We start from the raw sequence: 54,912 nt of genomic DNA on the forward strand, positions 1-54,912 counted from the left end.
GACACTGCCATGAAAGGCCAATAAGGTTTCCCCTTCAATACTGGTGGTAATGTGTTGACCCTCACACTGACGCGAGCGCATACAATCACGCACATTCATTAATGAGATTTGATCAACTTCTTGCGTTAAATTCAATCCAATACTGTGAATTTGAGTACCTTTAAAGTGACTGTTTTGAAATAGCTCCACATAAGAAAACTCATTAATAAAAGCGCCCTTTTTCTGAACCGCTTTTGAGTGATTTGCCATATGGAGATCACCAAAAGTATAAAAACGTGCTGGAGGGGAATAAGCCACTATTTTGGAAATAGCCCCCACACCCACTGTTCCTACAGCTTGCTCTTTCGGTTTTTTTGGATCATAAATTTCTTGATTGTAGGCAAACACTTTGGTCTCTAACCCATAACGCTCATTGCTAAATGTGGGGGTATCTATGGTGACCTTACCCGCCTGATTCGCACTGATGATGGCAGATGAGTTTAATAAATACAGATGCGCTTTAATATTGAGTTGGTTTTCAGCTTGAATAGACACTTGCTGCGCTTGCCGATTATCCACTTTAATACTGGCCGTCCAAGGCTTATTTTTAGGCGCCGTGATCTGATAGGGGTTAATGTTCTCAACGGCTTTTGCCTCAATGGCCAAGGTACTTGCCAGAATATGCGCCGATACTTGTTTATTGACCTTACCCGTTTTTTCATTGACATCATAAAAAATACCAAACTTTAACGCCGTTGGATCCCTCGTTAACGGTAAGGCTTTTAAACTGCCATCAGAGTAGACTTCTCGCTGACTTCGAGAGCCATTAATCACAAAACCTTTATTGGCTTTTAGGGCCATCTTGGTGGCTTTTAGTCTGCCGCCAAAGCTGTTGTGAATATTATCAGTGGTCTCGATATTAAGCGTGCCTGCGGTGATCTTATCATTATTGATCATTCGCTTGGCGGCAATGTCCACTTGATTATCGGCTTGAATAAGACCTTGTTGCCTCACACCACCTATGGCCAGCAATTTTGCATCGTGGGTGATGATTTTCGCTGACTTAGCAATGCTAATTCCCGCCACAGATTTAATGCTGAGTAGATTATCTGATAGCAAGGTGCCTTTCAGATCCACACCTTGATGTTGCTTAGTGACTTTAGATGCCGCGATGGTTTGCAAATAAATGCCTTCATTGGGGGCATAGAATTGACCATTATGGGTACTGGTGGCTAATATATCAGAGCTTGTATTGAGCTTGGCCCCTTTCGCAATGACGATTTTTTTGGGGCTGGCAATGGCAATGCTGGCCGCCTTTAGCTCGCCGCCCACAGTATGGCTTTTACTGCTTTCCTTAGCCGCTTTAATGGCTAAATCATCATAGTTAAAGGTGAGTTCGCCGCTATAGAGGTTGATCCCCCCCGAGCCAACTGTTTTATTGCCTTTGGGGTGAACTATGTAACCGCCTTGCGGGTGCAGATCCGCATGTAGGTTTAAATCAACCATACCTGCTGTGGCAATATTATCCGCCAATAACTCAAGGGACAAAATACCTGGCGCCGATAAATTGTTCACCTTAATAGTGCCACCAGAGCGCGCGGTTAATTGACCGACCTTGCCCTTTTTAAGCATGTCTTCCGGCTTGCTTCCCATTGTAGCAACCGCCATGGTGACACGGTTAATATTGTCAAAACCACAATTTTTACAAGTGATTGTTTGTTTAGCCCCTTTCACCAGCAACAGAACATCAGCGGGTTGACCGACAATTTTAATGTCTTGCTGTAAATTCATTTTTGTCGCTTCAATGACAATGAGCTTAGCGGGTGCTTGACCACGAAAAGCTCCCTTTGAATCGCCACCATTAAAAATGACTAAAGGTTTACCCGATACGGTAAACTCAGTGAATTTATTGTAAGAAATTCCTTTTTTGGGTGCCGCTGGTACAAACATATCCTGCTGAGTATTAGAGTGCTGAATAAGCTTACCCTTAACCTTATTGACAGCTTGCAAGCCAAACGTTGATGCATTGACTGAGAACACACAGACAAACATCATACTGATGCACAAGATCAAGCCCATCATGCTCTTCACAACATGATTAAGACTCTTCACCACAGGATCCACTACGCAGGTGCTCACACTTGCATTCACAGGATTTAGCCGCCGACTCTTGTGTCGGCGGCTATTGAACAATAACTTCATAAAACAACCTTAATTGGTTTAAAAAAATAAAAGAGAAGGAAAAATAAAAGACCCACAAGGAAGGAAAATCGAGGCCATCACATTTGCATGCAGGTATTTTTGGCAACCTAATGCGGCAGGCAATCGATAGGGCAATCTCAGACCACAGTCCTTGTGTGTTTTTACCTTTTATAAAACACTTTTTATCAAACCGCTGGCTTAATCTCAGGGCTCACATTAGGCGCTTAAACTCAGTGCTTAATCTCGAAACTAACATTAAGAGCCAAGACTCAACGTTTAGACTCGGCGCGGACACTCACTGAGTCGAGACGCTATCTCAACACCTGCCAAGCGTGTCATAAGTGCAGCTAAACATTAGCCAACACGATAAAGGCGAATATACCCATTAGCACAATCTCCTTTTGCATCATAACCAATGTTGGTTTTCTTCCCTGTTGCAAAGGCAGTTAATAAACGCGCTAACATCTGCTGACGACGATCGGCAGGCGTTTTTGCTTCTATCGCAAAATAAGTCGTTTTACAGGTTGAATGTTCCGGCATCTTATCAAGTACAACTAAAATCATATCTGTGTGGGCATAAGTAACCACAGCGGTCACCACACCCACTTTATTCGCGTCATATTTTGCGCTCGCCCCAAAGGCACTACACAGTCCAAAAATGATAAGACAGGCTTTCAACGTATTGCTCACATTCCCCAACCACATCAACCTAGCTAACCTAGCTAACCTAGCTAACCTAGCTAACCTAGCTGATAGTTTATTAACGCTTAACATACTCATTGTTATCCTTTTGTTCCATTTAACTAATACAATAAAGCTATAATAATAAAACCCACACTCATGCCACTTGACCCGCAATATGTGGCAATTGACTGCAACATATAGAGATATACAGTGACATATAGAAACAAATGTTAACCATGAGTTTTAGAGGGGTTGGATAATAGCGGTTCGTTAAACACTTGCAACAAGCATGTTTGATATTAGGCTGTTTTTAAAGCAATTCAATACCAATGTCTAATAGGTGCTTATAATAAGAAGAAGGGAAAAGGAAAGGATGAACCTAAGTTAGCAGCTAAGCGAGTAAGAAGAGCGGTTATCACATCAAGGAATAACCGCTGTCACTGCCATGTACACCATAAGTGTGCTCATGCTAAATATACATGATTTTCATGTATAGCTTTTTATAACTTGATGCACGTAAAAATGCGTTATTTCCACGTATAGCTTAAGCTTTTATCACCAACGGAAATGCGGCCATAGTATTGAAACTGCCATTCTTTCCAGTTCCATGTATAGCTTTCTTTATAGCTGGAGGCACGAATAACATCAACAAAGGCACTGTAACTGCCATGAGTTTGTACATTGCCGACATAACTGCCCCACATTTGTCTGCCTCTGTCACCTTTGCAGCTATAAATACCATTGTTTTTATCGGTACAATCTCGAAACATGGCCACATAACTGTTACCTTTGCGACCCACAAGCCAGCGGCCTTCTTGCTGCCACTCATCAAACTCACTCTCAGGCCAGTAGACATTCACTTTAGTGCTGATCTCCCCCAGCCCAAAAGTATTCGCTAAGCTTATCTCCGTATTGGGCCAATATAAAATAAGGGCTAAATTATCTTGTTGGAATACTTTCGGTAAGTGGGTATTGGCCGTATAAGGTCGGTAGGTTTGCCAGTCATCCACATTCCCCGATAACGGCCAAACGGCAACATCATCTGCAACTGCAATAATCGGCCATTGCTGATAGCCATAATACCCACCCCAGTAATTATCCATTGAACTCAATGCTGAGCCCGCATGTTTAAAAACATTCAACTTAGTGCCAGTGAGCACTGAGCTGCGACTAAAAGTCGCACCTATGGTCGCGGCAGTATCGGCGAACCATTGCAAAGCATTAGGAATACCAGCAAAATTTTTAAAGGCTTCATGCTGTGAGAGATCATAATGATTGATGGTCCACAAAGTATCTTCGGCAACCGAAGGCGCAAAATAGCCCCCCATACTCCACTGAAATACCGTTCTATCTTCACGATTGAGGCGGCTATTTAAGCTAAAACTTTCACCTAATGAGTGACCGTTGACAAATTGCCCCGAAAACTGTGGTTGCCAAGAATCAAGCACTGGCGTCATATCCAAAGCACTTGTGGCCAAAAAGCTGACATCCATTCCTGGATTTTGTGGCACACTGCCTATGCCTGTAAGTAAATAAATCAAGCCATGATTACCTGGGTTTCGATAATGCTCGGTATAGCCCCGGCCCGCCGTTGGCGCGAAAGTGCCCGCCTCTGTGGTAAAGAGTAAAAACTGTTTGAGCAATTTTTGTGCTGCTAATTCAGCTTTGGCTTTAATTTCGCTATCTATGGCAAAATCCGCTAAATTGAGTAAGCCCGCTAAGGTAAATTTATAATACACGGGAGAATTAAACTCATAAAAACCATGAGCGACTTTTAAGTCTAAATAATGCCTTAGTCTTTGTGCTAACGTTGGTGTTGGGGCTCGACCAAAGTGCTCATGCAATAACCATTCGCTGGACATCCACATGATCATATGATTTTCAGACCAATACTGATATTTTTTCTCGCCTTGGCTGATCCAATACGGGAAATGCTCAATGCCCGTCAAAATACGATCATCATACTGATCGGAATTGAGTAAAATACGTATGAGTTTGATTAGGCCAAAATCGGGGATCCCAGCGGTTTGTATATTAGCTATCATAGCTTCAACCATGGCCGAATTCTCTATGCCTTGATAGCTTAGTGCCAGCATATTGTCATGGTTTGGGGAAACTAAGGATTGAGTGAGTATTTCATCCACTCGATTTTGATATGATTGACTATCCAGCGCGTTAACGGCTGGCGAAAACATAAAAATAAGCAGCAAATAAACACAATAAAATGGTTTCATTGAACGTCCTCCTGACATTAAAAGGGGATCACCTGAGACATGGCCCAAGTGCGCAGTAAGCACTTATTAAACTATCACTAAGCCAGTGCCCAATACGCTAACCCACTTTCAATGTCACAAAAGCATCCGTTTCTGCTTTACGACTCAGAACATTTTTGTGTCTATTTTTCCATTAAAAAAGCCAGTCACACAATGTCACTGGCTTTGATATAAGCCTTTATTCAATCAATTGACTCAATAAGCGAATAAAAAAACATTGGCCTCACTAAACTAGCATTCATTCCGCCAAACATTAATTAATCATTAATTAATCATTAATTCTTCATTAACTATTCGCCAATCAATGAGCCACTCCCCATCAACTAAGATCAGCACGAATCATTTAATGATGGATTAAACGGGATCATCACAAACTTGATAGTCAGTAAAGCCAATCCTTACTCATTAGCGGCCAGTACCTCAATTAACTCCGCCTCATCAATAATTTTCACTCCTAAGTCTTGGGCTTTGGTTAATTTTGACCCTGCGGCTTCACCAGCAACTAAACAATCGGTATTTTTCGATACACTGCCAGCCACTTTCGCACCAAGTGCTTGCAACTGAGCTTTAGCGTCATTTCGATTCAATTGCGTTAAGGTCCCTGTTAATACCCAAGTTTGTCCTTTTAACAATAACGCCGTATCATTTACCACTTCAATGGCAGGCCAGTTCACCCCCGCCTCAATAAGTTTATCGATCACTTCAATATTATGAGGCTGACTAAAAAAGTGCACCAGATGCTGAGCCACAATTGCGCCGACATCCTCCACCTCAATTAATGCCTCCACAGTCGCGACTGTGAGGGCGTCTAAGGTTTTAAAGTGCGCCGCTAAATTGGCCGCTGTGGCTTCACCTACTTCACGAATGCCCAAAGAATACAAGAATCGAGCAAAGGTAGTTTGCTTAGCATCATTAATAGCGCTGGCCAGTTTAGTGGCCGATTTTACGCCCATTCTGTCTAGCATGGTCATGGCCGATGCTGACACATGAAATAAATCGGCTGGGCTTTGCACCAGCTCTTTATCGATGAGCTGCTCAACCACTTTATCGCCCATGCCATCGATATTCAGTGCCTTACGTGACGCAAAATGTTTAATGGCTTCTTTTCGCTGGGCTTCACAAAACAAGCCCCCCGTGCAACGCGCCACCGCTTCCCCTTCGATGCGTTCGATATCACTGCCACACACGGGACATGTCTCAGGAAATACGATGTCTTGTAGCCCTGCTTCTTGTGCTTTAGTTTCTTGTGCTTCTTGTAACTGAGTCTCTTGTGACTGAATCTCTTGTAACCCAGCCTCTTGTCGTTGAGCAGCGCGCTTTTCAAGCACAACAGCCACAATTTGCGGAATAACATCACCTGCACGGCGAATAATCACGGTGTCACCCACTTTCACATTTAAGCGGGCAATTTCATCGGCATTATGCAACGTCGCGTTCGATACCGTGACTCCCCCCACAAAAACGGGCTTTAACCTCGCCACTGGCGTAATGGCGCCCGTTCGTCCCACTTGAAAGTCGACCCCTTCTAATAAGGTCATCTCTTCTTGGGCTGGAAACTTAAACGCGGTGGCCCAGCGCGGCGCTTTCGCCACAAACCCTAATGCTTGTTGGGCATTGATGTCATTGACTTTAATGACCATACCATCAATTTCAAACCCTAAATTATCTCGGCGACTAAGAATGCGAGTATAGTAATCCATCACCGCTTTCGGGGTTTCGCACAATGCCACCTCACGGCTCACCGGCACGCCCCAATGTTTAAGCTGCTCAAGTTGACCATAATGCGTGGATGATAATGGCCACGCCTGTGGCTCAACTACCCCCAATGCATAAGCATAAAAAGACAAGGCACGGCTCGCGGTCACTTTGCTGTCTAATTGCCTCAAACTGCCCGCCGCTGCATTACGAGGATTAACAAATAACTTATCCCCTTTTACTTTGGCTTTTTCATTGAGGGCATCAAAAGCCGCTTGCGGCATAATCACCTCTCCCCGCACTTCTAATAACGGCGGAAAATCATCGCCTCTCAGGCGTAAGGGGATGGCCTTAATCGTTCGTACATTCTCAGTGATATCCTCACCGACTAACCCATCTCCCCGTGTTGCAGCTCGCTCAAAAATGCCCTTTCGATAAACAATGCTGACCGCTAAGCCATCCAGTTTGGGCTCACAACAATAAGTGAGTGTCTGATCCATTTTGTCTGTCAGGCGTTTATTAAATGCATCAAAATCAGCTTCATTGAACACATTATCTAAGCTTAACATGGGCTTTAGGTGGGGTATTTGATCAAATTTTGACAGGGCTGCTCCACCCACACGTTGAGTCGGTGAATCAGTAAGGCGATACTCAGGGTGTGCCTGCTCAAGGGCGGTGAGTTGTTTTATCAAACGATCGTACTCAGCATCTGGAATACTTGGATTATCATCCACATAATAACGATAGTTATGAGCATTGATTTCTTGTGTCAATGCCGCCATTTCAGTTTGTACTGAGTTCATTAAGTTCAATCCCAAAAAATGAATCAGGCTGTGCTTATCGCACAGCCTTTAAAAAATAAAGAAATAGGAGGGTTAGGCCGATAGCGCTAATTGATTTTTTATACGCTGTAAATACGCTTGTTTAGTGGATTCGCCCCATAATTCTCTGCCGCCATCCAGTACTTGTCCCTGCAAATCATCGGCAATTTGGTGCGCACAATTTAGCATGATTGAAAAATTCATTAACGCATCACCATGGCAAGGCAAGGTCATAAAAAGCACGACCCCTTGAGTCGTAAACTGCTCCATATGATCGGGATTGAAAATCCCAGGTTTCACCATGTTCGCCAGTGAAAATAACACTTGCCCTTTTCCTGCATTGTCTTGGTGACGATGAAAAATATTCATATCACCAAATTTAAAATTCAAAGTCAATAAACAAGGTAGTAACTCTGCACCATTAAAGGTATCTCCTTCTTTGGCCGTAACATGCAAAACAAGGACATCTTGAGGCTCTGCCAACGCATCTTGCTCCCCTTGGGAATGAATTGACTGATGTTCCGCAGTGGCAGCTTGAGGCTCCTCATCTGTTGAAGGTGAGGCACAGTGCTGAGATTGATTCGGCAAGTGCTGCTCCTGCTGGGCTTGCTCTTCGTTAACAAGCGCTTCATTTTCATGTCCAAAGAGTAGCGCATCTTGAGAAGCCACAGTGTCCACATGTCGACGACTCAGAGGGTTAGCTGGCATGCTTTGCTCAGCAGCTCTTTTCTCGGAAGAAGAGGGCTCAGAAATACCAGGCATTTCGGTTAAATGTTCAATATCAACCTGATGTTCAGCTAAAGACTCATGCTGAGAGGCAACAGGCTCTGAAGTGCTCAAGCGTTCAGCGCCTGTCATTAAACTCGTGTCTGCATCATCGGTATGCGCTCTTGTTACAACTGGAGCGGCTCCTTGATAGAGGCTCTTATTATCTTGAGTGGGTTTAATCGCTGTTTTTTTCCCTCGCCCTGCAGGGACATTTTTTCCACGCTGAGCAACAGATGGACTCGATGACGCAAGCGGTTTGGCTTTACTTACCCTTACCTTCCCGATCCCATCAGCATCAAAGCCTTCTGCATCTCGATCGGACTTATCTGTAAAACACCCTTTATTCGACGCTTCTTTTAATGATTTTGGTTGCTGTTTTCTAATGGACCAAAAACCATGCACAAGCACTGCGATAATTGCTATCGCACCTAATATAAGCAATACCAGTTGCAAATTTTCCATTGGCTACCCTGTCTTTCCTGTGTTTATTCTGCGTCAGCCATGGCTAACGCTTCATCAATATCTACCGCAACTATGCGTGACACGCCGGGTTCATGCATAGTAACGCCAATAAGTTGATCTGCCAGCTCCATGGTGATCTTATTATGGCTAATATAAATAAACTGTACCGTTTGCGACATTTCTTTCACCAAACGGCAAAAACGTTCGACATTGGCATCATCTAATGGTGCATCAACTTCATCAAGCATACAAAAAGGCGCTGGATTCAGTCTAAATATAGCAAAAACCAAAGATAATGCTGTTAACGCTTTCTCACCACCAGACAGCAAGTGTATCGTGCTGTTCTTTTTACCTGGCGGCCTTGCCATAATAGTGACACCTGTTTCTAACAGATCATTGTCTGTCAATGCTAAATAAGCACTGCCCCCACCAAATACTTTAGGGAATAATTGCCCTAAATCTTGGTTCACCTTGTCAAAGGTTTCTTTAAAACGAACTTTGGTTTCTTTATCAATTTTGTTTATCGCGGCTTCAAGACTCCTTAATGCTTGATTCAAGTCTTGATCTTGACTATCTAAATAGTTTTTTCGTTCACTTTGTTGCTCAAACTCAGCAATTGCAGCAAGGTTTACGGCCCCGAGGGCTGAAATGCGTTGTCGTAAAACCCCCAAATCTTTTTGACGCTTATGTGACGAATACTGACTATCGATATTCTCCATCACACTGGACACATCAATATTGTGCTCTTTTAGTAAACGTATTTGACTATCAATTTGTCCATTAATTCCCTCTCGACGCAATTTTATCCCACTCATGGATTGCGTCAACCCATCCACTTTAGTCAACCATTGCTTTCTATCTTGAGTGACACTATCACAAGACAACTGAATGTGGGCTTGTTGAGCACGGATTTCGGTTAACTTTTCATCTTTTAATGCTTGTTCACTCAGCGCATTAGAAAGCTTCAGTTGCAATTGCTCTGTATTATCACTCTCGGCACTCGTACCTTGTTGAAACTGCGTTTGCTTAAGATTCGATTTTGTCGTTTGCAACTCTTTAATGTTTGAATGCTGTTGCTCCATTTTCTGTTGATTGACCGCTAACTGCATCTTCAGTAATTGTAATTGACTTAACGATTTTTGATATTTTGTCTCAAACTGAGTCAGCAAAGCTGTTTGTTCATTCACTTGACATTGTTCGACCTTCCTTGTGTCTTCTAATTGCTGTTGTTTATTTTGTTCAATACCGAGACGGTCATGCAACTCACCGTACTCGAAGGACAACTTGTCTATCGCCGACTGCTCTAGCGCCATCTCCTCATTCAAGCTTTGACTGTATTGGGTTAACTGTTCAAGTTGCGCTTGATTATGGACTATCTGTTGTTCCCTTTCGGCTATTTTTGATGTCAAAGATGCCATGCTCAGCTGGCGGGTTTGCAAGCGTTCATTATTCTCAACTTGACGTTCTTTTAACTCTGATAAAACCATTTGCGTGTCTTGCAAGGCCTGCTCAATTTGTACCAACCCTTGCGCTAACTCTTTCACATGCTGAGTTAATTCACTCTGCTCACGCTTGAGTTGCACCCAAGCCACATCTCCATTACCTGATAGTTTCTTAAGCACAAAACCGTGTCCTATCATGAAACCATCAGCAGTCACCATCATGTCATCACTGCTCAGTTCAGGTAACAAGCTTAAAGCGGCTGATTTATCGCTAATCCAATGAACCTGACTCAACCAAGGCGAAAGATTGACTCTAGCTTGCACCACCTCATCTTTATACACATCATGTAGCGTAAAGCCTTCTTGGTTTGCCCCCACGAGCGTTGGCATTTTCAGTAATCCATCAAACACCAATTCTACCGCTTTTTCCCAACCCGCTTTCACCTCTAGCTGCTGCCATAAGGCTTGTTCTGCTGCAACAGGATCCTCTCTGTGTAATAAACGCGTCACTAGGCTTAATCGACCCTGTTTCTCCGCTAATGACTGATCTAATGTCGCTTTTTCAGCTTGAATAGACAGTGTAGACTGCTCTTGAGATGTGATCTGCCCTTGAAGGTCTTGTGCTAAGGCAACGCAATTCTCATGCTCACGCTGACTATCTTTTAATTGCAGGGTAAACTCACTGATACCATCTTGGGTCAATCGCATCTGTAACAGTTGTATTTGCTGAGCCGTTTTATCTAGTTGTTGCTGTTTTTGAGCATAAATCACTTGGTGGTGTTCATGCTGTTTACCGGCCAACTCAAAAGATAATGTCAGTTGAGAAACAAGCTCATTTTGCGCTTTCAAGGCGCCATTTAAATGAGATACCTTCTCATTTAAATGAGCAAATGAAGCTTTATGCACACTCAATTGCGCCAAACTGCTCTCATTATCAGCTTGATGCTCAGAGATCTTGGCCATTAGTTGCTCGTGCGCTTGTTCATCTTGCTGATTTTTTTGTTGGTAACGCGCAATGGATGCATTCAGTTCCGTCATTCGAGATTGGAGGTTTTGCTCTTGTTGCTGACGATGAGTTAAGGTTTGCTCAAGTTGATTAATGCGATTTTTGCCTAAATAACAGGCTTCGACTTGAGTTTGCTCATCTTTATCAAGCTGGCTCAATGTCACTTGCCACTGGGTTAAGGATAAATCCAGCGCTTGTAATTTAGCGGATTCGGCGGCCAAATTTAACTCCGCTTGACCCAGCTCAGAGGTTAACGTATCACTTTGCGTTTGAAGCTCTTGATAACGCATCACTAATAACTGAGCCTCTTGCTCTCGCTCAGCCTGTTTTAATTCCCGATATTCAAGGGCAACTTTGGATTGCTCAGAGAGTTTTTCTAATTGCTTAGCAAGCTCAATACGCACATCGCTTAATCGCTCTAGGTTCTCTCTCGTGTGGCGCATGCGATTTTCAGTTTCTCGGCGGCGCTCTTTATAACGTGAAATACCTGCCGCTTCTTCAATGAAGACTCTCAGCTCTTGTGGCTTAGACTCGATCAACCTTGAAATAGTGCCTTGCTCAATAATGGCATAACTGCGGGGACCTAACCCCGTTCCCATAAACAAATCGGTGATATCGCGGCGACGGCATTTTTGTCCATTGAGAAAATAACTGGAATCGCCCTCTCGGCTCACTTGACGTTTAACCGCAATGGCTTGATAACTCGCATATTCACCAGAGAGGCGACCATCAATATTTTCAAAAGAAAGTTCAACACTGGCCACAGAAACAGGACGACGAGCACTGGAGCCATTAAAAATAACATCTGTCATGGCCTCACCACGCAGATTTTTAGCCGAGCTTTCACCCAGCACCCATCTTACGGCATCAATCACATTGGATTTGCCACAGCCGTTCGGGCCAACAATCGCTGTCAGTGGGTTAATAAAAGGGATTTTAGTGACATCAGTGAACGACTTAAATCCTGCCAACTTTATCTGTTTGAGTCTCATTTTGTCAGTGTGTCGGTCATGTCAGAACTCAAAACGGCATCATATTCTAAAAGGCTAATGTACTCAAAATGATGCATTCAAGCTCCCTTGGATAATGCAAGTATAGATAAAAATAAGAATATCCCTGCACTTTACCAAAGCCTGCCCTAATTTGTCATGTTTTATTGGCGGATCTGCGCTTTTAACTTGTCTTCAAGGGACGAGTGGAACACAATCTAGGCATTTAGTATCAAATTCAATGAATATGGACGATATGAAACCTCAAAATCTCATCAACCAAAAAACGGGCGTCAATTATTTCCTAATGGGATTTAGCCTAATTAAACGCCCAGGACTGCGCCGCTTTGTGTTTATCCCCTTACTGATTAATCTGATTTTATTTAGCGGTCTATTCTATCTTGCCGTTAATCAATTAACCCATGTGTTTGATTGGCTCTCTGCACAATTACCCAGTTATTTAAGTTGGCTCAACTTCATCTTATGGCCCCTTGCCATTATCACACTCTTGGTCGTGTCATCCTTTGTTTTTAGTTCGGTGATGAATTGGCTTGCCGCCCCTTTTAATGGCCTGCTTGCCGAAAAGGTCGAACAATTATTATCAGGCCAGCCCTTAAATACAGGTTCCAACATGGATGTCATTAAGGACATTCCTCGAACACTGTCTCGCGAATGGATAAAACTAAAATACTATATTCCACGCGCAATTGTATTTTTAATCCTATTTTGGGTGCCCTTATTAGGACAAACAGTTGCCCCAGTATTATGGTTCTTATTTACCGCTTGGATGATGGCCATTCAATATTGTGATTACCCTTTTGACAACCACAAAGTGCCTTTTGATGACATGAAAACCGCACTGAATCAAAGTAAAGGGAGTTCGTTTAGTTTTGGTGCTATGGTGACCTTATTCTCTATGATCCCTATTATTAACTTTATTGTCATGCCCGTTGCCATCTGTGGAGCGACCGCCATGTGGAATGATAAATACCGCGCAAACTTCAAAAACCCCGCCATTGCTCCCGAGTAACCTAGGTTTTAAAAAGCGCATATTTTTTTACAAGATTAAAGTATGCGCTTTTCTTAACCAAGCCTATAATACTTAACAAAAACGGATCCCTAGTAATATCCATTTCATCCAATGGACTTATTTTAGCGAATGCTCATTAACCATATGAGTAAAATGCTTTTTTTTATAACATAGAATATACATTTGCTTTTTAATAACCAAAAGTTATAAAGCAGAACAAACAATCACTTCTATTGACGCTCAAGGTGATTATGCTTGGAGGGTCCATAAAAAAGGAAAGCAGCACATGAGTAAAATTTTCGACGATAATTCACAAACCATCGGCCATACCCCACTCGTTCGCTTAAACCGCGTTAGTCAAGGTAATGTCTTAGCCAAAGTAGAAGCCCGAAACCCCAGTTTCAGTGTGAAATGCCGGATCGGTGCCAACATGATTTGGGATGCGGAGAAAAAAGGGACACTCACCAAAGATAAAGAGCTTATCGAACCCACATCCGGTAATACAGGCATCGCCTTAGCCTATGTGGCTGCAGCGAGAGGCTATCAATTGACTTTGACCATGCCTAATACCATGAGCCTTGAAAGACGTAAGTTACTCAAAGCCTTAGGTGCAAATTTAGTCTTAACAGAAGGGGCTAAAGGCATGAAAGGGGCCATCGATAAAGCCGAAGAAATTCGCCAGTCTGCGCCTGAAAAATACGTATTACTGCAACAATTTAATAATCCTGCAAACCCTGAAATCCATGAAAAAACCACAGGTCCAGAAATTTGGAATGATACCGACGGTGAAGTGGATGTCATCGTTGCAGGCGTGGGCACAGGCGGCACGATTACGGGGATCAGCCGTTATATAAAACACACTCAAGGTAAAGCCATTACATCAGTTGCGGTAGAGCCCGTTGACTCACCCGTAATTCAACAGACATTGGCAGGACAAGCCCTTCAGCCTGGCCCCCATAAAATCCAAGGTATTGGTGCTGGTTTTATTCCCGGTAACTTAGACATCAACCTGATTGACCGTGTTGAAACCATCACCAATGACGATGCCATTGAAATGTCATTAAGACTCATGAAAGAAGAAGGGATCTTAGTGGGCATTTCTTCGGGAGCAGCAGTGGTTGCTGCCAATCGCATTGCCGCTTTGCCTGAATTTAAAGATAAAACCATTGTGGTGATTTTGCCTTCAGCAGCCGAACGTTATCTATCATCTGTACTGTTTCAAGGTGAATTTAGCGACGCTGAAAACGTGCAGTAAATAGCCTTTGATAATGAATATTGCATATTCCTAACGAATGTCCCCTTCCCTTAATCTAGACGGGGACATTTTACTGTCAGCCTACCGCATTCGTGATCATCGCCCTCACAATCGGCTGAAAATGACGCTCAATCATATTATCTTGCTTCAACTCATAGACTTTCTCTTTTAATGCCCAAGCACAGCCCCATGAACGACTTAGGTATTTTTTATCATATTGGGCCGCACTCATGTTCACCAAATACTGATACTCTAACCATTTGATCACGCCTAATACTTGATGGGCATCAATATAAGATGCTGATTCTTTTGAACCCACTTGCTTTAAAAAGCGTTCAATACTATTAAGCATGGCCTCATTTAAGCGGCTAACAGCCACAGCGAGTTGTGGATTACGTAACGCTTCCTCATGAAACGCCATTTCAATAATACAATCATCTGTTTGTGCTACTTTTGCTTGCACATAATGGCAGGCTATATCACTTAACGCCTGAATAAGCTGTTGCTTATCATTGTGCTGTACACATTGTGCAGGCCACTCACTGAGTAGTCCCCAACTCTTATGTTCCAGTTTTTCCCGCATCCATAAATGCTTTTCAGCAAAGTAAGTCAGTGCATCACTGATTAAACATTTTATATCGCTGAAATAATAAGTCGTCGACGCTAACGGCACCTGAGCCTGTTTCGCCACAGCACGGTGACGTACGCCCCTAATACCTTCTTGGACAATGACCGCTAACGTTGCTTCTAAAATCGCAATTCGACGCGCTTGCCCATCTTTTCGACTTGCTTTTCGTCCCACATACACTAATGGCTGCAACATAGTTATCCCTTTATCTCCTGCGGCAGTCAGTCACTTATTCAAAACTATCAAAGTGCTTAATCTCTCTCGAACAGATCATTAACCAACAAAAATTTCTCCGTCATTGCCCATTGTAAATAATCACAATGGCAACTCAGCATAATGGGTTTTTTTGACAAAAAAAAGAGAGAAACATGAAGGATAATGGCTTTGATGCTTGCGGCTCTTTAATGCCCATACCCTCGTTACTTCAACATGTACCTTGAAGTAACGAGGGTATAAGCGATACAATCCCTGTCTAGTCGATATATACCCAAGTGAAATGAACGACTAATCCTATTTAGCTATTTAGAGGTAGTAATGAACCATACATATATTCCGGGTAAAGACGAAGCCTTAGAAGTCTCCATTGCCGTCATGCAAAAAAGGCTCGCAGAGCTCGGGTTTGATATTGAAGAAGCGTCTTGGTTAAATCCAGTCCCTTACGTTTGGTCTGTTCATATTCGTGATAAAAATTGTCCAGCCTGCTTTACCAATGGTAAAGGCGCCAGCCGTGACGCCGCCCTTGCCAGTGCATTGGGCGAATATTTTGAACGTTTAGCCTGTAATTACTTTTTTGCAGATTTTCACCTAGGCAAAGAAGTCGCTAACAGTGAGTTTGTCCACTACCCTAATGAGAAATGGTTTGTCATCACCGATGATGCTCGCCCACAGGGACTGATGAATCCTGCTTTATGGGAGCATTACGATCCCCAAGGGGAGCTTGAGCTTAACACGCTTGTGGATATTCAATCAGGCAATACCGATAGAGGTATATGCGCCCTGCCCTTTACTCGCCAGTCAACGGGTGAACTCACCTATATTCCAATGAATATTGTGGGTAATTTATTTGTCAGTAATGGTATGTCAGCCGGAAACACGCAAACAGAAGCCCGTACTCAGGCTTTATCTGAATGCTTTGAACGTTTCGTGAAAAATAAAATCATTGCCGAGGCAATTTCCCTTCCTGAGATCCCAGCGGATGTGATAGCTCGTTTTCCAACCGTAGTCGAATCGATTGAAGAGCTAGAAAAGCAAGGTTTTCCAATCACCTGTTTTGACGCCTCATTAGGGGGTGAATACCCCGTCATTTGCGTCACCTTATTCAATCCTGAAAACGGAGGCTGTTTCGCCTCTTTTGGCGCTCATCCAAGGTTTGAGATTGCCCTAGAGCGTACCGTTACTGAGTTACTACAAGGCCGTAGTCTCAAAGATTTAGACATCTTCCCTAGTCCCTCTTTTGATAATGAAGAAGTGGCGGATCACACTAACCTTGAAACCCACTTCATTGATTCTTCTGGTCTTATTTCTTGGGATTTGTTTAAAACCACGCCGGACTTTGCGTTTAACGACTGGAATTTTCAAGGCAACACCGAAGAAGAATATACTCAGCTGCTAAATAAATTTCATGCCTTAGGCGCCGAGGTATACATCGCCGATTACGCCCATTTAGGCACTTATGCTTGTCGAGTATTGGTCCCTGGGTATTCTGAAATTTATCCAGTATACGAGTTAAGCTGGGTCAACAATAACCGCGCCATGGCGTTGCGTGAACTTATTCAACAGTGGATCAATGACAGTCAAAATATAGCATTAAGCCAAGAGATTATTGACGTTATCGACACCTTAGATTTAGATGAATTCCAGCCATTAGATCAACTTTTAGGCATTGGCGTCGATGCCAGCTCTCCTTGGGCAACCTTGCGCATTGGCGAGCTAAGGTGTTTACTTGCATTGGCGACAAACGATCATGAAACAGCCTTTGATTGGGCCATGTGGACCACTGATTTTAATGCCGGTGGGATCACGGCTTCGCAACAAAAACGTTTGCGTTTTTATCATGCCGTGAAAGCCATTATCACAGTGCTAATGGATGGCGATGATTTAAATGAATATGAAGCCAAACTTATACGCATGTACACGACTGTGGATTATCAAGCAGCAAAATCCCATGTGATGGGAGAAAGCCAAGGTTATGATTTAGTCGATATCAAGGATTTACTCGGCTTTAATAAACATCAAAGCTTGTTGAAAGCCTATGACAAGTTACAACAAGCTAAAGTGAAATATACCCAATGGAGTGAATGTTAATAGATTCACTTAAGAATTAGAACTCAATGACTTAACCAACAACACCAACCTAGTGAGTTTCAATCTGGCTGGCTATCATTATCAGCAGCCAGATTCTCTCACTTTCAATAGAGTAATCTTTTGTTTCAAATCAGCTTACTTCAGCGCCGTCAATAGTGAAGTTCTGTGCCCATTCGACGACAAAAGTATTATTTATAGGTGAAATACCATCTAAAACATCAGGAGTTATATGATCATCTTGAACAAATAAATACTCAGCCGCCTCCTTTACATATGATAAGTGCTCACCAACCCCTTTAACATAATGCATTAGTTTTGACTTAATAGGCGCTTGCCTCAACAATTCAATTTGCTCTACTTCTTGTCCATATTCTCTTATAGATTTTGCTTTTTCTGCTTTTTCTATCACGACATGAATCATTTTCTCCATCCGATCTAATGTTCTCAATACAGCTTTATGTAATAAGCCATTTTCTTTGCCTTTAGTTAATAAGCTTAATTGGTTTGATGGCAAAGAACGATTCAAAGAATGCCATTGTCCTCGTTCACTGTTTTCTGTACTAGGCTTTATCCAATATAAGTCCACTCCGACTTCATCTTGATTATTTCCTAAATCGGCCCTGATATCGACAAAAAATTGAATCTTTCTTGACTCATTAGTGCAATATTTATCAATTACTTGAAAGCACATAGCCAAATGTTTATCACTTGTCTTATTTAAATACAAAGTTTGAAATGCATGCTTCACTTCATAAAAGATAGACTCAACATTTTCATCATTTTTTAAGCCTTCAAACACCAATGCATGAGAAAGGGATGTTAATACATCAGCCTCTTTTTCTCGTAACATGTTGTCAGTCATCATGTCCAGCAACTTTGCTATAGGAATAGATAACTCTGCATCAGCATCATAAACCTTTGCATAAAATCTATCTTTAAAAGCGAGCACGGCATGATTAATCAATTGGCCATTAGGCTGAGAAGCTAAATACTTAAACACTTTCCAACTGCCCAGATAAGGTAAAGTAATACTATTGCCTGATCCATCAAACTGACAATTTAAAACAAATTGATACTGATTAGTGGCTTCATCTATGACTTCTATGTCTATACTCGTCAGCTCTGCGTTAAATACCAAAGCCACTTGAGTTAATTTTTCAGCGAGTAAGGCATCTCGGGCTTCCCCTTTAGGGACACTAGCAAGTGGATAAAACAACTGCTGCATATCATGCATCATTTCTGTATCACTTTTCTTAAAGTCTTCTGCCCATCGTGATATACGTGCGCCATAAACAAAATGCTCTGCCCATTGCTCATCACCCATTTCGCTTGAGTCACCTCTTGAGATAAGATTCGATAAATGATGTACAACATCCGTCGCTGTATCTTTAAACAAGCCAGCTCGATTAATGGGAATATCTCTTGGCGTTAAGAAATCTAATAACGCTATACGTGAAAATAAAGAAGGTCTAAAAACTTGCCCAGAATGGCCTGTTTCACGATCATACCAAGTGATATTAGATGCAACACTTTCTGGTAACGTTAATATTGTATTTTCAGCTTTTTCGCCTAATTTTTCTAATTCAAACGTTGCAAAATCCATATCCAATTTCAGTTTAATTCCTAATGACTCATCATAAGCTTCGTTAACTTTCTTTAATAATACTGCCTGTAATTCTGGAGTACCAGGCGCTACTTTAGGATCAAGTAACTGACGAATAATATGTTTGATTTCAAGCGCTGCCTCTTCAGAAAACGCATTGAAAAAAGTCGGATCAATACTGTGTATTTCAGACCATGACGTTTTATCACAACATTCACTTAATAAACTTTTAGTTGCTAAACTGGCTTGAAAAGTCGTTGCAGAATAATTATCTACCTGATAAATATTATGTTCAAATTGACGTAACGCTTTCCCAATAAAATCATTATGGTATTGAGGTTTTAAATAGTTAAAAATTTGAGATGTGACTGAGTTTTGAATAGTAAGTGTGTGCACTTTATAATGACTAGAATACTTTTTTTCATATGCTTTATAATATAAATTAATGTTAAGTTGATCCAGCGGTTCTGACGATAAAGGAGCTGGCGATAACATTATTTCAAGTGACAAGTCGGCATGTGTCCCAATGAGATGATTAAGTCGATTCAATCTTGTTGCAATTTCAATATCATTTGCATCAGTTTGTACCTGAGTTAAATATTGAATATCATCAATCGCTTGATAATAGTCTGCTCCATGAAATAAATATGCAAAATCAATAGACTCTAATAAATTTCTGACAACATTATATTCGCTGATACGATCTTCTTCTAAATACTGTACTACATCACGTGTCGTTGCTTTATAATCCACTTTCGAGCTATACATTTTTCTACTCCGTTAGTCTATACATCAACAAAACTCTCCTCCTTAAATACAGAATAACTCTTTTAAAGTTAAGGGAGTTATATGAAGAAACACATCAAATCATTACTTTGAATTAATACTTAAACAATGTAATTAAAATTAAAAAAATAAAAACTAGACAAACGAATAACATATTTATCAAATAAATTTTTTTTAATCTTTGCTTTTATGTAATAAAACAATACTCAAAAATTATATGTTTTAGATTATGTCCTTATCAATCTCCTCATAAAAACGAGATGTGACAAGGGTTGTAGGTTGTGGTAGTTTCTTTTTACTGATTATCATTTAATGATCTGATACTTACACACGATAGAATTAATCAGCATATAGCTAATATTTTTGGCCATGATATGCACGCAAAGCGTTTTCATTCTTTAGCAAATGCCACCCACGGCGTTATTAAAAAAGGATCATTGGCTATTCATGCCATTGGTAAAGGCTTAGCAACAGCCAAAAAACTCAAACCCAAATCATCTATAAAACAAGTTGACCGCTTACTCAGTAATCCCAAACTAAATGATTGGTCATTATTTACCTCTTGGGTGCCTTATATAATCGGTGCTCGCAAACAAATCCTGATATATCTTGATTGGACTGAGTTTGCTAGCATTCCAGCATAGTACTGAGCATACAAACAAAACACGGTAGGAATACACCGTTACTATGGAAAACGCATCATCACCATGGACTTAAAGGTAATCGAAATAATGATAAAGATGCGTTATTTGGTCAAGCTTAGAGAAGTGTTCCCACAAGATATAAGAGTCACGGTTATGGCCGACAGAGGTTTTGGTGATACCGCATTATTTGACTTTATTCAGCATGAATTACATTTCGATTTTATTATTCGGATAAAATCTAGCATAAAAGTGACGGATGCCTCAGGGGCGTTATTGCCTATCAAAGAATGGCTATTGCCAAGTAGCAAAAATTAAGACACTTAAGCATGTGCAAATAACCGGTAACAGACAAGATGTTGCTAATAGCGCATCTTACAACTAAGAACCCTATAATGTTAATTTGTAACTAATAGATATGTTGGTAATATCCCCATAGAAATAGAATGTTAAAAAGTAGAATAGTTACTTATGCCTTGGGTTTCTCCAGCACTCATCTTACGCGATCAACCAAAAACCATTTAGACTGACATCATTAAATCCCGCACTGCTCGCAGTGATCATCGCCAACGGGCTCAGCTCATTTTGTATTTTTCTCAAGGACTCTCGAATATTAAGGCCGGAAAAGCCGTCTATTTACAGCCAAAGCAAGCTGGGAAATGGCGGCATCGCTGGTTATCATTTGTTGTAAAAAAAGAGAGATGAAAGAAGCTTCGTACCTTGCTTCGAGTCAAAATAATCTAGTCAGTAGCAAGGTATCAGTATTGACTTTATATGGAAAACGCTGGGGAATAGAAACCACATTTAGGGATATCAAGGACGACCGATTTTGTATGGGAATGAGTGCAACCTATACTCGCTCCCCCCCAAGAAGAGACAGACTCTTTTTGCTTAGCGCGATAACGATAGCTTTACTGACACTCTGAGGTAAAGCAGGTGAGGAGGCGGATTTAGAGAATTAGAGAATTAGAGAATTAGAGAATTAGAGAATTAGAGAATTAGAGAATTAGAGAATTAGAGAAGATATTGAAGGCAAATACCAGCAAAACGCGCACTTATTCATTATTCCGCCAAGGGTGTGAATATTATGAATAGCTAACTGGAATGCGAGAATAATGGGCAAAACCATTGATGGATAATTTTAGAGGGGATCTCTAAGGGTTATGCCTTTAAAAAAGGGGGGCATTCAAACCAATTTCACCATAAAAAAGTGCTCGTTCCATCTTGGCAACAAGCACTTTTTCATTTTAAACGATTAACAATAAAACAAGCTCAAATTAAGCAATAGTATGAATATTAGTAATAATAGGTTCACCTGTTAAGGGCTGAAAAATTTCAATCATGACTTTATAAGGCTCAGCTTTTGGAATAACCACTTTCGCTTCACTAATAAAACGATAGTTCATTCCTGCCACTACCTGAGTTGACATTTCAAGCGGCATATACTTTACGCCTAACAAGCCCTGTGTCGCTTGTTCAAACACCTCTAAACCTTCAGGCGTTAACGGCCCCCAAGATGACCAACCACCATACAGGGCTTGACTATAACTCGAATGTTCATTCTCTAAGGTAATACTGCGTAACTGAGGACGCCCATCTCGAGGTTGATAGATCTCAATTAATGCATGTTCAAGTGACGCCTCAGGAGAGACGACTTTTGCTTCACATTCAAAACGATAATTTATCCCATTCACCACCTGAGTCGATACCTTCAAGGGGCGATAGTTCACCCCGATAAAATCTTCCATCGCTTCATTAAAAATTAATAGATCCTCAGGATCAAGTGGCCTAAATGGAGACCAGCCACCCACCATTAAATCCACATTACCAAGTGCTTTTGTTGTGACAGACATAATACAACTCCTTGTAATACAATGTTATAAGCTTTAAAGAACAACGACATTCTCCCTAATGAATAATCAGCCAGTGACGATTCATTATTTGGAACTAAAGCTTAGTTACCTTTTAGCCATCGTCAAGGACAATAAGTAAAGTGAGCCAAATAGGGGATGACAGGTGATTATTGTATGCTAGATGGTAGTACTGTCAGTCCTATTCACATCAATGTCATATTTTAAGACAAAGAAAACAGTTTACTTCAAATAATTTGATGATGTTGCTTTGATATAATCTGACAAAGCTTAACACAAAATATGAACAATAATTAATCAAATAAAAATCATGATAAAATTAACTTCTGATTTTTAAGGAAAAAGAAACAGTAATTACACAAAATAACGTCTTAAAATGTATTCTTTAAAACGCATCAATTTATTTTATTGATAATTACTCATTATTTTGATATCCCGCCCACCAGCTTGTGACTAAAGTCTAATCCGAGTATTCATTAAAAATTTTTTTAAAGAAATACAAATATCTCCACAGCTCCAAAATTAATAACTTTTATTCTACAAAAGAAACAACTAAGGGTATTATGATTAGCAATCTATTAAATGAATTAGGAGCTCAGTATGGAATAAACATACCGAGTATCGCTGATACTGAAACATTGACCTTTACATTTAAAAACAACATAGAATTATATCTTTACCTTTCCAACAACAAACAGACACTTCACCTTTTTTCTACTGTCCATGACATCCATTCACATGAAAATAGATTACACCTTTTTGAGTATTTATTAAAATTTCAATTAATGGGCGTGAAGTCTAAAAATAACACATTTGGATTAAGTGATAATGGCCATAAAGTTTATATCTTTAGAAATTTTGATATGCATACCATTACGCCTGACACCTTTATTCATGGGGTAAAATCTTTGGCGATAACCTGTGAGCATGCACGAGAAACAATCAATGATTTGAAAAATGGTTTAGAGACAATCAATCAAGCCATTCCAATGAACCTCATTTTTAATCACGTTTAATTTAATAATAGGAAAGGTAACCATGCCAGGCTTAGATAATATTCAAACACAATCAATCATCCCAACCACTAAAATGAATATAGAAGACAATACAGAGCAGTTGTTTTCAACATTATTTGGCACTGCTTTTATTTCCAGTTCATCATTCTTAACCCCAGAATCAACAGCTGATATTGTTCAGCTTTATTCAGGACCAGAAGACATTCCTGACTCAACAATGGATAATCTGCAATTACAATCAATATCACCTTTCAATATGGAAGACTCTCTTGACACCATTCCTATCTTCCAACTCAAGCAGCCACCTAAAAAAATAGAGCCTGCTTCTATTTATACACCTCCACCGACTAATATACCAATAACGACTCACTCACAAAGCATAATAACCCCTCCCCAAACAACAAAGGTAACTTCTATAATACAATCAGGCTCGCCAGCTCCTTTAGCGATTGCACCCAAAAAAGTGTTTGAGACAACAAGCATTGGCAATATTAACATTGCCAATGATCCTATAAACGATCCTAAGCTTCACTCTCATGATCACGTAGCCAGTGCTCAACCCGATGACTATGTTAACGTTATGCGAATTATTAGCCCCACTCAACCCAAGTCCATGAGTACAGATGTCATTTCAGGACTTCATGTAAGTTTTAGTAAAATGTACAATCACAGTGTAGATGCGCAAGCCTCAGCCCCTTCTAGAGAAAATGTGCAAGGTTATGTGAATCAAAACCGTGACGTTGCAGGAGATCTCATCGAGTTTACCACTAACCCCACTAAGGTAAGAAAATTTGCCAGTGAAGGTACACGGCATTTCGACGTGCTGGTGAGTATACAAAAAAAGTTTTTAACAGAAAGCGAATCTAGTGAAGAAGGTTGGATGGCAAAACAAAATGCGCCTTATACTATTGTCAGTATGCATGGCTATGACACCTCATCAAGTACACCTTCTCTAGCCAAAAGAATGACGGCACAAGAAGCTGAGAAAGCATGCAATGCAGAAAAAGAGGCATTATTGATATTTGAAGAACAACAAATAGGCAAAGCCGGATTTGCTGTCAAGTACGGCAAAAAAGCTTTATTAGAGAACGCCATCGTCCGAGAGCACTATAAAGGTGACAAAGCCAATCCAAGACTATTAGAACTCCTTGCACAACAAATAAGCAAACTTTAACATCAAATCCCTTGCAGCATTCATCCCCACCGTTAAACATGGATGATAAGATGGACACCTCTTGCAAAGTAGGCGTCATTAGCGCCATATTTAATTTGTACGTTCAATAACCAACAAAAGGTGTCCAAACCATAATAGTTTTCACTGGAACAACATGAAATAACAATCATTGAATGAAGAAAATTTTTCATTTTTTTACACAATATAATAACGCGATATTCTTAGGGCGAGTTTCACTGCCGCCAAAAGAGTTAGTCTCCACACCCATTTTGCCGGTTTTTGTCACATGTGGCACAAAATCGTATCCATTGGGACTAAAGTGTCCCTTTACATCGGCATACATTTGAATGTGAGTATGACTTTTTATAGACTCAGCTTGGCTTGAAGCAGGTATTCGCTCTCCATCGGGATCGATGTTAGTACCAGAATAGTCAATTCCACGAATAAACTGACCATAAGCGGGTTTAAACGCTTGCCAACCTTTAGGACATTGCTTCGCATCAAAGGCGAGCACAGCGCCTTTTGGAACTGTTAACTCACCAAATAAGTGACTCATAAAACCTGCCAACCACAAAATAATCGCCGTAAAAATAGAAGCCATAACCGGCATGAAAACAGCTTTCAATAGACTATTCCTTTTCAATGTCCCTTTATTTTCAGCATTGTTTATTATGCCATACTGTCATCGAATATTTTTACAAAAATAACCTGAATTTAGGGAGAAAACTGATATGCTGAACAACAATTTCGACGAAGCTTAACCTTTTAACCCGCACTTCAATTATTCATATGATTGACATATTAACGTCATTTTTCCCCTTTAACTTAAATCAGAATTCAAAAGCAATCAAATCACAAGCAATCATACTGCAAACTGTAAAAATGAAGGTTTTCCATCATGCTAACCTCAGTACAAAAGGGGATCTATGTACACGACAAAGCACATGATAACACTATGCCTACAGATGCTATGGACGTTATTGTTACTGAGTTTGCCAACGCCGGCATTGAGCGCCTATTGGGAAACTAACCAAAGCCACCAATATCAAAATGGCACGCTATTCACTGATCGCCAACAACCACTCAATCGATATTTTCAATCCAGTGTTCATAATGCTTATTTAACGTCTCACTCACTTTTTGATATTTTAAAAGGCCACAGTACTAACATTGAGTTAGATATTTTTGATGTACGAGATGCCAATGCTTGGTTTAATAAAACCTATTTATCAGGAGACTGGTATGTCAGGCATGATTCAAATGATCCTAGCGAAAATGTCATGTGCCTCCCCGATGGCGATCATGACTATTTGTCAGAGTGTTTAGATGAAATTATGCGTTTTCATCACTATTACCCCAATCATGAACTGATCACCCTGTGGCTGGATAAGAAACAAAGCTGGCAGCCTGAGCATGAATGTCAAACTGGGGTTAATAGCCCTTGTCGCCGCCCACAAGATCTGGATGCCTTGCTAACACAGAAACTCGGTCACCATTTGTTTTCACCTCGACATATGACCGAACCACATCAAACGTCATTAAGAGAGGTGGCCCAGCAAGGGCATTGGCCAACCCTAGCAGAATTACAAGGCAAAATTATGGTGATAATGACCGACGCGAAATATGCCAATAATACCAATTTGAAAGGCTATCTTGATGAGCAACGAAATAATGCCGTCGCCTTTGTTGCCCCCAAAATGACTTTTGGAACCTTAGATGAACCCAGCCAGTTACACGCCCATAAAGATGACATTGTGTTTTACAATTTAGACAGCCGCCACCGCTTTCTAGGCCCTGAAATTTTTCAATTAGGCCGTATCTCTCGCACTTGGGGTACTAACTTAAGTGATAGCTCAAGCCATGATTATAGGGGTTATTTAATCCAAAATGGTGCCGGAGATGACTATACCCAGTCCGAACGTTACAACGGAGCACTATTAGCAGATGATATTCCATTGTTCACATCAATTACCAGCCAGTATTTACAAGAAAATCATGTCCCTCTATGCTTAAGCCATGATCACCTAAAAGCCAGTAATATTGAGCTACAAAGCTGTGAGCAAGCTTGGTTACTTATTCCAACCCATGCTCGAGATAGCGCCAACCCCCTAGGTCCATTTTATATCAATGCTTTAACAGGCAACAGAATGGACATAGAATCTCACAATAGCCAAAATGGTGTTAATATTCACCTGTGGTCACCCAGCCAAACGAATAATCAAGCTTGGATGTTCACGCCATCACATAATAACAGCTACCAAATACAAAATACCCTCAGTGGGCTGTGTATGGACATTTTTGCCTTTGGCCAAACAGCCAGTGATCCCCTAGTCCAGTGGCAATGTAACCAATATCAAAATCAACAATTCCATTTAATCTCTTCATTTTAGCCGTTCTATTTTAACCGACAAAGAATTCGTGCTTTGCCGTCGTTGGAACTATCCAAAGCGTTAACGCAGTAGCAGCTAACGTTGCCCCGCCAGCGAGTCCATTGTCCACCGCGTAGCGGAAATTCGGGCAGGCCAACAGTACCTGGTTAAATTCTGATTTCAGCGAGAATTTCACCCGACTCATCTATGCCTAATTCACTAAAACCAACACTCTTATAGAAACTCTTAGCAACAGAATTATTTGGCATATAGCAAATCGTAATTCTTCTACAATCTGAAAAGGTCGAAATCTTAGAAATGGTTTTTTGTAGAGCAATTCGGCCAAATCCTTTATTTTGATGCTTTTCACTAATCATAAACCTAAAAATACTGTATTCACCTATTTTGTCTTTGTATGCCAATGACTCGTACATAATAAATCCTACGGCTTCATTACCATGAAATATCCCCAAAGGTACGCTGGACTCTTCGTATGCAGCCTCTGCAAATGAATACAGATTAGATGCAACAAATTCTGTCTGGCTATCCGATACCTTTAGTTCAGCAATATCTTTCCAGTTATTCTTATCAACTGGCTTAATCGAGATTTCCATATCACCTCAAAAATTTAACAGCTTATTCAACAGCAGCAGGATAATCTTCCAGACTGCTTATTCTTTTTTTTAAAAATAAATAATTAAGCTAGAGTATACTTCCAACCCATTGTTATACAATAATTATCAATCAAAATATATTCAAATCCAGCAGAACCTGTATATAAAACAGTTGTACATTAGTGATCACATGGACCCGTTACCGTATTTAGAAACTATACGAACGGAAATAAGCCTTTTCTCTTTGATGAGTTTAAACAAAATATAGAATGTAGGTAGCTAAATATAACTGCTAACTAAAACTACCAATTCAAAGAAACACCCCGCTTTTGCTTTTTAAAGCTGTGTGAATGCAAAAATGACCGTCGGAAACAAGGATGTTTCCGTTTGAACTTACAATGATGTACTCGCAGTGTGTCATTTTTGTATTCGCACAAAAGCCTGCGGCAGGCAATAGATACCGTAAAGATTCGACAAACAAACATACTAACCCAATACCTAAATAGCCAAACGCTAGTTTTCATGAACTCACTCTCATTACAGGAAGGAGTGGGCACTCACGACCCTCCATTAAGCGAAGCTCAATTTCATTAGCCTCACCACAGATGATAAATACATATCACTCCATTTGGAGCCGCAAGGAGATCCAAGAGGGGATTGCAGTGGTTCCCCTTTTGGCCCCTTTGTGGATGTGCATCCACGACGTTAAGCCTGCCGCAGGCAATAGATAACAATGCCCACTACTCTCCGCGTTTTTTCTGGGAAAACGACTCCAACTTCAAACCCACTTTGGCAAAGTCCAACCAACGTTTGAGGCCCGAGCCGTACATAGCCACCATTAACTTATCAAACAATTGGTATTTTTGCCGCGTATAAGGATACCAATTCGCCTCGATATTATTGCTTTGTTTATCCACAATGAAGGCTTTTGAGTAGGTCATGCCCAACAAGCCTTCTGCCCCCTTGACTCGACCAAAGCCACTTTGCTTGGTACCGCCAAAAGGTAAATTGGGGTTCCCTTCGGTAAGCATGACGTTATTAATGGAGACCGCGCCCACCTCCAGTTGCGCCGCCACACGCTTGGCCCGCGTTAAATCTTTACTCCACACACTGGCACTCAAGCCAAATTCACTGGCGTTGCAACGCTCAATGAGTTCCCGCTCATCATCAAAAGCATGTAAGGTCATGACAGGGCCAAAGGTTTCACTGTGCATCACACTCATCTGGTCAGTAGCGCCTTCAATCAGAGTTAACGGATAAAATGCCTGCGCTTGCGGGTTTGGTGCTGATTGACTTGATACAGGATTGTTTAGCGCAGAGTTGATAGCGGTTTGCTCAGCCCTTTGCACGATTTCATGCTCATGGGGCACAAACACCTTGGCCCCCAATGCGGTGGCTTCACTCACTTGCTCGGCAATGAGCTGATGCTGAAAATCCGCCGTGATGGCGCCAATATCGGCATCCCCTGCATCGCCATTATTTTGCACCAGAATCGATAACTCATTTTTCAATTTTTCTACAAAAGCGGCATAAATGGATGAGTGAATATACACAGACTCAACCGAAGTACAAGATTGCCCCGCATTCGTCAGCCCGCCCCACAAGCACCCCGCCACCGTACGATGAATATTCACATCATCAAAGACTATCATGGCATCTTTTCCACCTAATTCTAATTCAACGGGGATGAGTAACGGCGCCGCTTGCGCAAGAATTTTTTTGCCCGTTTTGGCACTGCCAGTGAACATGATTTTATTAGGTTTTAAGGCGATCATGCGCTGAGCCGTCTCACCACTGCCGTAAAGGACTTGCACGCACTCATGAAACAGGGGCGCAGCGGACAGTAAATCTTCAATCAGGCCCGATAATGGTGTAATTTCTGACGGTTTTAGCAGCACTGCATTGCCTGCTGCCAAGGCCGCTAAGACGGTGGTAAAGCTAATATGAAATGGATAATTCCAAGGCGAGATCACCGCCACCACGCCCACAGGGCAATGACTCACGAAAGATTTTTTCCCCATCAAGCTAATGGGCGTAGCTACTTTGGTATCGGCTAAAATCTTTTCAGCATGACCACAGAGCCAGTCGGCATAATCTATCACGCCCATGATCTCTGCAAGCTGCGCATCAGCGCGACATTTTCCAGTCTCATGGACAATCTGCTCAATGATATTTTCTCGCTGCGAAAACAAGCGGTCGCGTATGGCTTTAATGCCCGCTAAGCGCTGCTTGACGCTGCTCTTGGCTAATCGTTGTTGGGCTAATCGCGCCGTGTTCATGCTCCGTTCCACTTGGGCTTGCGTGCTCTCTTGGGCTTGAGTGCTTGCTTGTGTTGTCGCCGCTTGAGTGGCGTGCAGATTTTGCACAGTTTGGCTATTGTCTTTTGATGTCTTTTCTTGGGCTATTTTGACGCTCATAACTGCTTTCTTCCTTTGTTTGGCACGGCTTTTTGATAACAGTTCTTTGATAACAGTTCTTTGATAACAGTTCTTTGATAACAGTTCTTTGAAAACAGTTTCAGGTTAACTGTTCCAGATTAACCAATGACTCAGACTGGCTTATCACAGTGCTCAGGCTGGCATATTAACTGGTAATCCATTTGTCGATGCACATTTGGCGTTTGACTCAAACCATTATTGAGCCCTGAGTAATACACACTAAACACCACACCTCGAAGGCCTAAATCCAATAAACGCCATTGCGTCTTCCACCACGCCTGAATACTGTGAACAAGACTGATGGACGACGTCGTAACAATCGGCGCAGAGGACACTTTGCTGGCATATTGCAATAAAAAACCCACAAGCCCTGTCGGTAACACACTAAAAAGACGCAAGACTAGCACTAAGTCTTCTCTGTCTTTGTCGGCGGTGGCCCTTAAAATCTCGTCCACATGCCCAATACAATGGGTTGTCGAAAACCTGGGCATATGGGCCGTTCCGGGCAATAACACATCCCCTAATCGCAATAAGCCTTGATAGGCTCTTGGTGTTAAATATTTTGAATAGAACATATAAAATTATCCATAATTTGCCCATTAAAACCGCACTAAACACGCAGTAATACACAATAATACTTAATAACACTCAGTATTAATGACTATTTTTGATTCGAATTTTTTCATATAAAGATTAGGTATTGTCACCGTTTGACTCATAATCTCGTTAGCTAACATCTTCTTAAATAAGGTTTCATTGATGCATTACCCATTAGCCCGTTCGTTATTTAATAAGCTTTCATTAAAGGGCTTTTCACTAAGGAACGGCTCATTAAGTGAGCCTTTTTGAACAAGAGCAGCCTCGGCCGCAAGAGTCCTTGTTGACTCACGTTGCTGGTTATAAATCTCAGTACTAGGATATTGCTTCAATAAATTTTCACTGGCTTTATGCGCCATGGCCATAATGGTCAAACTGGGATTAATCCCAGGGGCATTGGGAAAAATGGATGAATCGGCAATACTGAGCCTCTTATGTTTCCAGATCCCAAAATCGCTATTGACCACACTCTTATATGGCGAGTCTCCCATGACGCAGCCACCCATTAAGTGCAAGCCAAAGGTAAAAGGGGATTTTAAGACCGATTTGGCCTTAACCGCGTCGAAGACGCGATCGACGGCATTGAGCCCCGCTTGAATACGTTGAAGATCGGCTTGCATAAGCTGTTTATCAATCACAAGCTTCCCTTGATTATTCAACAAAATTTGCCCCGTACTAGCATCCCTCACCGCCACTTCGATACAGGCCATATGGCGATATTGCTGCATAAAATCTTGATGTTCACGGCCAAAACCGGGTTTGAGCATGCTGATGGCAATGGGCCCAGCAAACACATTTTCCAATTTAAAACCTTGCTGTCTAAAACTGGGATCATCTGACTTCACACTTTGAAATCTGCCTTTATGGGCATCGACTACCTCATCAAATAAACCAATATTCATCCGTTGTGGATGGCAAGTAAAGCCCTGCCCCAATGCGGGTAATGCAGGCAAAAAACCAGACTTTAACAACAGCTCTGTGGTGCCAATGGCTCCAGCGGCTAAAATGCAATGACGAGCACGAATACTGCGGACTTGGCCGAATTGATGACCATAAATGGACACAAAATGCTGACCGTGGATCACTTGTGCCACATTAAAATCCGTTAACACATTCAGCCCTTGAGCTTGGGCTTTTTTTAAAAAAGTGACAGGCATGCTTTGCTTCGCATCCCGTACACACCCGCCTAAGCACTGCATACAATCATTTGCTTGTCCGGTTTCATGATTGAACCCACATTGGGATTGTCCGCGACGAAGCGGCGCCCATTGCATGTGACACTTATCTAAGCCTTGCATAAAAAGCTTGGCATTGGTTTGATGTTCATCAGGGCTAAAATGATGCAATGCAAGATGTGATTCGACTTCGTCATAATGTCGCTCAAAATCGGTTAATGTATGCCAACTGACATTAGACTGAGCGCGCCAATCATTCAGCGCCAAGGCATCGAACCTATCCAACAGACATTGGTTCACGACACTGCCGCCCCCAAGGACTTTCCCCCGTAAAAAGAGTAACTGGGCATCTTTTGAGATATCCATGCCACCATTCCACATAAGTTGGCTGTTGGCATGCAATTCATTACTGGGATAAGTCTGTTTATCCAATCCCTTACCCGCTTCTAACATGACACAGCGGGCGCCCGCTTCTGTTAAATAATGGGCTAATACACTGCCCGATGGCCCAGAGCCAATAATGGCAAAATCATAAGCCTCATCATAGCTAACATCATATCTGTCCTGCATCGACTGCTCTCCAATTTATCCTTATTGGACACTCACACAATAGGCACAATAGAAATAGATGATAAAAAACCATGCCTTCTCCTCGATATACCCTTATTGGACACTCACACAATAGACACAATAGGAATGAATGATAAAAAACCCATGTCTTCTCCTCGATATATTCTTATTGGACACTCACACAATAGACACAATAGACACAATAGACACAATAGACACAATAGGAATGAATGATAAAAAACCCATGTCTGCTCCTCGATATACCCTTATTGGACACTCACACAATAGGCACAATAGGAATAGACTATAAAAAACCCTTGCCTGCACCCCGATAGGTCTCAAAATACTGCTCAATGGCCCCATTGCGAATGCCATAGAGAGTGGCAAATCGCTCACAGATCTCTCCCGCTTTCGCATGCCTAAAAAACACAGCGTCCCCCAGTGTTAAAGACTCCCGCTTTGAAGCACTAGACTGAAAACAGAGCGGCGTTTGCACTTCACCCGCACCTTCATTGGGATCCAGTGACAATCCTTGAGGTAAATACGGAATGGGCGCTCTGAATGCATCGGCTGAGCCTGATGCTAAATAGCCGCCTCCTGAGCAGGTCACTCGACTAGGCTTAGGCTGCCTGACCACCTCAAGAGCAAAACCTGCCGCAGGAGCTAAAGATAAATGATCGTAATAATCAAACAAATGAGGACAGAAAAAGCCTGAGCCTATCGTCATTTCTGTCACACTGTGATCTTGTGACGTTGAGTTAAGTGAGCCCGTGCCTCCGCCATTCACAAACGTCAATTTAGCGCCCGCCTGGGTTAATGCCGTCGCCACATCTTGTCGGCGCTTGGCAACTCTTGGAATGCTTAATTTTTTTAAGCCTCTTATCGCCAAATTTTTAACATACTGCCTCGGTACCCTATCCCCCAACCCCGCTATTTGTGCCTCATAACCCATGATCCCGACTAACTTCACACCATGTTTGTGTTTAATGTGTTGATATAACGACAAGGCTTTGTCGACAGTATTGATAGGAGAGCGATGCACGCCAAAGTGCAGTCCGGGTAAAGACATGGACACGTCAATATCCATACAAACCGAGAAGCACACACTCGAGGCTTGTCCTATGGCATCTAGCAGCATTACATGCTCAAGGGTATCCACCATCAATACGACACGCCGCTCTTTTTTCAACCACGGAATTAAAGACACAATGGCAGCCTTTTGCATCGACGGATAAGCAACTAACAGATCGTCCAATCCTTGCTCGGCTAAAAACGCTGCCTCTTGAGGATGAAAACACATCACTCCTTGTAATTTATCAGTTTTAGCCAATAAATAACGCAACATAGCCACACTGCGAATAGACTTAGAGGCAATGCGAACCGGCAACCCATTGGTCTGCCGCATCAAAGCCGCAATATTGGCATCAAGCTTGTTCAAATCCACATAAGCCAAAGGTAAGGCCAACCCTTGCAATGCAAGGCGATAATCGGTTAAATCATCTGGCGGCATGGCTAATGGCCTCTCACCTGTGTCTTCAGCACAAGAAGCTGCTTGGCCTCCCCCCTTTAATGTATTGATTGATTTATTTTTTTTAACATTATCTTCAACGTTTCCTTCAACATCTTGCTTCACATTAACGAAAACACGAGTCTGACGATGAAGCTCAGAATTGACTCCGTTCGTCAAACCTTGTGGTCTTTTATTAATGCTTTTCGTTAAAAAATCACAGCTCTTTAACGCGTTACTTATTTTTAGTGCCTTTGTACTTGCTGCAGGTGCTGCTGAGTTTTTTATCTTTGATCTGAACGCTATCAGTCTTGTGAGTTCATCACTGCGCGTTAAAGTAGCAGAGGGAAATGTATCGGTTTTCTCCTCTTGAGTTAAAATAACCAATTGACCCCCAATGCTAATGAATTAATGGAGGTTTCAACATTGCCAGAGACTTCAGCGCTATCGACAGTCAATGATCCTTGAGTAATATCTCGGTTAAAAGTAAAGGTATGCTGGTAGCCCACATCAAAAAATAAGGTCTCACTGAATTGATAACTGGCTCCTAGAGACAAGGCATAAAAATCACCAAAAGCAAAATCAAGTGATACCGTCTCATCGGGTACTGGCGTGGTTTCATAGGCCATTCCCGTCCGTAATACCCAATTCGGGGTTAATTGATAACCCAGTCCAGCGGCTAAGCGATAGCTGTCATCCCAATTTTGCGCCGTAGAAAATCCGCCGCCATTGTCCAATTCGATATCCAATGTTTCAAATCGACTCCAACGAAACCAGCTCACTGTCGCTTGCACATGCCAGTCTTCATTAAGTTGATAGACTCCACTTACATCCAATGTTTCAGGTGTCACTAATTCAACAGAGCCTCCTTCTACACGGGAAGTCAACATAGGCTCAATCATTCCAACAATGGCCGGCGCACTGATCGTCGCATCACCACTTAAGGTGTGGCTGATTTTACTGCGGTAATTCAAGCCGAATCGAGTATCAAAATCCCATTGATACAGTACACCGACCGTATAGCCCAACGCAAAATCGTCCCCTGTCATTTTGACATTACCATCATCGGTATAGGTACCTGAACTATCTAATCCCGCACACAGCTGCGCAGGCATTCCCGAAGCAATACCTAACTGACAGATCCCTGAGCTGTTAACCTGATTTTGAATTTCCGCTTCGATATACTGGGCATTCAGTCCCAAACCCACACTCCACTGAGCAGAAATTCGATAAGAGGCCATCAAGCCTAAATTCACGCTAGTAATATCCGATTTAAGACTAAAATAACGCCCTACAAAATCGGTATCGAATTCTGATCCGCTAGAATAGGGCACATTAAGGCTCGCACCCACATGCCAACTGGGCGACAATTGATAACTAAAATAGACCGAAGGAATAAGAAAACTCTCATTAAGATTGACGCTTTCTTGCCCTTGAATGGCACTGGACATTGAGGCTGAACTGGCATCAAAGCTCACCCCAGACATGGTCACATCGGTTTGAGTATAAACCCCACTTAAATTGCCCACCAGCTGCCCCCCATCGAGGCGCACCATGCCAGCAGGATTATAAAATACGGTACTGGCATCACTGGCATCGGCTGCACCACCTGAAAATGCATCACCTAATCGCTTGGCGCTTTGTTCATCAATATAATAGCCTTGTGCTAAAGCCTGAAATGCCACCCCTAACGACAATATCCCTATTCCCGTTAATCGTATAGTCGTAACAATACATGCCCGTTTAACTCGCACTGCGCAGGTGTTCATTTTAAAAGAGAAGGCTTCATGGTTTTCAATGGGCAAAGCAGTGACTTTTTTTGTTGGGTGAGTCATTTTTAATGCCGATCCTTTAAATGACGATGGTTTAAATGGCCAGGCTAAATTCATTTGCATTGCTCCTTAGTAGGCACATTTAAAAACATCACCACTTTTGACTTTATTCATTTAATGGTTGTTAACCTGCCCCTAAAATAAGACCTAGTGTCTGGCAAGGCTGCTTAAATAAAATATCGACTTTGACGTTTTTAAATAAACCCTAATTATTATTGTAAGTGCCCCATTAAAACCGATAATGTCAACGGCGATAGAAAATAGTCACTCATTAGCATCGGTAAACGGCTCAAGGATTGCTTTATTTTCGACATTTTTTGAAAATAAGGTAAATAACATATCAATAAATATCCATAAAATGCATTACCCTTTTGTACTAAAACTAAAGAGATAATGCATTGCATAAAACCCGCACAAAGAAAACCCAACACTTTTAATACTGGGTTTATAATATTCGAGAATTAAATATTAGAGGGATGAACATTAGAGAGTTAAATAAAGCACTTTTAACATATTGAACTCTCATCAATGCACCAACTCGCTCCCCTTACTGGACAAGAGATCCGGCGTTATCAATAAAATCAATCCATACCAAATAAATCACGGGTATACACTTTTTCTTGTACACCTTGTAGCTCCTCATCCATTCGATTAGAGACAATAACATCCGAGATGGCCTTAAAATCGGTTAATGACTCTATAACCTCGGAATGAAAAAATGTCTTTTCTTCCATGATTGGCTCATAGATCACAACCTTAATTCCCTTAGCTTTAATCCGCTTCATAATCCCTAATATCGATGATGCTCTAAAATTATCGGAGCCTGACTTCATAATCAAACGATAAATTCCAACAGTTTCAGGCGCTTTATTAATAATAGATTGGGCAACAAAATCTTTGCGAGTCACGTTCGCTTCAACAATGGCTCGAATTAAGTTATTAGGCACGTCTTCATAATTGGCTAATAATTGTTTACTGTCTTTAGGTAGGCAATAGCCCCCAAAGCCAAAAGAAGGATTATGATAATAATCTCCTATGCGAGGATCGAGTCCAACCCCCTCAATAATTTGCTTTGAAGATAAATCGTGGGTTTCTGCATAAGTATCGAGTTCATTAAAATAAGCCACTCGCATGGCTAAATATGTATTTGAAAAGAGCTTAACGGCCTCAGCTTCGGTAGCATCAGTAAATAAAACCGGAATGTCTTGCTTCATCGCCCCTTCAACCAATAAAGTGGCAAAAAGATGGGCTCGTTCTGAACGTTCACCGACAATAATCCGAGAAGGATACAAATTATCATACACCGCCTTTCCTTCCCGTAGAAATTCAGGCGAAAAAATGATCTTATCATGACCAGTTTCTTTAATCAGTCGCTGAGTAAACCCAACAGGAACGGTCGATTTAATGATAATCACTGCTGATGGATTAATATGGATCGCATCATAGATCACCGACTCCACCAAATGGGTATCAAAATAATTGGTATCAGGATCATAATTAGTCGGTGTCGCCACCACGATATAATCAGCCTCCTTAAAGGCCAGCGTTTTATCTTGTGTCGCTCTTAGGGCCAATGAGTGAGTTGCTAAGTAGTGTTCAGCTTGCGCATCCTTAAAGGGTGAGAGTCTGTCATTCACTAAATCCACTTTATGCTTATCGATATCATATGCAACAACATGATTATGTTGCGCTAAAATAATCGCATTGGATAATCCGACATACCCTATTCCTGCAATCGCTATTTTCATAAAATCTCTATTCCATATAGAACTATCAAAAAAATTGAAGACAACATCCCTTTTAAGCTATTCGCTAGCAGATTAACGAGTGCCCGCTGATATTTCATGATTCAATGGTATCCCAAAATCAACAGACTCTAAGATTCTCTCAGGTAAACAACAATTAACTCTCTGTTTAAGATGCAATAGCCATATAGAGATATCAAGTCTTTTACTCGAAGACTCGACACTTTTATGTGACAAAAACATAACTTTATTCAACACATACATGAAGTCCAAGCTTCCTTGCAGTGAAATAAGGATTTAGTTGTTAAGATGACTATTTTTTGCGATCATATTCACTTAACTTAGCAGTGTGTAAAAATTGATGAAAATATCCATTATTGGCATCGGTGCAATTGGCGGTTATATTGCCACTCACCTCTTAAAGACTAAACAGTATTCCGTGCAGTTATTAGTCAAACCCAACAGCCTTTTACGCTCCCAAGCGAACCTGTCAATAACTGGGCTCACAAAATTTAACAGCATCATCGATGAGGTGATCTATGATCCTAATCAGCTAAGTGGTGATATTATTTTTGTTACCACCAAGTCTACGGCGAACAGCACCCTATTCAAGTCACTAAGTCACTTAAAAAATAAGATTTTTATTATTTTACAAAATGGCATTGGTGCAGAAACCGAACTCGCTGAATGTGTCGATAGCAGTAATAGTATTGTTGGCGCTATTTCCAACATCAAAGTCACTAAAGGCACGCAAATAGGGGAAATTATTTTACACAGTCATTTTAAAAATGTGGTTTATTCCGTCGAGCAGCCTAATTTTTCATCGATACAGCAAGAAAAGTTAGCAGTATTACCCACACTGTTTAACACGATTTTTAGCGATGTGCACAGCTTGAGCAGTATCTATCAGGTGCGTTTTCCCAAACTCATGATCAATATAGCCTGCAATGCAGCCTCCATTATTCATGATCAAACGCTTTATGGCTTGGCCCAAAGTCAAGAAAGCCGAAAACTGATCCACTTATTATCTGAAGAAGTGCGTCAAGTGAGTCAATATTACGGTGTGATCATAAAAGAGAGTATGATGACAGATATCATCAATAGTTTTCATGCTGCTCAATATAAACATGTTTACTTTAGCATGAAACAAGACTTTGATTCAGATCTTCCCCTTGAAATGAAACATGTATTTTATAACTTTATCGCACTTGCCGAACAAGCCTGCATTCCAGTCCCTAACACGAAAAATGCCATTTTGCAGATAAAAACGATGCTTTTTTAATACGCATTATCTCGAATTTAGCTTAATATAATAAAAACCTTATCTACCCCCCAAACTTTATTAAAATAATTCAGGAATAATACTTAATATTAAAAATGATTACTTGAAGATTTAGCATAAATATAAATATAAATATAAATATAAATATAAATATAAATATAAAGGGATAGTTAAACAGGATGTTCATCCCCACTGCTCACATCTTCTGTCGCTCTTCGACATAATACCTAATACATTCGATAATTAATGGCAAAACCTGACATTCTTAACAATACTTGTGCATAAGACACATTGGCTAAAGAACGTTGGCCAGTCAATCTTTCATCATTGAGAGGGATGCTCATGCAGCTGAACAGTCTGACACTCTTTACCCTTAGCATCAACTTACTATTCAGACCCAATCAACAAGTGTTAATGCACTTATCATTGCATATACAAAGGTCAACAGTCACCTCTTCCATAGCCAAAATCTTAAAGACATTAATACTATTTGGCTCAATCATGACCCCCACTTTCAGTCTAGCTGAAGAACAAATAGATTTACTCGTTGTTGTCGAACCTAAAGTCTTTGCTGACAGTAATCCTAACAGGCTTACTCGTGAGAGCTTACAAGCTGTCCTCACTCAACAACTTAATACAGCCAATGCAGTATACCAACTTGTCAATATACACTATCGGTTGGTCGCTGTTCTCGACTGGGAAGACAATGACGTTTCCCAAAAGTTGAGTCAAGGAGAAGACTACTCACAAGCCCTAGCCAGTCTGATGTCTGTTATCACTCATCATGGCTCAAACACTATGGATAAGAATGACAATAGAGCGAAAGTCTATTTACAGCAATATTATGCAGATAAGCTGATTTTTATCACACAAGAAAAAGACACAAGCCTTGAACCTTTCGGCCATGGATTTTATCAAGCAGGTGTCAGCCTTCATGCACCCGCATTAATGACAATGCCGAGTGTTCTGGCTCATTTGCTGGGTCATACCTTAGCCCTTGAACACCCAAGCCCTCCGATCTGTCAATCAATCACATTAGTCATGTGCAGCCCGTATGAATCAAACGTAGCACTTTCAATGGCCGACATGACTTGGTTAGGGCAGTTAATAAAAGACAAGGCTATTCCCCCCAATTTTGATAGAAAAGCATACCTAGGCGCATTGTCCCCAGACATGCCTAAATTAGCCAATATCAAACTTCAACTCAGTCATCCTGTGCTTTCAAATGATCAGCCCTATACACAAATTACATTACAACTTGTCAATGATAATGGTGAACTTCAACCACTTAAGCAGAATGTGTCAGTTGAATTATTCACTCGCTCCGGCACTGCTGTGGCTGATTATCACTACCCTGAGTCCCTTTATCAACGTGTGATATTTTTAGCGGGGGAAACACAGAAATACATCAGCCTAGCAATCCAGTCCAGTGAACACTACGCCAATTTCAGCATAGGTACCCGTTACGGGCTGCTCGTCAATGACAGTAATATTGAAAACGTGGCGATTATCGGTGATATCAAAAATTCAGGTCCCACTCATCCTACAGAGCCTCAGGCGCCCACCATAGAAATCAATCCCAACCCCGATCCTTCAGCCCCTATCATTGACGATGATAGCGATGATGATAACAACACTGGCGATCCTGTTGACACTCAAGATGATTCAGGCGCAATCACCCTATTACCTTTTGTGATGCTCTTAGTGGGTGTATTCAGACGAATTAAGATTAACAAACACAAAAAAACCACTTAAGGCATTAAGTGGTTTTTAGTTAAAACATTATGTTATTGCCTGATTATTTCAATGGCTGATCTTTTGCTGCAAATTGATTCATAATAGCATTCACTGTCAACTGCGCACCATGGGCAATTTTATCTGACAGTTTTTTCTTCAATTTATACTGTACCTTAAAGACATTACGCTCATTAGCAAGCTTCATGATCACATCATCGCTAGTGGCAATCTCATCAATCAATCCGAGTTCAATGGCTTGTTGTCCATACCAATGTTCGCCAGTGGCCACTTTATCTAAATCAAGCTCAGGGCGATATTTAGCAATAAAGCTTTTAAACAAGACATGTGTTTCTTGCAGTTCTTCTTTGAATTTCTCGCGGGCTTCATCAGTATTTTCGCCAAAAACAGTTAATGTTCGCTTAAAATCCCCAGCAGTATGCTGTTCATAATCAATTTTATGTTTTTTCAATAATCGATTAAAGTTGGGCACTTGCGCTATCACGCCAATCGATCCAACAATGGCAAACGGCGCAGCATACACTTTATTAGCCACACAAGCCATCATATACCCGCCACTCGCAGCCACTTTATCAATGCAAATTGATAATGGAATATCAGCTTGTCGAATTCTATCCAGCTGACTGGCCGCTAAACCGTAGCCGTGCACCATACCACCGCCACTTTCGACATTGACTAACACTTCATCTTTATCCGTCGCAATGGCTAAAACGGCACTGATTTCCTCACGTAAAGCGCTCACTTCATTGGCATCGATACTGCCTTTGAAATTCATCACAAAGGTTTTAGGTTCAATCGCAGGCTCTTTTGCTGATTTTTCCGCTTTCTCCTTTTCTTTTTGGGTGTCTTTAAGCTGCTTTTCATAAGCTTTAAACTGCTTCTTAGACATCAAATCTTCATTCAAATAATGCTTCAGCTTTTTAAGCTCATCTGACATATTCGTCAAACTTAACTCGCCTTTACCACTTTTTTGCTTCACTGCTGAGCCTAAAATAACCAACACAACCGCCAAAATAGCGATCACTAAAGTGATTGTTTTAGCAAAGAACAACCCATACTCGTATAAAAATTCCACTATATGCTCCGAATTAACCTGCGAAAAAGCGATATACCTAAGTGAGCAAAAGACCAAGCTGTCATATGACTTAAATATACCATCATGATAAAGATCTCAACACCACTATTGTAACAGCCTAAAGTGCAATAAAAAAACCCGACAAAGCCGGGTTTTTCAATTATTTTATTGAGAACTAATTACACGCTTGCACTAAAGCAGGGTTAGTGACAACAGTTCTGGCATCACCTTGAGCTGCACTGCCGGCAAAAGTCACTACTTCTGCCTGCATTTCAGCCGTTGCAGCTGAAGCATAGCCATCTGTGATCCCGTCTTTTTCAGAAGGATCGACCACTGAACTGTGATGTCCTTTAATAAAACGAACAACCCCAGAGCCTGCTTTAACACTATCAACACATTCAAGGCCTAACGCAGCTATCAAAGGCTCGGTACCGGATAATGGGAAATTCTCTACCTGATTCGGCAGCACTTGATCGGATAGGTTACCAGCACCATCACCCACTACTTCCAATAACTGTATGGGTAACTGAGCCGCCACTAATGTTTTAGCAAAGTTAATCGGGTCAATACTGTCCACAGCGGTTTGCACAGCAAACGCAAAGGTCGGAATAAAAGCTTCATACACAGCATTTACAACAGCCGTATATTCCGGCGTATCCACAGCAAAACTATTGACATTCGCTTCTTCAACCAATGCTAAGAAAGTCGCATCGGTTGTCACCGCTTTGTATAGCGCTGGCGCAAACGTAGCTGAGCCAACAAAACTGCCCGCTAATCCAGCAGATGGTGCAACCACAGAGGCAGCATTTAACCCATAAGGATTCATTGCTGCTCGACCCGTTGCAGGATCAACGATACCAGAATTGGCATAAGCCGCCATATTGGTACCCACAATGCCCCCTAGGCTTAGCCCTTGCAAGCTAATGTTATTCGCATCAAAAATTTGGGCTTGTTCATTGCTAGCAAGCTCCATAGCAAGGCCTGTTAAACTCAAGCGCAAGGCTAAATTATCCACAATGGCCTGGCGGAAATTATCGCGGGCGGTTAAACTGCTGGCCACATTCACAAAAGCCAAGGTGTTACCATTTGTAAACGCATCAGGTGTACCAACAACGGCGCCATAACTCACATCCGTCGCGCTGACATCATAAACACCATCACCATTTGCATCAAATGAGCGCTTTCCATGTAATGGCATATCAATGGCAACGGTTGCCACACCGGCATAAGCATTGCTGCCTGCCATTGATAGCATCATCTCTTTACCGCCACCTAAACCGTGCATCATAATGCTGGTTGGCCAGCCTGTGGCAGGCATAGTAAAATCACCTCTAATCGCAGCCATCTTTTCAACATTGGGCAGAGTAATTTGCACATTCACTGTTTCATAAGCCGTAATCGCTGGCACGGGATTGTATTGGGTTAAATGCTTAACCGGATCCACAGGGCTTTTATCATCTAAGAACCACGCTTTACCCACTAACAAAGCAGGGTTGCTTAACGCCGCCGTGCCATCGATGCCATAAGCACTGGCCTGGGCCATAAAGTTACTTTGACTTAACGTCCCCGCTTCAATGGCTGATAACACCGCAATCGGGCTATCGCCCAACGCCGTCCAATACCCATTGACAACAGGATTAAACTCACTGTCTAAACATTGAGCCGATGAACATTGGCTATAAATAGGCAATTTTAGCGACATACTGTACACATCAGTTGCATCAGCTAACAGGTACGATTGCCCAGCAGCTTCAGTTAAGCCTAATGCTTGCGCGACGGTATAGCCTTTAGGTGCAAAATCTGACAGTTCAGGTCGATAAGGATTACCCGCAGTGGGATCTACCATTAACAATTTCGTGGTTTCAATCACCGATGAGACTGATTGTGTGGTAAATAGAGCGGAATAAATGATGCTGTCTTTATCAACACCATGACTCGCTGCCATGCCCTTTTCATAACTGTTAATGATGTATTGCAAGCTGACTTGAGCGGGTGTCGCTAACGGCTCTACATCAATGTCTAATTTTAACGTGCTATAGGTCTTTGAAGCCGCAACCCCTTGCCCTGAAGAATCTTCAATTAAATTGGTCAATGCATAAACATAAGACTGCATTTCATCAAAAGGCTTAAGCGGCACTATGATAATTTGATCGCCGGATACACTGGTTGCAAAATCGACACCATATTTCAGCTCATCACCCACTTTACACGCCGTTAAACTCGGCTGTGTGGTACACTCTGCATCGTTTGATAACGGGCCGCCGACCTGTGCTTTAAACATGCGCACAGCACCATCTTTTGCAACAGAAGATGCTGATAACGTTAATGGATTACCGTCGGCATCATTTTCTAAATTCACCTTAATAGCAATGGGCGCCGTTGTTGACCAGCCATCTAATGCCCCCAAAGCAATCGATGGATCGGTATAATCACCCGTATCTTCATTAGGCACATTTAACGTGCCATCAGTTGTACCACTGAAGACGAAATCACTCGGCAGTGCAAAGTCGGCATTCGCGGGATCAAATACAATACTAGACCAAGGTTGGATAGCTTCTGTTTTTTCTGCCACTTCGTCACTGCTGTCTTCTCCACAAGCCGTGAGCCCAAAGGTTGACGCAATCGCGACACTTAACATAAGTTTTTTCATTCTGAATTCCCAAATCTTGTTGTAATAATTTTATTTTCCGAAGGAAATTAGCCACAAAAGTCTGTAAAATATGGCTATATTGCACCGAGTCAATCTTATACTCAGTAAAAGAGACTTAGAATTTAACGTAAAATCATTGAATTGGCTACATTTTTGTTACTGTCTTTTAGTATTAGATTGTTACAATCTTATTCAAACGTTTAAAACAGCTGTTTATTTAAGCGGTGATGGCCGATACCATCCGCTTTAGACTTACTAGGAAAAATGGATACATGTTGGAATATCAAGCAAAAAAAGATTTACTCAAAAATAAAACCATTCTTGTGACGGGTGCAGGTGACGGTATTGGCCGCACGGCAGCAATCACTTTTGCCGCTCATGGTGCAACAGTCATCCTATTAGGGCGTACCGTCAAAAAACTTGAAGCCGTCTATGATGAAATAGAACAAGCGGGTTATCCCAAACCAGCTATTATCCCCCTTGATTTAAAAGGTGCCTCAGAGCAGAACTACAAAGACATGGCTGAGACCATCGAAGAGCAGTTCGGTCAGTTAGATGGGCTATTACACAATGCGAGCTTACTGGGAATATTAGGCCCTTTTGAACAAATATCGATGAGCTCTATCGAAGAAGTCATGCAGGTCAATCTATATGCTAAAATCATGATGACTAAAGCCTTACTGCCTGTGATGAAAAAAGCCCCCTATGCCTCTATTGTACTGACATCGAGTAGTGTTGGCCGCAAGGGGCGTGCATTTTGGGGAGAGTACTCAATATCAAAATTTGCCACCGAAGGCTTAATGCAGTTACTCGCCCATGAATATGAAGACACCCACATACGTGTCAACACCATTAACCCAGGAGCCACTCGAACAGAAATGCGTGCAACCGCCTACCCTGCTGAAAATCCAGAAACCCTCAATACACCAGAAGATATCATGCCTGCTTACCTGTATTTAATGGGCGATGATTCAACAGCAGTAACAGGGCAGCAATTAAACGCACAGTGATCCCTTTGCAACTTCATTAACATTTATTTGTCTGCAGAAAATAACAAAGGCCAAATTTACTGGCCTTTGTTATTCGTGATACCACAACTCCACCTCCTCCACATAATGCTGTTCAATTGACACCGAATAAATTAAGCCCATTTTAAAATGAGTCATTGTGAGCATTTCGATATTGCTTTATTCACTTTTATTGAATAGGTTAATTGTTTAACAAGCGATAAAACCAAACTGAGTATCAACTAAGCGCTTTTGTCACTAAAACAATGGCCCATTAGGCATACTGTGCGCTTGTTATTGACCTAATGCAAAATGAGCCAATGACACCCTATTAATAGTCAGAATAATCGTTCCATATCACATTTCATCAGCTTTGATTTCATATGCTGTTCGGCTGATGCCTAAAACAAGATGTTAATTATTAACAAAGAGAACAAATATGAAATTAACTGAAAAGTTTATTAAATCCAATGTAATAAGAGCTCTATTGCTGGTATTTTCATTACTGGCAACCCACAATACTGTACTAGCAGATACCATTCACTTTAAGCTGGCGAATATTGAAGAAAGTCGTCATTCTCCCAACACCAAAATCTATTTTGAATGGATGTCTAATGCCAATCAGGAATATTGGGATCCGCAGTGTATAGAATATGATGGGGTGTTATTGAGTGACTTCGTGGATAATGGTTATTTACATCAATGTGATTTGGAAGGCAAAGATGCTGAAAATTCTTTCCTACGTATATGGTCAGATGGGCCAATAAGCTTAGAACAGATCGAAATATCTGAAACAGCAAGCGACAGAGTATGGCTAATAAAGCATTTTTCTGACGGCGCGTTAGACGGTTATAAACAACTGAGACATAAATGCTTTGATATACCCCAAGGCGCTGAAAGCTATGAACAAATCCATCTCGACAGTTCACTAACCAATGGTATTCATCTTTTTCCAAATGCCCGATTGTCGACAGAGGGGGCAGTTGCCGCTCTCTGTGAAGGCGGACAAACCCCAGCAGGATTCAATCCAGTTGGTCACTTAATTAATGGACGTGATAACTTTGAAGGGAATGGGCATAAGCATATTGTGTCATCCAATAACCCCAATGTACTCAGTATCGTGACCTTTAATATGGGAATAGATACCAACACAATAGCCAGAATATATTTTGATTTTCTTGGAATAGGCACCTCCGATGAAGAAGCTGAGCACCATATTGATACAGCGGTGATGAAACTGGGGGGTCAAAAACCTGATGTGATTGTTTTTCAAGAAATTCAAAAAAAGGAATCTTACCTGAAAAGTGCGTTAAGGGCACTGAATGTCGGTTTTGAAAAAGATCATATTCTGACTGTCAGACCCACAGAGAGCCTAGTCAGGCTGCAATTATCCTCCGGTGTGCTTATTGCGAGTAAACATCCCATCACTCAAAAAGGGTATAAAGAGTTTAGTGATTGTGAAGGTGTAGATTGCTATGCTCGAAAAGCCGTTCGCTATGCTGTGATTGAGAAGTCGGCAGGCGCTACATCTAAAAAATATCATATCTTTGGCACGCATCTACAAGGGGGAAGAAGAGATTATGAAGCCCGCCAACGGCAAATAGAACAGATGGCCCAGTATATCGCCAATAGAAATATTCCCAGTGATGAACCTGTTCTGATATTGGGCGATCTGAATCTTGAGCCTTTTATTGGCAATAATTACAAAGGCAGTGGTGTTCATGAATACCAAGAGTTACTGACCAAACTTAAAGCCAAGAGTCCATCCCAGGCAAGTTTTTCAAATCGTTATACGAACGATTGTGGCCAAAATACTAACGTCGTCGGTGAAGACGGTAGCTGTTTTAGCGGTGATGGTTCACCCAAAGATAAAAATCTCGATCACATTCTCTTTATGAAAGATCATTTACAGCCACTAAATGGCTACAGAGCAACACTGGTCATTCGCGATGATAATGACAATGATCTCTCAGGCCACTATCCGGTTTTTGCTTGTTTGGCTTTTGATGACAGTGATGAATGCAGTAATGTTGAGGCAACACCACTTCCCTTTGCCACCCAATGCCCAGACATTGAAATGTGTGCGGTTTCTCAATCTGAATAAACCCCATTTAAACAATAAGCTCGCTTTTTTAATCGCGAGCTTTTAATTGACTTCGGTTAGCCATAAAATCACATTTAAAAACCTCACCAATCACAGTGCTCGACGATTCAAGGGTACTAACATTAACAATATAAAGTCCATTCCCCCCCAATTTTGAAGCCTTATTTCTAGCATCATTTACGGCATTTTGGGCATTGGAGCCAGGTGTAAAACCAGTCGAAGAATAACCCGTTATGACACCCAGCGACTCACACTGGTTTCTCTGATGCTCGGTAATTAACTTAATATTGCTGCCAGCACTCGTTAACCTTGTGCTACAACCCACACTTGACACAATAACAAGTATTAACGCATAAACTCTCATCGCTCTATTCTTTGTTTGCATATTGAATAAGCCCTACTACACCCTTATTGATTCCATTTTTTCAATCCGCTCCCCAAGCTTAGTCGCAGAGTTTCAAAGATGCTAAGAATAAACCTCTTCATGCTGAGTGCTCTCGAATATCCTCTAAAAATAGGACATAGGACTCCCATTGAATACCTTCCCTCCCGCTCTTAACTGTCAGCTTCTAACCATTAAATCTTAATCATGAGTGCGTTACGGTAATCGATGCTATAAACCTTTATTCACTTTTTAACGACATTCTTTTTTCTAATTTCTTTTTCCATTCAGGCGCGAGTTCTGGCAAAGCCAACGCTTGTGCAAATAAATCCTCGACGCCGACATAATGTCTATCAAAATACGCTCGAAAGAGATTTTTAATGGACACACCATGAGCCAACTTTTTTTCAATGTGTACCGAATGACCCGTTTTAGCGGTCCCTGATTCAAGTACTCGAAAATAAACACCTGTACAGTAATTTTTAGTGAACAGTTTAACTGCATCCTTATTATCAAGCGCTATTCCCAATTTATAGCAAGGCACTCTTGGTTGACTCACTTCAAGTAAAGCGCTGCCGATACGAAACTGATCGCCAATACAGATATTTTCTTCGAAGAGATTTGATACGGTAAAGTTTTCACCAAAAGAGCCATTCGATAGCTGACTATTGTTTAAAATAGTCTTCCAGTAATCATAGTGATGAGATGAAAAAGCGTAAACGGCTTTATGCTCACCACCATGATAAACAAGGTCTGCTTGCTGATCCCCAATAATACTCAACTTCTCTATGGACACTTCATCATTAGTGGGTCGCTTAAATATCCCTGTTGTCACCTCTTTACCGTTATATAACACTGTTTTTATTTTTGAAATATTTGTTGATATGATTTTCATTTTAAAGCCTATTTAAGAAACCATAATAACTGACGCCGATTTTGGCATCAATCACCTGCACTTGCTAAAACCAAGTCACCCATATTGTTTAAATCAAAGCTTCATGACGTTTAAGTCACAGCATCTTGTTTAAATCAATGCATCACGACGAGCAACTAAGATGGGACAATCCTCCCACCTCGAAACAGTCAAGGGGTTTCAATCGGTAGTATTTATCTTCCACCTCTTTTGAATGCTCTTCATAAGGCTGGCTCATCACCTCTTGCAATTCTCGAACGAGGGCATAACTCCCCGCAGCAGCTTGCTGATAAGCCGGCACAAGGATCCACTCTCGCAAGGTATATTTGGGGTTAACGAGCTTCATCTGCCGAGAGATCTCCCCTGTAGAACGGAGCAAGGTCGCATCATTGACGCTATTGAGGAGCGTTTTCCATTTTGTGAGCCATTGTTCCCAGTACTTATCTCTTAATGTCGCATCAAGCTCATCTGCTCGATTACTGTATAAGCTGTCGTAGAAGCTTTTTCTGAGTGGGCCAATATCATCGGGTATCAATGAGAGCTCGCGAAAGAAAATCGTATAATCCAAGGGGGTTTGCATCATGAGCGTATGTAGCTCATTGAGCAAGTCTTTAAAAAACGCCTTATCAGAGGCTGTATTCAAGGCACTTACCCCCAATTTAGCCGCCCACATTTTGTCCATATTAGTGGACATAACTTGCGAAAAGCCACGTTGGATGGCCTCGAGCGCGAGCAAACTGTCATGAGAATCGCCATAAATCGATACGAGTAAAGGCCGCAGCACCGAGCAGAACATGTCAAAATTTCGCTGCGCCGCGTGTGGCTGGTGCATCAATGAAAAGTGCTCCCCTCCACCCGTCCAAGGCTGATAATACGGGTCAAACACATCGCAAAAACCAAAGGGACCATAATCAAGAGTAAAGCCCCCCGCTGCGCAGTTGTCACTGTTAAAATTACCCTGGCAAAAACCAACGCGGATCCAGTTCGCGACCAATGACGTAAGGCGACGTTGGAACGCCTGCGCCAATAATAGTACTTTCTCTGAAGTATCAAGTTGGCTATCGATAACATCAGCGTACTCACGATCTATTAAGTGCAGCACTATCTTCTCGAGTTCTTCCATCGCATTTACGTGTTCGTTATTACGGACACGACGCGCAAACAGTTCGAGTTGACCAACGCGTATAAATGACGGTGCAACACGGGTCGAGATGGCGACGGCTTCCGAGATCATGGTGTCGGGATCCGTTGAGTACGACCCTTCTGCATACCAGGGTCGCTTGACTTTCTCAGTTTTTGAAACATACAAACTCAAAGAGCGTGAGGTGGGTACGCCCAATGCGTGCATGTGTTCTTGAGCCAAAAACTCGCGAATACTTGAACGCAAGACAGCGCGGCCATCTGCGCCGCGACAATATGGCGTGCGGCCGCCCCCTTTCAGCTGCATTTCCCAGCGCTGACCGTTAATCACAGCCTCAAGCACTGAAATGGCACGGCCATCACCATATCCGTTGCCCGTACCAAATGGACACTGCTGAATGTATTCAGTACCGTAGATAGACAGTGCATACCCAGTTGCCCAACCAACTTTACGCATCGGCGCGGGCACCTGAGACATGTCGCCAGAAAACAACCGAATAAAATCAGCAGACTTTGCCATAGCATCGGCCAAGCCAAGCTCAGCAAAAAAAGGTTTGCTGTGGGCAACGTATTCAGGACTTTTTATTGGCGTTGAATTAACGGGAACATAGTGCCCCGTGAAGACTTGCCTCGGCGCGAAGTCAACACCGTTTTCTGTGGCATCAGGATCGCAGTTAAGCGTATCGATAAGAGAATAGCTTGCCAAGCTTGCAAGTTCATTGAGCGTCGAGAGAGTCGAGGCCGTTTTCTGAGGCGGTCGGTTTTTCATAGCGGTGATTTTGTCATAGTCATTGATTTTGTCATAGTCATTGATTTGTCATCCTTATGGAACATATTAATCCTTTTCACCTGCTTCTGATAGGGCCTGTTGATCTTTTGTGGTTCAATTATGTGCGACATAAACGTGTTTTAATCGCGGCAGGAGGGGGTGACGTTTAGTGATCTAAACCTTCTTTTTTAAACTGAAGCTTCCATCCATTTAAAAGTTGGGCTAGTGTTAACCCAACACTTCAGAAACACCGAATTCATTGACAGAAACTTAACCGTATTTTCAAGCTACAAGCCTAAATCTGGCAATACTTTCATCAACCCGCTTTGATAAATCCCCCCACTTGGCGGTGGACAAACCGTAATACTGCTCACTTGCACTTGGGCAACCTTTGTGCCATTAATTAAGTTGCAGGCCATCGCCTTATGGCCAACATCACCTGGGTGGACATGACCTCCCCCTCCTGGCGAAGTAGCTGACACCTTCGATTGATCGATAACATAAAACTTCACCTGCTCCCCAGTCTGGTATGCTGCATTGGCCGCTTTAACCTGTGTGACTAATGTCTGATTAAAGTAATTCGTACAAATATTATAGGGATCCTTTCCATCGGTTGGACCGCGTGACGGAATTTCAAAAATCATAAAGGCTAACTGCTTGGGTGACACTTTCTTAACGTTCTTATAATAATTATAGAGTGACCCCACTAAGGAGTTTATATCTGTCTGGTAATTCCCATTAACCAATTTATCAACCCGTTGAGCAATATCAGTCTGAGACTGCACGGTTGGAAGAGTGCTTCCAGGAATGTAATCGCAAATAGCTCCATCTACTCCTGTAATATCATTTGTCCCTAGCTGCACCATCGAAATAACATAGTCATTAGTATAATCAATTGGCTTTGGCCCAGCAGCAGTCCCCATTTGTAGCTCCTGATATTGATAACTATTTTGCACGTTTTTAGTCGTTTGTAAAATGGTTATCCCTGATTTGGCAGTCGCATAATAGTTATGGCTACTGTACATGACATCTGGAAGCAAACTTGTCGTCGTCGCCCCATTACCAGTATCCATGCGCTGAAAACCAGTATAAATAATTTTGTGATTATGATAGTAAAGATCGGTTACTGGATTAGCAGCCGATCCATCACCATTACGACTAAAACCTGAGCCTGCTTGCATCGCCAATTTACTCATATAGTTAAGGGCATAGCCTTTATAACCTTCATTATAGATTTCAGGGGAAGAATTCTTACCGACCCCGATAGAATCTGCCACTAAATGGATATCGATATTTCCCTGACTCACTGGCGCATTATTTTGAATACTAAAAGTCAGTGCCGAAATAGAGGCATTAGGATTATTTGTTTTAAATGAGACGGTGCCAGATTGAGCTGTAGGACTGTTTATTTGTGCGGCCTTAACGGAAAGAGAACATTGCTTTTTCCCTACGTTAATCGTACATGTTGGTTGAGAAAAACTCAGTAAATTCGCCTTTTCTGCGGTCACAAGTGTATTCGTTAGAGGTGATTGATTCGCCGTAATGGTGATCACCCCGCTTCCTTGACTCGTTATCGGATTAGGATTTAAAGCAGGTGTTAAGATTAATGTGCGACTTTGACTCCCCTGAACACTGAAACCCAAAGATGAAATACTTGCACTGTGATTATTCGTTTTAAAGAATACAGTACTGGTTTTAGTCTGACCAGGATTAACCTCAGCGGCGTTGACAGTAAAGGAACAGCTTTTTTTCCCTGTTACAATCGTACAGCCCGCAGAGGTAAAAGTTAACAACCCCTTATTTTCCGTCGCCGCCACCTTGATATCACTGACAAGTATTTTATCTGCAGTAATGGTGACCACTCCACCTTGCAGGCTTTGTAAAGGATCCGGCGTCAAAGAAGGGGTTAATGTGATCTTATTCCCTCCACTCCCCGACCCCCCTCCATTATTCCCCGACCCTCCTCCACCACAAGCCGTCAAGAGCATAAACAAAAACAGACAAGGTAATTTTATAATAGATAACTTCATTTGATAACCTTAAGATGATTGAATAATCACTTCTTACACCTCAATTAAAAATCGAAAAATCAATTTATTAATAGAGAAAAATAGATTGCAACTAAAAAACGAACCAGATTGTAAGGAAACGCAAAGAAATCACCAGCTAGATAAAAACTACCCCTGTAATTGTAAACTTCAGCTCAATGATGAATTTTTATTTACTCAAGATAAATGAAAAAACAACCGCGATAAGGTAAACAGGATAGAGATGAAATAAAGAGACATTATTAATACACTTGATCGATAAGTTGCAATTTTAATGATGGAAATTTCATTCTAATGATATTTATTTATATGTTTAAAAAAGAGTATAAAATAATAAATAATATTTCATTTTATGGAAAAATTTACATATTGTGCTAACAAAGTGATTTTAAAGATCAAACAAAATGAGCCACAAAAGTCAATTATACTACCCACCACAAGTAATTGATATAAATGAATAAATTAAAAAACAAGTCGCACAATAAAAAACAACAAAAACTAAAATCTTTATTAACACACACAAACTACAACAACTCATAAACACAAACACACTGATTGGTAAAATGATCCATTACCTTGATACCACAAGTTGTCAGCTTTTTTAAAAATACGAAACTCCATACTTTTTGAAACTGACATAAATAAAAATCACTCAAATCAACGTAAGTTCTGACACTGCTATTGACTGTTTAAAGATATCGATATTCTCTCGATTGCCAATGAAGAAATTAAATTCATTATTTCTAACAAACTCGCTCTCTTTTGTAGATAAAGCAATATTTTCTAATAAATAAGGAGTCCTGAAATCGACTAAAAGAGCGCCCCCCTCGTTGAACCAAATAGCATTGATAAAAATGAGGCCTTGATTAAATGAAATTTTAATTGTTACTACACTATAAATGTAAATGTCCCGCTGAGAATGATTCACCTGTTCACCCACTGATGTCCCTTCAGGCTCTTTCGTATTACCTAATTGAAATTAAAATTTCTAGGATTTCAGCGCTTATAAGTCTTATAAATCTTACAAATCTTGTTTTTTTTTGATATTTATTAACTTTTTTAATGTTATTTTTAATAAATCATTTATCTTTATTGTCTTATTTTATATAAGACCATCACTTTATGTTTTTAATTCAATCCAAATAAGCTATTTCATTGATAGGTAAATTATGCCAACGAGAATTCAAGCAGGTTTCAAAGCAATACGTTCTGAACAAATGTTCAATGAACACAATAAGTTAAAAGACATAGAAAAATATGACAAGATTAACCTCGGATCATATCAAAAGCATGCGTTGGATTATGTGGTTCAAGAAAGTAATACAGACATAAATAATGTGGTTCAAGAAAGTAATACTAAGGGTGTATTAGATACTCTTTATGACGCAATATTACAAATTAAAGAGTGGTTATCTGATTTAATATTTGGCGATACAACTAAAAAACTAGATACCTTATTGATGGAATTGTTTGATCCAAGTGCGGATACGAACTCTATCATGAAGAAAATGAATAATATGTCAGGGATTTTTGCTTCAGAAAACATATTTGATCGCACAGCTGTAATATTCGGACATGGATACCTTCCTAGCTCTGAAGATAAACTAATGTATGAAGCACATATTTATAATCGAGATAATAATCTTTCGTATATCTGGGTTAGGGAATGCAGCGAAGATAGCAAAGAAGGATCAGTAATAACATTTAAAAAAATTCGTGGTCAGGTAACAGATATGAAAACTTATAATAACCTTCCCACAATAATGGAATATTCAACGACCATTCCTGTTCATACTGATCTGAATGAGACTGCAGAAACGCGTGCACACGCTCATAATCATGTTAGTGAATATCTGAATAAAATAGCAACTCTCTATGACAATTCCAATGCTCCTAAAATTGAAATTACGGCAGCAAAAAAACTTATATCTATGTTACTGAGGTATGTAAGAGAGCCTCAACGACAAATAGAAAATATACGTCAAGATTGGTCAAATTATCAAAAATTATATGAAAAATGCACTAGCACACAAGAGTCTACATTTTTACCAAAAATCAGTATCAATACAAAACAAAATGAAATAAAAATAAGTATTTCAAAAGTTTATGATAAAGAGAATAATAAAGTTCTTGACGACTTTTCTATAACAAGATATCAAGAACGAGGTTATAATGCACATGAAACAGGGCTTCCTATCTATAATCTAGATTCGAAACCGACTCAGTTAATTAACTAATACCAATCTGCACTCAAATATGATCTAATATAGTACGATTTCATTTCGCTTTAAAACATGTCAAATTATTCTGC

38 protein-coding genes (1 of these 38 cut by a window edge) are annotated in these 54,912 nt (G+C 41.1%); 14 read left to right on the top strand and 24 right to left on the bottom strand.

Translation table 11 applies throughout. The annotated features are described in order from the left end of the window. The 6 genes from Q0779_RS12395 to Q0779_RS12420 form a co-directional block, all read right to left on the bottom strand. Window positions 1-2,181 carry the 5' portion of a hypothetical protein gene (locus tag Q0779_RS12395; RefSeq protein WP_298772976.1) on the bottom strand. The gene continues 633 nt to the left of window position 1, outside the view, so 2,181 of the gene's 2,814 nt are visible here — the first part of the coding sequence; it begins with the start codon at window positions 2,179-2,181; the stop codon falls past the left edge of the window. 354 nt (window positions 2,182-2,535) lie between these two features. After that, window positions 2,536-2,961 carry a hypothetical protein gene (locus Q0779_RS12400; protein WP_298772977.1) on the bottom strand — a complete coding sequence of 142 codons (426 nt, stop codon included), beginning with the start codon at window positions 2,959-2,961 and terminating at the stop codon, window positions 2,536-2,538. A gap of 431 nt (window positions 2,962-3,392) precedes the next feature. After that, a complete protein-coding gene (locus tag Q0779_RS12405) occupies window positions 3,393-5,099 on the bottom strand; it encodes a hypothetical protein (protein ID WP_298772978.1) in 1,707 nt (568 codons plus the stop codon). Between the two features lie 437 nt (window positions 5,100-5,536). Next, window positions 5,537-7,636, bottom strand: a complete 2,100-nt coding sequence (gene ligA, locus Q0779_RS12410; RefSeq protein WP_298772980.1) for an NAD-dependent DNA ligase LigA — start codon at window positions 7,634-7,636, stop codon at window positions 5,537-5,539. A 72-nt stretch (window positions 7,637-7,708) separates the two neighbouring features. Beyond that, on the bottom strand, window positions 7,709-8,884 hold the full coding sequence (gene zipA / locus Q0779_RS12415; protein WP_298772982.1) for a cell division protein ZipA: 1,176 nt from the start codon (window positions 8,882-8,884) through the stop codon (window positions 7,709-7,711). 23 nt (window positions 8,885-8,907) lie between these two features. Beyond that, a complete protein-coding gene (locus tag Q0779_RS12420; protein WP_298772984.1) occupies window positions 8,908-12,324 on the bottom strand; it encodes a chromosome segregation protein SMC in 3,417 nt (1,138 codons plus the stop codon). A gap of 253 nt (window positions 12,325-12,577) precedes the next feature. Between Q0779_RS12420 and cysZ the strand changes: the two genes are divergently transcribed. Both cysZ and cysK read left to right on the top strand, forming a co-directional pair. Beyond that, a complete protein-coding gene (gene cysZ / locus Q0779_RS12425) occupies window positions 12,578-13,351 on the top strand; it encodes a sulfate transporter CysZ (RefSeq protein ID WP_298772985.1) in 774 nt (257 codons plus the stop codon). Window positions 13,352-13,637: 286 nt separating this feature from the next. Further along, entirely contained in the window at window positions 13,638-14,606 is a 969-nt protein-coding gene (cysK, locus tag Q0779_RS12430; RefSeq protein ID WP_298772986.1) for a cysteine synthase A, read from the top strand. Between the two features lie 76 nt (window positions 14,607-14,682). On the opposite strand, the gene Q0779_RS12435 is transcribed toward cysK, so the two are convergent. After that, entirely contained in the window at window positions 14,683-15,429 is a 747-nt protein-coding gene (locus tag Q0779_RS12435; RefSeq protein ID WP_298772988.1) for a TetR/AcrR family transcriptional regulator, read from the bottom strand. A gap of 339 nt (window positions 15,430-15,768) precedes the next feature. Here Q0779_RS12435 and ycaO point away from each other — a divergent pair, with 339 nt between their 5' ends. Next, a complete protein-coding gene (gene ycaO, locus Q0779_RS12440; protein WP_298772989.1) occupies window positions 15,769-17,538 on the top strand; it encodes a 30S ribosomal protein S12 methylthiotransferase accessory factor YcaO in 1,770 nt (589 codons plus the stop codon). A gap of 130 nt (window positions 17,539-17,668) precedes the next feature. Here the strand turns inward: ycaO and Q0779_RS12445 are convergent, their stop codons facing one another. Further along, window positions 17,669-19,909: a hypothetical protein gene (locus Q0779_RS12445; protein ID WP_298772990.1), complete on the bottom strand. Its 2,241-nt coding sequence runs from the start codon at window positions 19,907-19,909 to the stop codon at window positions 17,669-17,671. A gap of 392 nt (window positions 19,910-20,301) precedes the next feature. Here Q0779_RS12445 and Q0779_RS12450 point away from each other — a divergent pair, with 392 nt between their 5' ends. The 3 genes from Q0779_RS12450 to Q0779_RS12460 all read left to right on the top strand — a co-directional run bounded on the left by Q0779_RS12450 (window position 20,302) and on the right by Q0779_RS12460 (window position 21,494). Beyond that, window positions 20,302-20,571: a hypothetical protein gene (locus tag Q0779_RS12450; RefSeq protein WP_298772991.1), complete on the top strand. Its 270-nt coding sequence runs from the start codon at window positions 20,302-20,304 to the stop codon at window positions 20,569-20,571. 87 nt (window positions 20,572-20,658) lie between these two features. Further along, on the top strand, window positions 20,659-20,886 hold the full coding sequence (locus Q0779_RS12455; protein WP_298772992.1) for a hypothetical protein: 228 nt from the start codon (window positions 20,659-20,661) through the stop codon (window positions 20,884-20,886). Between the two features lie 383 nt (window positions 20,887-21,269). Beyond that, on the top strand, window positions 21,270-21,494 hold the full coding sequence (locus Q0779_RS12460) for a transposase (protein WP_298772993.1): 225 nt from the start codon (window positions 21,270-21,272) through the stop codon (window positions 21,492-21,494). 351 nt (window positions 21,495-21,845) lie between these two features. Here the strand turns inward: Q0779_RS12460 and Q0779_RS12465 are convergent, their stop codons facing one another. Then, entirely contained in the window at window positions 21,846-22,421 is a 576-nt protein-coding gene (locus Q0779_RS12465) for a hypothetical protein (RefSeq protein WP_298772994.1), read from the bottom strand. A 581-nt stretch (window positions 22,422-23,002) separates the two neighbouring features. Here Q0779_RS12465 and Q0779_RS12470 point away from each other — a divergent pair. Together Q0779_RS12470 and Q0779_RS12475 are read left to right on the top strand one after the other, a co-directional pair. Beyond that, window positions 23,003-23,455: a type III secretion system chaperone gene (locus Q0779_RS12470; RefSeq protein WP_298772995.1), complete on the top strand. Its 453-nt coding sequence runs from the start codon at window positions 23,003-23,005 to the stop codon at window positions 23,453-23,455. 22 nt (window positions 23,456-23,477) lie between these two features. Next, on the top strand, window positions 23,478-24,629 hold the full coding sequence (locus Q0779_RS12475; RefSeq protein WP_298772997.1) for a hypothetical protein: 1,152 nt from the start codon (window positions 23,478-23,480) through the stop codon (window positions 24,627-24,629). Between the two features lie 187 nt (window positions 24,630-24,816). Here the strand turns inward: Q0779_RS12475 and Q0779_RS12480 are convergent, their stop codons facing one another. Next, entirely contained in the window at window positions 24,817-25,254 is a 438-nt protein-coding gene (locus Q0779_RS12480; protein WP_298772999.1) for a hypothetical protein, read from the bottom strand. A 301-nt stretch (window positions 25,255-25,555) separates the two neighbouring features. On the opposite strand from Q0779_RS12480, the gene Q0779_RS12485 reads away from it, so the two are divergent. After that, the gene (locus Q0779_RS12485; RefSeq protein WP_298773001.1) at window positions 25,556-27,019 is read left to right on the top strand and encodes a Ca2+-dependent phosphoinositide-specific phospholipase C; all 1,464 of its coding nucleotides are present in this window, start codon (window positions 25,556-25,558) and stop codon (window positions 27,017-27,019) included. A gap of 146 nt (window positions 27,020-27,165) precedes the next feature. On the opposite strand, the gene Q0779_RS12490 is transcribed toward Q0779_RS12485, so the two are convergent. From Q0779_RS12490 to Q0779_RS12520, 7 genes are all read right to left on the bottom strand, one after another. Continuing rightward, window positions 27,166-27,612, bottom strand: a complete 447-nt coding sequence (locus Q0779_RS12490; protein ID WP_298773003.1) for a GNAT family N-acetyltransferase — start codon at window positions 27,610-27,612, stop codon at window positions 27,166-27,168. Window positions 27,613-28,352: 740 nt separating this feature from the next. After that, the gene (locus Q0779_RS12495) at window positions 28,353-30,029 is read right to left on the bottom strand and encodes an aldehyde dehydrogenase family protein (RefSeq protein ID WP_298773005.1); all 1,677 of its coding nucleotides are present in this window, start codon (window positions 30,027-30,029) and stop codon (window positions 28,353-28,355) included. A gap of 131 nt (window positions 30,030-30,160) precedes the next feature. Then, window positions 30,161-30,625, bottom strand: coding sequence for a hypothetical protein (locus Q0779_RS12500; RefSeq protein ID WP_298773006.1), 465 nt, complete (start codon window positions 30,623-30,625; stop codon window positions 30,161-30,163). Between the two features lie 189 nt (window positions 30,626-30,814). After that, complete coding sequence (locus tag Q0779_RS12505; protein WP_298773008.1) at window positions 30,815-32,392, bottom strand: GMC family oxidoreductase; 1,578 nt, start codon at window positions 32,390-32,392, stop codon at window positions 30,815-30,817. Window positions 32,393-32,696: 304 nt separating this feature from the next. Next, a complete protein-coding gene (locus Q0779_RS12510) occupies window positions 32,697-34,286 on the bottom strand; it encodes an amino acid deaminase/aldolase (RefSeq protein ID WP_298773010.1) in 1,590 nt (529 codons plus the stop codon). Then, complete coding sequence (locus tag Q0779_RS12515; protein WP_298773011.1) at window positions 34,274-35,788, bottom strand: OmpP1/FadL family transporter; 1,515 nt, start codon at window positions 35,786-35,788, stop codon at window positions 34,274-34,276. The genes Q0779_RS12510 and Q0779_RS12515 overlap by 13 nt, the downstream gene beginning before the upstream one ends. A 524-nt stretch (window positions 35,789-36,312) precedes the next feature. Beyond that, window positions 36,313-37,479: a nucleotide sugar dehydrogenase gene (locus tag Q0779_RS12520; RefSeq protein WP_298773013.1), complete on the bottom strand. Its 1,167-nt coding sequence runs from the start codon at window positions 37,477-37,479 to the stop codon at window positions 36,313-36,315. A 358-nt stretch (window positions 37,480-37,837) separates the two neighbouring features. Here Q0779_RS12520 and Q0779_RS12525 point away from each other — a divergent pair, with 358 nt between their 5' ends. Together Q0779_RS12525 and Q0779_RS12530 are read left to right on the top strand one after the other, a co-directional pair. Continuing rightward, on the top strand, window positions 37,838-38,758 hold the full coding sequence (locus Q0779_RS12525; RefSeq protein WP_298773014.1) for a ketopantoate reductase family protein: 921 nt from the start codon (window positions 37,838-37,840) through the stop codon (window positions 38,756-38,758). A 342-nt stretch (window positions 38,759-39,100) separates the two neighbouring features. Then, entirely contained in the window at window positions 39,101-40,513 is a 1,413-nt protein-coding gene (locus Q0779_RS12530; RefSeq protein WP_298773017.1) for a Calx-beta domain-containing protein, read from the top strand. 43 nt (window positions 40,514-40,556) lie between these two features. On the opposite strand, the gene sohB is transcribed toward Q0779_RS12530, so the two are convergent. Together sohB and Q0779_RS12540 are read right to left on the bottom strand one after the other, a co-directional pair. Beyond that, window positions 40,557-41,588, bottom strand: a complete 1,032-nt coding sequence (sohB, locus tag Q0779_RS12535; protein ID WP_298773019.1) for a protease SohB — start codon at window positions 41,586-41,588, stop codon at window positions 40,557-40,559. 175 nt (window positions 41,589-41,763) lie between these two features. Further along, the gene (locus Q0779_RS12540; RefSeq protein WP_298773021.1) at window positions 41,764-44,238 is read right to left on the bottom strand and encodes a VolA/Pla-1 family phospholipase; all 2,475 of its coding nucleotides are present in this window, start codon (window positions 44,236-44,238) and stop codon (window positions 41,764-41,766) included. Between the two features lie 272 nt (window positions 44,239-44,510). On the opposite strand from Q0779_RS12540, the gene Q0779_RS12545 reads away from it, so the two are divergent. Next, entirely contained in the window at window positions 44,511-45,248 is a 738-nt protein-coding gene (locus Q0779_RS12545; protein WP_298773022.1) for a YciK family oxidoreductase, read from the top strand. Window positions 45,249-45,684: 436 nt separating this feature from the next. Beyond that, window positions 45,685-47,349: a sphingomyelin phosphodiesterase gene (locus Q0779_RS12550; protein ID WP_298773023.1), complete on the top strand. Its 1,665-nt coding sequence runs from the start codon at window positions 45,685-45,687 to the stop codon at window positions 47,347-47,349. 28 nt (window positions 47,350-47,377) lie between these two features. On the opposite strand, the gene Q0779_RS12555 is transcribed toward Q0779_RS12550, so the two are convergent. The 5 genes from Q0779_RS12555 to Q0779_RS12575 all read right to left on the bottom strand — a co-directional run bounded on the left by Q0779_RS12555 (window position 47,378) and on the right by Q0779_RS12575 (window position 53,541). Then, window positions 47,378-47,734, bottom strand: a complete 357-nt coding sequence (locus tag Q0779_RS12555; protein WP_298773024.1) for a DUF4156 domain-containing protein — start codon at window positions 47,732-47,734, stop codon at window positions 47,378-47,380. Between the two features lie 238 nt (window positions 47,735-47,972). Then, the gene (locus Q0779_RS12560) at window positions 47,973-48,626 is read right to left on the bottom strand and encodes an MOSC domain-containing protein (RefSeq protein WP_298773025.1); all 654 of its coding nucleotides are present in this window, start codon (window positions 48,624-48,626) and stop codon (window positions 47,973-47,975) included. A gap of 142 nt (window positions 48,627-48,768) precedes the next feature. Further along, a complete protein-coding gene (locus Q0779_RS12565) occupies window positions 48,769-50,553 on the bottom strand; it encodes a protein adenylyltransferase SelO family protein (protein WP_298773026.1) in 1,785 nt (594 codons plus the stop codon). Window positions 50,554-50,840: 287 nt separating this feature from the next. Further along, window positions 50,841-52,583, bottom strand: a complete 1,743-nt coding sequence (locus Q0779_RS12570; RefSeq protein WP_298773027.1) for a hypothetical protein — start codon at window positions 52,581-52,583, stop codon at window positions 50,841-50,843. 670 nt (window positions 52,584-53,253) lie between these two features. Continuing rightward, complete coding sequence (locus Q0779_RS12575) at window positions 53,254-53,541, bottom strand: hypothetical protein (protein WP_298773029.1); 288 nt, start codon at window positions 53,539-53,541, stop codon at window positions 53,254-53,256. A gap of 229 nt (window positions 53,542-53,770) precedes the next feature. Between Q0779_RS12575 and Q0779_RS12580 the strand changes: the two genes are divergently transcribed. Beyond that, entirely contained in the window at window positions 53,771-54,838 is a 1,068-nt protein-coding gene (locus Q0779_RS12580) for a hypothetical protein (protein WP_298773030.1), read from the top strand. The last annotated feature ends 74 nt before the right edge of the window (window positions 54,839-54,912 follow it).

The sequence above is a fragment of the uncultured Shewanella sp. genome (genome assembly GCF_947491715.1).
GTDB lineage: Bacteria > Pseudomonadota > Gammaproteobacteria > Enterobacterales > Shewanellaceae > Shewanella.

Coding starts and splice junctions, on each gene's coding strand:
- Q0779_RS12400 (WP_298772977.1), bottom strand. CDS start 2,961: ATGAGTATGTTAAGCGTTAATAAACTATCAGCTAGGTTAGCTAGGTTA.
- Q0779_RS12405 (WP_298772978.1), bottom strand. CDS start 5,099: ATGAAACCATTTTATTGTGTTTATTTGCTGCTTATTTTTATGTTTTCG.
- ligA (WP_298772980.1), bottom strand. CDS start 7,636: ATGAACTCAGTACAAACTGAAATGGCGGCATTGACACAAGAAATCAAT.
- zipA (WP_298772982.1), bottom strand. CDS start 8,884: ATGGAAAATTTGCAACTGGTATTGCTTATATTAGGTGCGATAGCAATT.
- Q0779_RS12420 (WP_298772984.1), bottom strand. CDS start 12,324: ATGAGACTCAAACAGATAAAGTTGGCAGGATTTAAGTCGTTCACTGAT.
- cysZ (WP_298772985.1), top strand. CDS start 12,578: ATGAAACCTCAAAATCTCATCAACCAAAAAACGGGCGTCAATTATTTC.
- cysK (WP_298772986.1), top strand. CDS start 13,638: ATGAGTAAAATTTTCGACGATAATTCACAAACCATCGGCCATACCCCA.
- Q0779_RS12435 (WP_298772988.1), bottom strand. CDS start 15,429: ATGTTGCAGCCATTAGTGTATGTGGGACGAAAAGCAAGTCGAAAAGAT.
- ycaO (WP_298772989.1), top strand. CDS start 15,769: ATGAACCATACATATATTCCGGGTAAAGACGAAGCCTTAGAAGTCTCC.
- Q0779_RS12445 (WP_298772990.1), bottom strand. CDS start 19,909: ATGTATAGCTCGAAAGTGGATTATAAAGCAACGACACGTGATGTAGTA.
- Q0779_RS12450 (WP_298772991.1), top strand. CDS start 20,302: ATGCACGCAAAGCGTTTTCATTCTTTAGCAAATGCCACCCACGGCGTT.
- Q0779_RS12455 (WP_298772992.1), top strand. CDS start 20,659: ATGATAAAGATGCGTTATTTGGTCAAGCTTAGAGAAGTGTTCCCACAA.
- Q0779_RS12460 (WP_298772993.1), top strand. CDS start 21,270: ATGAAAGAAGCTTCGTACCTTGCTTCGAGTCAAAATAATCTAGTCAGT.
- Q0779_RS12465 (WP_298772994.1), bottom strand. CDS start 22,421: ATGTCTGTCACAACAAAAGCACTTGGTAATGTGGATTTAATGGTGGGT.
- Q0779_RS12470 (WP_298772995.1), top strand. CDS start 23,003: ATGATTAGCAATCTATTAAATGAATTAGGAGCTCAGTATGGAATAAAC.
- Q0779_RS12475 (WP_298772997.1), top strand. CDS start 23,478: ATGCCAGGCTTAGATAATATTCAAACACAATCAATCATCCCAACCACT.
- Q0779_RS12485 (WP_298773001.1), top strand. CDS start 25,556: ATGTACACGACAAAGCACATGATAACACTATGCCTACAGATGCTATGG.
- Q0779_RS12490 (WP_298773003.1), bottom strand. CDS start 27,612: ATGGAAATCTCGATTAAGCCAGTTGATAAGAATAACTGGAAAGATATT.
- Q0779_RS12495 (WP_298773005.1), bottom strand. CDS start 30,029: ATGAGCGTCAAAATAGCCCAAGAAAAGACATCAAAAGACAATAGCCAA.
- Q0779_RS12500 (WP_298773006.1), bottom strand. CDS start 30,625: ATGTTCTATTCAAAATATTTAACACCAAGAGCCTATCAAGGCTTATTG.
- Q0779_RS12505 (WP_298773008.1), bottom strand. CDS start 32,392: ATGCAGGACAGATATGATGTTAGCTATGATGAGGCTTATGATTTTGCC.
- Q0779_RS12515 (WP_298773011.1), bottom strand. CDS start 35,788: ATGAATTTAGCCTGGCCATTTAAACCATCGTCATTTAAAGGATCGGCA.
- Q0779_RS12520 (WP_298773013.1), bottom strand. CDS start 37,479: ATGAAAATAGCGATTGCAGGAATAGGGTATGTCGGATTATCCAATGCG.
- Q0779_RS12525 (WP_298773014.1), top strand. CDS start 37,838: ATGAAAATATCCATTATTGGCATCGGTGCAATTGGCGGTTATATTGCC.
- Q0779_RS12530 (WP_298773017.1), top strand. CDS start 39,101: ATGCAGCTGAACAGTCTGACACTCTTTACCCTTAGCATCAACTTACTA.
- Q0779_RS12540 (WP_298773021.1), bottom strand. CDS start 44,238: ATGAAAAAACTTATGTTAAGTGTCGCGATTGCGTCAACCTTTGGGCTC.
- Q0779_RS12545 (WP_298773022.1), top strand. CDS start 44,511: ATGTTGGAATATCAAGCAAAAAAAGATTTACTCAAAAATAAAACCATT.
- Q0779_RS12550 (WP_298773023.1), top strand. CDS start 45,685: ATGAAATTAACTGAAAAGTTTATTAAATCCAATGTAATAAGAGCTCTA.
- Q0779_RS12555 (WP_298773024.1), bottom strand. CDS start 47,734: ATGCAAACAAAGAATAGAGCGATGAGAGTTTATGCGTTAATACTTGTT.
- Q0779_RS12560 (WP_298773025.1), bottom strand. CDS start 48,626: ATGAAAATCATATCAACAAATATTTCAAAAATAAAAACAGTGTTATAT.
- Q0779_RS12565 (WP_298773026.1), bottom strand. CDS start 50,553: ATGAAAAACCGACCGCCTCAGAAAACGGCCTCGACTCTCTCGACGCTC.
- Q0779_RS12570 (WP_298773027.1), bottom strand. CDS start 52,583: ATGAAGTTATCTATTATAAAATTACCTTGTCTGTTTTTGTTTATGCTC.
- Q0779_RS12580 (WP_298773030.1), top strand. CDS start 53,771: ATGCCAACGAGAATTCAAGCAGGTTTCAAAGCAATACGTTCTGAACAA.